General features: G+C 61.0%; 57 protein-coding genes (1 of these 57 only partly in view). 23 read left to right on the forward strand and 34 right to left on the reverse strand.

Annotated elements, in window-relative coordinates; translation table 11 throughout:
• From Q4S41_RS19615 to Q4S41_RS19625, 3 genes are all read right to left on the reverse strand, one after another.
• Positions 1-368, reverse strand: partial view of a DUF481 domain-containing protein gene (locus Q4S41_RS19615; protein ID WP_305032829.1) — the 5' portion only. The gene continues 496 nt to the left of window position 1, outside the view; 368 of the gene's 864 nt are visible here — the first part of the coding sequence; the start codon lies at positions 366-368; its stop codon lies off the left edge, out of view.
• A gap of 3 nt (positions 369-371) precedes the next feature.
• Positions 372-1475 (reverse strand): AMP-binding protein, encoded by a 1104-nt coding sequence (locus Q4S41_RS19620; protein ID WP_305032830.1) that lies wholly within the window; start codon positions 1473-1475, stop codon positions 372-374.
• A gap of 64 nt (positions 1476-1539) precedes the next feature.
• On the reverse strand, positions 1540-2187 hold the full coding sequence (locus Q4S41_RS19625) for a spermidine synthase (protein ID WP_305032831.1): 648 nt from the start codon (positions 2185-2187) through the stop codon (positions 1540-1542).
• Positions 2188-2362: 175 nt separating this feature from the next.
• Here Q4S41_RS19625 and Q4S41_RS19630 point away from each other — a divergent pair, with 175 nt between their 5' ends.
• Positions 2363-2554, forward strand: a complete 192-nt coding sequence (locus Q4S41_RS19630; protein ID WP_305032832.1) for a hypothetical protein — start codon at positions 2363-2365, stop codon at positions 2552-2554.
• Between the two features lie 97 nt (positions 2555-2651).
• Here the strand turns inward: Q4S41_RS19630 and menB are convergent, their stop codons facing one another.
• The 4 genes from menB to Q4S41_RS19650 all read right to left on the reverse strand — a co-directional run bounded on the left by menB (position 2652) and on the right by Q4S41_RS19650 (position 7119).
• Complete coding sequence (gene menB, locus Q4S41_RS19635; RefSeq protein WP_305032833.1) at positions 2652-3476, reverse strand: 1,4-dihydroxy-2-naphthoyl-CoA synthase; 825 nt, start codon at positions 3474-3476, stop codon at positions 2652-2654.
• 140 nt (positions 3477-3616) lie between these two features.
• A complete protein-coding gene (gene menD / locus Q4S41_RS19640) occupies positions 3617-5380 on the reverse strand; it encodes a 2-succinyl-5-enolpyruvyl-6-hydroxy-3-cyclohexene-1-carboxylic-acid synthase (RefSeq protein WP_305032834.1) in 1764 nt (587 codons plus the stop codon).
• A gap of 69 nt (positions 5381-5449) precedes the next feature.
• A complete protein-coding gene (locus tag Q4S41_RS19645; protein WP_305032835.1) occupies positions 5450-6679 on the reverse strand; it encodes a chorismate-binding protein in 1230 nt (409 codons plus the stop codon).
• Positions 6680-6684: 5 nt separating this feature from the next.
• Entirely contained in the window at positions 6685-7119 is a 435-nt protein-coding gene (locus Q4S41_RS19650; protein WP_305032836.1) for a hotdog fold thioesterase, read from the reverse strand.
• Between the two features lie 139 nt (positions 7120-7258).
• Here Q4S41_RS19650 and Q4S41_RS19655 point away from each other — a divergent pair, with 139 nt between their 5' ends.
• From Q4S41_RS19655 to Q4S41_RS19670, 4 genes are all read left to right on the forward strand, one after another.
• Complete coding sequence (locus Q4S41_RS19655) at positions 7259-7882, forward strand: histidine phosphatase family protein (protein WP_305032837.1); 624 nt, start codon at positions 7259-7261, stop codon at positions 7880-7882.
• Between the two features lie 231 nt (positions 7883-8113).
• Positions 8114-9847 carry a pyruvate dehydrogenase complex dihydrolipoamide acetyltransferase gene (locus Q4S41_RS19660; protein WP_305032838.1) on the forward strand — a complete coding sequence of 578 codons (1734 nt, stop codon included), beginning with the start codon at positions 8114-8116 and terminating at the stop codon, positions 9845-9847.
• 135 nt (positions 9848-9982) lie between these two features.
• The gene (gene hslV / locus Q4S41_RS19665; RefSeq protein WP_305032839.1) at positions 9983-10522 is read left to right on the forward strand and encodes an ATP-dependent protease subunit HslV; all 540 of its coding nucleotides are present in this window, start codon (positions 9983-9985) and stop codon (positions 10520-10522) included.
• Between the two features lie 155 nt (positions 10523-10677).
• On the forward strand, positions 10678-11649 hold the full coding sequence (locus Q4S41_RS19670; protein WP_201980502.1) for a deoxyhypusine synthase family protein: 972 nt from the start codon (positions 10678-10680) through the stop codon (positions 11647-11649).
• Positions 11650-11732: 83 nt separating this feature from the next.
• On the opposite strand, the gene Q4S41_RS19675 is transcribed toward Q4S41_RS19670, so the two are convergent.
• From Q4S41_RS19675 to Q4S41_RS19685, 3 genes are all read right to left on the reverse strand, one after another.
• Positions 11733-12089 carry a VOC family protein gene (locus tag Q4S41_RS19675; RefSeq protein ID WP_305032841.1) on the reverse strand — a complete coding sequence of 119 codons (357 nt, stop codon included), beginning with the start codon at positions 12087-12089 and terminating at the stop codon, positions 11733-11735.
• Positions 12090-12116: 27 nt separating this feature from the next.
• On the reverse strand, positions 12117-13424 hold the full coding sequence (locus tag Q4S41_RS19680) for a cystathionine gamma-synthase family protein (RefSeq protein WP_305032842.1): 1308 nt from the start codon (positions 13422-13424) through the stop codon (positions 12117-12119).
• Between the two features lie 137 nt (positions 13425-13561).
• The gene (locus tag Q4S41_RS19685; RefSeq protein ID WP_305032843.1) at positions 13562-14500 is read right to left on the reverse strand and encodes a DUF3667 domain-containing protein; all 939 of its coding nucleotides are present in this window, start codon (positions 14498-14500) and stop codon (positions 13562-13564) included.
• Between the two features lie 275 nt (positions 14501-14775).
• Between Q4S41_RS19685 and Q4S41_RS19690 the strand changes: the two genes are divergently transcribed.
• Positions 14776-15192, forward strand: coding sequence for a helix-turn-helix domain-containing protein (locus tag Q4S41_RS19690; RefSeq protein ID WP_305032844.1), 417 nt, complete (start codon positions 14776-14778; stop codon positions 15190-15192).
• A gap of 77 nt (positions 15193-15269) precedes the next feature.
• Entirely contained in the window at positions 15270-16031 is a 762-nt protein-coding gene (locus Q4S41_RS19695) for an SDR family oxidoreductase (RefSeq protein ID WP_305032845.1), read from the forward strand.
• Between the two features lie 95 nt (positions 16032-16126).
• On the opposite strand, the gene Q4S41_RS19700 is transcribed toward Q4S41_RS19695, so the two are convergent.
• The 5 genes from Q4S41_RS19700 to Q4S41_RS19720 form a co-directional block, all read right to left on the reverse strand.
• Complete coding sequence (locus tag Q4S41_RS19700; RefSeq protein WP_305032846.1) at positions 16127-16300, reverse strand: hypothetical protein; 174 nt, start codon at positions 16298-16300, stop codon at positions 16127-16129.
• Between the two features lie 84 nt (positions 16301-16384).
• Complete coding sequence (locus tag Q4S41_RS19705; RefSeq protein ID WP_305032847.1) at positions 16385-16843, reverse strand: hypothetical protein; 459 nt, start codon at positions 16841-16843, stop codon at positions 16385-16387.
• Positions 16844-16888: 45 nt separating this feature from the next.
• Entirely contained in the window at positions 16889-17083 is a 195-nt protein-coding gene (locus Q4S41_RS19710) for a hypothetical protein (RefSeq protein WP_305032848.1), read from the reverse strand.
• A gap of 40 nt (positions 17084-17123) precedes the next feature.
• Positions 17124-17354, reverse strand: coding sequence for a hypothetical protein (locus Q4S41_RS19715; protein WP_305032849.1), 231 nt, complete (start codon positions 17352-17354; stop codon positions 17124-17126).
• A gap of 156 nt (positions 17355-17510) precedes the next feature.
• Positions 17511-18428, reverse strand: a complete 918-nt coding sequence (locus Q4S41_RS19720) for a DUF58 domain-containing protein (protein WP_305032850.1) — start codon at positions 18426-18428, stop codon at positions 17511-17513.
• A gap of 269 nt (positions 18429-18697) precedes the next feature.
• Between Q4S41_RS19720 and Q4S41_RS19725 the strand changes: the two genes are divergently transcribed.
• From Q4S41_RS19725 to Q4S41_RS19735, 3 genes are all read left to right on the forward strand, one after another.
• A complete protein-coding gene (locus Q4S41_RS19725; RefSeq protein WP_305032851.1) occupies positions 18698-19066 on the forward strand; it encodes a DUF3276 family protein in 369 nt (122 codons plus the stop codon).
• Between the two features lie 164 nt (positions 19067-19230).
• Positions 19231-20331, forward strand: a complete 1101-nt coding sequence (gene ychF, locus Q4S41_RS19730) for a redox-regulated ATPase YchF (RefSeq protein WP_305032852.1) — start codon at positions 19231-19233, stop codon at positions 20329-20331.
• A gap of 67 nt (positions 20332-20398) precedes the next feature.
• Positions 20399-21019, forward strand: coding sequence for an HNH endonuclease (locus Q4S41_RS19735; protein ID WP_305032853.1), 621 nt, complete (start codon positions 20399-20401; stop codon positions 21017-21019).
• Positions 21020-21074: 55 nt separating this feature from the next.
• Here Q4S41_RS19735 and Q4S41_RS19740 read toward each other — a convergent pair whose 3' ends face one another.
• Complete coding sequence (locus Q4S41_RS19740; RefSeq protein ID WP_305032854.1) at positions 21075-22553, reverse strand: M48 family metalloprotease; 1479 nt, start codon at positions 22551-22553, stop codon at positions 21075-21077.
• Between the two features lie 241 nt (positions 22554-22794).
• On the opposite strand from Q4S41_RS19740, the gene Q4S41_RS19745 reads away from it, so the two are divergent.
• Positions 22795-23685 (forward strand): hypothetical protein, encoded by an 891-nt coding sequence (locus Q4S41_RS19745; RefSeq protein WP_305032855.1) that lies wholly within the window; start codon positions 22795-22797, stop codon positions 23683-23685.
• A 152-nt stretch (positions 23686-23837) separates the two neighbouring features.
• Here Q4S41_RS19745 and Q4S41_RS19750 read toward each other — a convergent pair whose 3' ends face one another.
• Complete coding sequence (locus tag Q4S41_RS19750; protein WP_305032856.1) at positions 23838-25169, reverse strand: type IX secretion system plug protein; 1332 nt, start codon at positions 25167-25169, stop codon at positions 23838-23840.
• Positions 25170-25453: 284 nt separating this feature from the next.
• Here Q4S41_RS19750 and Q4S41_RS19755 point away from each other — a divergent pair, with 284 nt between their 5' ends.
• Together Q4S41_RS19755 and Q4S41_RS19760 are read left to right on the forward strand one after the other, a co-directional pair.
• Positions 25454-26065, forward strand: coding sequence for a TIR domain-containing protein (locus Q4S41_RS19755; RefSeq protein WP_305032857.1), 612 nt, complete (start codon positions 25454-25456; stop codon positions 26063-26065).
• Complete coding sequence (locus Q4S41_RS19760) at positions 26065-28050, forward strand: KGGVGR-motif variant AAA ATPase (protein WP_305032858.1); 1986 nt, start codon at positions 26065-26067, stop codon at positions 28048-28050. Before Q4S41_RS19755 ends, Q4S41_RS19760 begins: the two co-directional genes overlap by 1 nt.
• 195 nt (positions 28051-28245) lie before the next feature.
• Here the strand turns inward: Q4S41_RS19760 and Q4S41_RS19765 are convergent, their stop codons facing one another.
• On the reverse strand, positions 28246-28803 hold the full coding sequence (locus tag Q4S41_RS19765) for a GNAT family N-acetyltransferase (protein WP_305032859.1): 558 nt from the start codon (positions 28801-28803) through the stop codon (positions 28246-28248).
• A 336-nt stretch (positions 28804-29139) separates the two neighbouring features.
• Between Q4S41_RS19765 and Q4S41_RS19770 the strand changes: the two genes are divergently transcribed.
• Together Q4S41_RS19770 and Q4S41_RS19775 are read left to right on the forward strand one after the other, a co-directional pair.
• Entirely contained in the window at positions 29140-30069 is a 930-nt protein-coding gene (locus Q4S41_RS19770) for a hypothetical protein (protein ID WP_305032860.1), read from the forward strand.
• Positions 30070-30122: 53 nt separating this feature from the next.
• A complete protein-coding gene (locus tag Q4S41_RS19775; RefSeq protein ID WP_305032861.1) occupies positions 30123-30554 on the forward strand; it encodes a hypothetical protein in 432 nt (143 codons plus the stop codon).
• A 95-nt stretch (positions 30555-30649) separates the two neighbouring features.
• On the opposite strand, the gene Q4S41_RS19780 is transcribed toward Q4S41_RS19775, so the two are convergent.
• The 3 genes from Q4S41_RS19780 to Q4S41_RS19790 form a co-directional block, all read right to left on the reverse strand.
• Positions 30650-32560: an ABC-F family ATP-binding cassette domain-containing protein gene (locus Q4S41_RS19780; RefSeq protein WP_305032862.1), complete on the reverse strand. Its 1911-nt coding sequence runs from the start codon at positions 32558-32560 to the stop codon at positions 30650-30652.
• 144 nt (positions 32561-32704) lie between these two features.
• Positions 32705-33688, reverse strand: coding sequence for a T9SS type A sorting domain-containing protein (locus Q4S41_RS19785; RefSeq protein WP_305032863.1), 984 nt, complete (start codon positions 33686-33688; stop codon positions 32705-32707).
• A gap of 187 nt (positions 33689-33875) precedes the next feature.
• The gene (locus Q4S41_RS19790) at positions 33876-36563 is read right to left on the reverse strand and encodes a hypothetical protein (protein WP_305032864.1); all 2688 of its coding nucleotides are present in this window, start codon (positions 36561-36563) and stop codon (positions 33876-33878) included.
• Positions 36564-36726: 163 nt separating this feature from the next.
• Here Q4S41_RS19790 and Q4S41_RS19795 point away from each other — a divergent pair, with 163 nt between their 5' ends.
• On the forward strand, positions 36727-37290 hold the full coding sequence (locus Q4S41_RS19795; protein ID WP_305032865.1) for a DUF1572 family protein: 564 nt from the start codon (positions 36727-36729) through the stop codon (positions 37288-37290).
• Complete coding sequence (locus Q4S41_RS19800; RefSeq protein WP_305032866.1) at positions 37287-37973, forward strand: 2'-5' RNA ligase family protein; 687 nt, start codon at positions 37287-37289, stop codon at positions 37971-37973. Before Q4S41_RS19795 ends, Q4S41_RS19800 begins: the two co-directional genes overlap by 4 nt.
• Positions 37974-38107: 134 nt before the next feature.
• Here Q4S41_RS19800 and Q4S41_RS19805 read toward each other — a convergent pair whose 3' ends face one another.
• The 4 genes from Q4S41_RS19805 to Q4S41_RS19820 form a co-directional block, all read right to left on the reverse strand.
• On the reverse strand, positions 38108-38740 hold the full coding sequence (locus Q4S41_RS19805) for a DNA-3-methyladenine glycosylase family protein (protein ID WP_305032867.1): 633 nt from the start codon (positions 38738-38740) through the stop codon (positions 38108-38110).
• A 1-nt stretch (position 38741) separates the two neighbouring features.
• Positions 38742-39428: a metallophosphoesterase family protein gene (locus tag Q4S41_RS19810; protein WP_305032868.1), complete on the reverse strand. Its 687-nt coding sequence runs from the start codon at positions 39426-39428 to the stop codon at positions 38742-38744.
• Between the two features lie 48 nt (positions 39429-39476).
• Complete coding sequence (locus tag Q4S41_RS19815) at positions 39477-40748, reverse strand: cation:proton antiporter (protein ID WP_305032869.1); 1272 nt, start codon at positions 40746-40748, stop codon at positions 39477-39479.
• A gap of 173 nt (positions 40749-40921) precedes the next feature.
• Positions 40922-41968: a threonine aldolase family protein gene (locus Q4S41_RS19820; protein WP_305032870.1), complete on the reverse strand. Its 1047-nt coding sequence runs from the start codon at positions 41966-41968 to the stop codon at positions 40922-40924.
• Between the two features lie 243 nt (positions 41969-42211).
• Here Q4S41_RS19820 and Q4S41_RS19825 point away from each other — a divergent pair, with 243 nt between their 5' ends.
• Positions 42212-42628 (forward strand): hypothetical protein, encoded by a 417-nt coding sequence (locus Q4S41_RS19825; protein WP_305032905.1) that lies wholly within the window; start codon positions 42212-42214, stop codon positions 42626-42628.
• 156 nt (positions 42629-42784) lie between these two features.
• Here the strand turns inward: Q4S41_RS19825 and Q4S41_RS19830 are convergent, their stop codons facing one another.
• Positions 42785-43288, reverse strand: a complete 504-nt coding sequence (locus tag Q4S41_RS19830; protein ID WP_305032871.1) for a metallophosphoesterase family protein — start codon at positions 43286-43288, stop codon at positions 42785-42787.
• Positions 43289-43424: 136 nt separating this feature from the next.
• Here Q4S41_RS19830 and Q4S41_RS19835 point away from each other — a divergent pair, with 136 nt between their 5' ends.
• Both Q4S41_RS19835 and Q4S41_RS19840 read left to right on the forward strand, forming a co-directional pair.
• Positions 43425-44129, forward strand: coding sequence for an NUDIX hydrolase (locus tag Q4S41_RS19835; protein WP_305032872.1), 705 nt, complete (start codon positions 43425-43427; stop codon positions 44127-44129).
• Between the two features lie 20 nt (positions 44130-44149).
• A complete protein-coding gene (locus tag Q4S41_RS19840; RefSeq protein ID WP_305032873.1) occupies positions 44150-44641 on the forward strand; it encodes a hypothetical protein in 492 nt (163 codons plus the stop codon).
• A 15-nt stretch (positions 44642-44656) separates the two neighbouring features.
• Here Q4S41_RS19840 and coaD read toward each other — a convergent pair whose 3' ends face one another.
• From coaD to Q4S41_RS19860, 4 genes are all read right to left on the reverse strand, one after another.
• Complete coding sequence (gene coaD / locus Q4S41_RS19845) at positions 44657-45124, reverse strand: pantetheine-phosphate adenylyltransferase (RefSeq protein WP_305032874.1); 468 nt, start codon at positions 45122-45124, stop codon at positions 44657-44659.
• Positions 45125-45271: 147 nt separating this feature from the next.
• On the reverse strand, positions 45272-46141 hold the full coding sequence (locus tag Q4S41_RS19850) for a DUF3822 family protein (protein ID WP_305032875.1): 870 nt from the start codon (positions 46139-46141) through the stop codon (positions 45272-45274).
• Positions 46142-46326: 185 nt separating this feature from the next.
• Positions 46327-46833 (reverse strand): NUDIX domain-containing protein, encoded by a 507-nt coding sequence (locus Q4S41_RS19855; RefSeq protein WP_305032876.1) that lies wholly within the window; start codon positions 46831-46833, stop codon positions 46327-46329.
• A 102-nt stretch (positions 46834-46935) separates the two neighbouring features.
• Positions 46936-47535 (reverse strand): DUF4126 domain-containing protein, encoded by a 600-nt coding sequence (locus tag Q4S41_RS19860; protein WP_305032877.1) that lies wholly within the window; start codon positions 47533-47535, stop codon positions 46936-46938.
• Between the two features lie 213 nt (positions 47536-47748).
• Here Q4S41_RS19860 and Q4S41_RS19865 point away from each other — a divergent pair, with 213 nt between their 5' ends.
• The 3 genes from Q4S41_RS19865 to Q4S41_RS19875 all read left to right on the forward strand — a co-directional run bounded on the left by Q4S41_RS19865 (position 47749) and on the right by Q4S41_RS19875 (position 50679).
• Positions 47749-48198 carry a PaaI family thioesterase gene (locus tag Q4S41_RS19865; protein WP_305032878.1) on the forward strand — a complete coding sequence of 150 codons (450 nt, stop codon included), beginning with the start codon at positions 47749-47751 and terminating at the stop codon, positions 48196-48198.
• Positions 48199-48543: 345 nt separating this feature from the next.
• Positions 48544-49974, forward strand: a complete 1431-nt coding sequence (locus Q4S41_RS19870; RefSeq protein WP_305032879.1) for an ATP-dependent DNA helicase — start codon at positions 48544-48546, stop codon at positions 49972-49974.
• A gap of 165 nt (positions 49975-50139) precedes the next feature.
• Entirely contained in the window at positions 50140-50679 is a 540-nt protein-coding gene (locus Q4S41_RS19875) for a DUF1573 domain-containing protein (protein ID WP_305032880.1), read from the forward strand.
• Between the two features lie 135 nt (positions 50680-50814).
• Here Q4S41_RS19875 and Q4S41_RS19880 read toward each other — a convergent pair whose 3' ends face one another.
• The 4 genes from Q4S41_RS19880 to Q4S41_RS19895 all read right to left on the reverse strand — a co-directional run bounded on the left by Q4S41_RS19880 (position 50815) and on the right by Q4S41_RS19895 (position 53969).
• Positions 50815-51192 carry a DUF423 domain-containing protein gene (locus tag Q4S41_RS19880; protein ID WP_305032881.1) on the reverse strand — a complete coding sequence of 126 codons (378 nt, stop codon included), beginning with the start codon at positions 51190-51192 and terminating at the stop codon, positions 50815-50817.
• A gap of 62 nt (positions 51193-51254) precedes the next feature.
• Entirely contained in the window at positions 51255-52520 is a 1266-nt protein-coding gene (locus Q4S41_RS19885; RefSeq protein WP_305032882.1) for an aspartyl protease family protein, read from the reverse strand.
• A 67-nt stretch (positions 52521-52587) separates the two neighbouring features.
• Positions 52588-53658 (reverse strand): o-succinylbenzoate synthase, encoded by a 1071-nt coding sequence (locus Q4S41_RS19890; RefSeq protein WP_305032883.1) that lies wholly within the window; start codon positions 53656-53658, stop codon positions 52588-52590.
• A 47-nt stretch (positions 53659-53705) separates the two neighbouring features.
• On the reverse strand, positions 53706-53969 hold the full coding sequence (locus Q4S41_RS19895; RefSeq protein WP_305032884.1) for a KGG domain-containing protein: 264 nt from the start codon (positions 53967-53969) through the stop codon (positions 53706-53708).
• Positions 53970-54253 lie beyond the last annotated feature (284 nt).

Below are 54253 nucleotides of genomic sequence, written 5' to 3' on the forward strand. Positions count from 1 at the left end.
TCGCGCAGGGCACCGTCCTGCCGCCCGTAGCTGTAGCTGAGCGCCGCCGGAAACTGCCAGTGCCCCCGCGTGAGCCCGCCCGTGTGGCTGGTGCTGAAGTACACCCGCTCCGCCGTGCCCGTGGTATAAAGCCCGGTAAGGGCGGCCGTGTAGCGCACGCCGCTGCCGTTCACATTGTAGGTTTCAAACTCGGCCGAAGGCAGCCCGGCCGGGGGCGGCGTGAGCCCGCCCACGCTGTTCACCGCCGCCGAATCGGACGCGGCGGTGGCCGTCGAGTCGGTTTGGGCGTGGGCCATGGGGCCGGCCAAAAGCAGCGCCAGCAGCACGCCCAGCCACCCAATTACCTGGCAAAACCATTGTGTTCGCATATCCTAGAGGCTGCGCAGCGTACCCGGCCGGTCGAGCTTGCCGGTGGCCGTGGTGCAGAATTCGGGCACGTAGCGCAGCTGCCTGGGTTGCTCATAGCGGCCCAGGCGCTCGGCCAGCAGGGCTTGGAGCTGCTTTTCGGTGGCGGGCGTCAGGGCCGGGCCTTCGATGAAGGCCGTCACGGCCTGGCCCAGGCGCTCGTCGGGCTGCCCGGCCACGAAGCAGCGGCGCGACTGCCCGATTTCAGCCAGGGCCACGTCCAGCACCAGCTCTACCTTCTCGGCGGGCACCTTCACGCCACCGGTATTTATCACAAAATCAGCCCGGCCCAGCCACTCAAAGGTGTGGGCATCGAGCAGGTTCACCTGGTCGTTGGTGGTGATGAGCTGGTCGTCGGTCACGTCGCCGCGCAGCGTGAGGCAGCCGCGCGCATCCTGCCCCGCCGCAATGCCGGTGAACACCCGGAAGCGCCCGCTGGCCTTGGGCCCGTTGAGGCGGCGCAGGGCCACGTGCGAGCAGGTTTCGGTCATGCCATACGTCAGGTACACCGGCACGCGCAGCGGCTGCAGCTCCTGTTGCAGCGAGGCATCGGCGGGCGCGCCGCCTATCAGAATGGCTTTCATCCGGTTGAGGCGCGCCGCCAGGCCAGCCGCCAGCACGGCCTTGATTTGCAGGGGCACAAAGGCCGAAAAGTCAAATTCCGCATCGGTTGCTACGTAGTCGAACGGGTTGGCGTGCGGCTCCACAATGGTCAGGTGCATGTTGCGCTCCAGCCCGCGCACCAGCATCATCATGCCGCCGATATACTCGCAGTTGAGGCACACCAGCGCCCGGTCGCCGGGCCCCAGGTCAAAATAGTCGGCCGTGCGCCGGGCCGAGGCTTCGAGCTGCCGGCGGCGCAGCGTAATGGGCGTGGGCGAGCCCGTGCTGCCCGAGGTGGTGAGCCCGAATTCCTGCGTCCCGTTCAGCCACTGCCGCACAAAATCCAGCACCCGGGCCTCGTAGCCGTTCACGGGCGCCGCGAGTTGCGCGGGGTATTGTTGAATGGCCGCGTAAGTGAATTCGCGGCCGTTGAGCAGGAGGGAGGTGGGCAGGGCGGAGGAGGTCATGGGGCAAAACTACGCGGCGCATCCCGCCGGCGTTCGGCGGCCCACCCGCAAATCCGGCGCCGGCCTACTCCGGCCGCTCCGCAATCAGCAGGGTATTGGTGCCCTCCACGGCCGCAAACTCCCGCACCTCGAACCCCATGTGAATCAGCTCGTCCTTCACCCGCTCAGCGCCCGAAGTCTGGCCGATGGTATTGAAAATCAGGTGCCCGCCGGGCCGCGCGCGCTGCCGGATATAGCGCCAGAAGGCCGGAGCCATAAACTTGTCCGGAACCTGGTTGTCGATAAATAAATCAATGATAATCAGCTCGTATTGCTCCGGCTGGGTTTTGACAAATGTGAAGGCATCGGCGCACACAATCTGCAGTTGCTCCGACTCAATTATTCCAAATTCCTCCCGCGCAATGCGTATCACCACCGGGTCAATGTCCACCGCCGTGATGCGGCCTTTGAAGTCGAAATCGAGCTGTAGCGTGGCCACCGCCGACCCGCCGCCCAGGCCCAGCAGCAGCACGTGGCACACAGGTGCCAGGTCCAGCTGGCTGAGCGCAAACTTGAGGATGCGCTGCAGCGAGCCGTAGGAATAGTTAGCGTTGAGGCTGTCGAGCACCTTGCGCCCGTTCGCCACCGTCACCTCCAAATCGCCGTTAAATTCCGACCTGATTTTGCGCGTCTGGGGAAAGAAATAGCTCAGAAGTTTCTGCGTCGAATTCATGGCAGGCTGAAAGGCTTTTTCGGGAATCACAAGCAAAGAGTGGCCCCAGGCCAGCAAAGTTGCAAGCCCCACTTCCAGCGCACAAGGATTGAGCCCGTCCGCCATCTCGAAAAAAAGTGCTTGACTTTTAAGTGAGTAATCACTAATATAGGACTTACATCAACGCCTTTCCGCTATGAATGCCCAACCGCAACCCGCCGCTGGTGTGGCTTCCGCAGCCGGTAGCCCGCTTCCCAAAGTCCGTCGCTTCGAGCTGTCGGAAATTAAAGCCCGCGCCAAAGCCATCAAAAAGGCCCGCAAGCAGGAAGACCGGCGGTTTTTTTTTAGCTGGTGTTCGTGCCTGCATGCCATTGGGTTCAGCTACTAGCGGTTTTGATATAATCCTACTCAAATAGAAAAGCGCGCCTGCTTTCTGCCAGAAAGGTAGAAAGCAGGCGCGCTTTTTGGCGCAGCGCTGGGAGCACTTACGGGAATTTCGGAAACTTCGAGAAGTCCGGCTGGCGCTTTTCCATGTAAGCGTTGCGGCCTTCCTTGGCCTCGTCGCTCAGGTAGTAGAGCAGCGTGGCGTTGCCGGCCAGCTCCTGAATACCGGCTTGGCCGTCCAGCTCCGCGTTGAAGCTCGATTTGAGCATGCGCAATGAAAGCGGGCTCTTCTGCAGAATCTTGTGGCACCAGGCCACGGTGGTTTCTTCCAGCTTATCGAGCGGCACCACTTTGTTCACGAGGCCCATGTCGAGGGCTTCCTGGGCATCGTACTGGTCGCAGAGGAACCAGATTTCGCGGGCTTTCTTCTGGCCCACGATGCGCGCCAGGTACGAGGCCCCGAAGCCACCGTCGAACGAGCCCACGTTGGGGCCGGTCTGGCCGAAGCGGGCGTTGTCGGCCGCCACGGTCAGGTCGCACACCACGTGCAACACGTGGCCACCGCCGATGGCCCAGCCCGCCACCATGGCCACCACGGGTTTGGGGATGGAGCGGATGATTTTCTGCAGTTCGAGCACGTTGAGGCGGGGCACGGTATCCTCGCCCACGTAGCCGCCGTGGCCGCGCACGCTCTGGTCGCCGCCCGAGCAGAAGGCCCGGCCGCCCTCGCCGGTGAGGATGATGACGCCGATGTCGGTGCGGTCCTGGCAGATGCGCATGGCCTCAATCATTTCCTGCACCGTGAGCGGCGTGAAGGCGTTGTGCACCTGCGGCCGGTTGATGCTGATTTTGGCGATGCCGCCAAACTGCGTGAAGAGAATTTCTTTGAACTCCTTAATCGGGGTCCAGCTGATGGGTTCGGTCATAGAAAAGAGAATGAGTGAAGTTGAACGTCATGCTGAGCGCAGTCGAAGCATCTCGCGTGCAGCAGTAATCAGGGTCGATTGCAACGAAGCAGTAGAGATGCTTCGACTACGCTCAGCATGACGTTCAGTTGATTAAATGTTCAAGCGAATGCAGCTTTCACCGCCGCCCGGTATTCTTCAAAAAACGCTGCGTTGGTCTTCGAGTCGGTGAAGACTTCCAGAATGGTCGCGCCGGTTTCGGCTGCAAAGAAAACCGGCAGCGCGGCTTCAAGTTCGGCAAAGCTTGAAACCGGGAAATAGCGCAGGTTGAAATCCCGCGCCGTGTTCTCGGCCGTGAGCAGCTGGCGCGTCTCAAAAAACTCGTCCAGCTCCGGCTGCTGGCGCGGCCCGTCGATGATGCGGAAGATGCCGCCGCCGTGGTTGTTGAACAGCACCACCCGCAGGTTGGGCAGCGGGTAATTATGCCAGAAGGCATTGCGGTCGTAGAAAAACGCCACATCGCCGGTCATCAGAACCACCGGCCGCTGCGGCTGGGCCAGCGCGGCGCCCACGGCCGTGGAGGTACAGCCGTCGATGCCGCTGGTGCCCCGGTTGGCGAACACCTCAATTTGCCGGTCCTTGGGCAGCCCCAGAATATTGGCGTAGCGCACAGCCATGCTATTGGCCAGGTGCAGGGCCACGTAATCAGGCAGGAAAGCCACTACCTGGTGAAAGGTTGAGAACTCATTAAATACGTGTTCTGACGCAAAGAATTCATGCAAAAAAGCCGCCGCCGCTGCTTCCGCCCGATGCCAGGTTGCGGTCCCTTCTGAAGCCGAACTATTCGCAGACGAAGCCGCGTGCGAAGCATGGGAAGCGTCGGGCTCATCGCCGGCCGCCTTTTCCATTGCCGCCAGTTGATGAAAAAAGCCGGCCGGCTCGACGCGAATGACCCGGGTGAGTGCCCGGAAAGTATCAGCCGCTTCGCCGTGGGCCTGAATGTGCCAATGCTCGGCCGGTGCGGCTTCGCGCAAAAACAGCTTCAGGCTTTTGGAAATCAGCGACTGCCCGAAGGTGATGAGCAGGTCGGGCCGCAGGTCGGTGCGGGCTTCCTTCGGCAAGCCGGCCAGAAACACGTCTTGCTGGCCGACGGCCGAACTGTCCGGAGTCAGCAGGTTGGCAATGGTGTCTCCAACCACCACGGCCCCGACAGCCGCAACAAAGGCGCTCAGATTGGCTTGTAACTCCTGACTGGCCGGGTTTTGGCCCGCCACCACCACTACCTTTTGGGCGGTTTTTATCTCGCGCAGAAAGGCAGCCGCTTCGATGGTCGGGAGGACCGGTTCGGGCGTCGCTTCCAACGTGATTTTTACTTCCTTTTCATACCGAATTTCCTCGCCCGCCTTCGGATAGAATGGCTCGCGCAGCGGCACGTTCACCTGCACCGGCCCGGCGGGCGCGGCCTGCGCCAGGTTGATGGCCTCGTTCACGATGCGCGCAGAGTGCCACTTGGCATCGGCGTGCGCGGTATCCACCGGAAACTCGAACGCGCCCTTGGCGTGCGCGCCATAAAGGTTACGCTGCCGGATGGTCTGCCCATCGAGTTGGTCAATCCATTCCGGCGGTCGGTCAGCCGTAAAAATCACCAGTGGGATATGCTGAAAAAACGCCTCGGCCACAGCCGGCGCGTAGTTCAGCCCCGCCGTACCCGAGGTGCACACCAGTGCCACCGCCCGCCGCTGCGCCTGCGCAATACCGAGGCCGATAAAAGCCGCCGCGCGCTCATCGGGCACCACGCGCACCGTCAAATCGGGGTGGCGGGCGAAGGCCAGCGTGAGCGGCGCCGAGCGCGAACCCGGCGACAAAACGACATCAGTGATGCCGTGGCGGGCGCAGATTTCGGCGATATTATGAACGGCCTGCATAGGTAGGAGATTATATAAACTTAAGAAGCACGGGTCATGCTGAGCGCAGTCGAAGCATGCCCCGTGCTTTCACTCATGTAGCACCGCGCTTACGGTTTGTAATTTCATTTGGGTTTCCTGCCACTCGCGTTCGGGGTCCGAGTCGACGGTGAGGCCGGTGCCGGCGTAGAGCACGGCTTCGCCTTCGCGCAGCTGGAGGCAGCGCAGGTTCACGTAGAGGCGGGCCACGCCGGGCGCGGCCACGTTCACTGGGCCCAGGAAGCCGCTGTAGTAGGCCCGGTCATAGCCCTCGCGGGCTTGAATAAACGCCATAGCGGCTTGCTTGGGCATGCCGCCCACGGCCGAGGTGGGGTGCAGCAGGCGTAGCATGTCGGTGCCCAGATTGGGGAAGGGCACGTGCTTGAGGTTCACTTCAAAATCGGTGCGCAGGTGCAGTAGCTGGCCGGCAATGACGGTGCGCGGCCCGGTTTCGTGGTACTCCCGCAGCCGCAGCTGCTTGAAGCAGCTCACGATGTAGCGCGCCACCAGCGCCTGCTCCTCAATCTCCTTCTGCCGCCAGATGGCCGTGCGGGGCGTCACCTCGGCCGTGAGCGGCTGGGTGGCGGCCAGCGCCATGGTGTGGAAGGTGCCGTCGGCCGTGACTTCGGCCAGCACCTCCGGCGTGGCGCCCAGCCAGGTGCCCACACCCGGCACGCTCACCAGCGACACAAACGCCCGCGGATACTTCTCCATCAGCTCCCCAAATGCCCCAAACGCATCAAAACCCGCCGGCAACGGCCGCCGCGCGGCGCGCGACGTCACCACTTTCACCACTTCTTTGCTTTCGATGGCCGCCACGCCCGCGCTTACCAACGCGGTGTATTCCGCCTCAGTAGCGGCATGCGGCGCGGGCTGCTGGCTGCGGTGCCAGGTCAAGGACTCAACTGTAGGAGCTGCCAGCCAAGCCGCCAAGCCGGGCACAATATCATTGGCCGCGCCCGACACAGCCACCGTTTCCGGCTCGGCGACGTCGTAAGTCACGTCGGCGGGCAGAAACAGGGCCGGATTGTGGTCAGAATCGCGAAAAGGAAAAAAGGCGAAGCCGGCCGGAGCCTGCGCATCCAGCGCGGGCGGCAGGCCGGTGAAGGCCGCTTCCAGGGAGCGCGCCACCAGCAGGCGCGGGTGGTCGGCGCCGGGCTCGCGCCACAGCGCCAGCGGGCGGCCCGTGCGCAGGGCCCCGGCCGCGAGGTGGCGCAGGCGGGCCAGCGCATCGAGGCCGGCGGCCGTGGCAGGCCAGCGTAGTTTGCGGAGTTCGGGCACGGGCATCAGGCGGTTTTTCCGGCGGCGCCTGGTAGGTCAATCACGGCCATGGTGATGCGGCTGAGGCAGACCAGCGCGCCGGTTTCTTCGTGCGTGATGCGGATTTCCCACACCTGCGTGCTCCGACCGATGTGCACGGCCGTGGCCCGGCCCCGCACCCAGCCATCGCGCACGCCTTTGATGTGGTTGGCGTTGATTTCCAGGCCCACGCAGGCCTGCTTCGTGCGGTCGACGCGCAGGGTGGCGGCGATGCTGCCCAGCGTCTCGGCCAGGGCCACGGAGGCGCCGCCGTGCAGCAGGCCCATGGGCTGGTGGGTGCGGCCATCCACGGGCATGCGGCCTTCGAGGTGGTCGTCGGCCACGGCCGTGATTTCGATGCCGAGGGCATGGGCCAGGTTCGGGCGCGAATCCGTCCACTGCTTCACTTCTTCCAGGGTCATAGGGGAGGGGCAAGGCCGGCCAAAAGTGGCCAGGCAGCCTTTGGTCAGCGGGTCGTATAAAATTTGGGCCAACGGCCGGGGCTAAAACCCCGTACTTTGAGGGATTGTTGACGGATTGTTACGCAAAACTACACGCAACGTGAGGCCCCGGACCATCTTCCTCCTTCGCCACGGCCAGACCGATTTCAACGTGCGCGGCATTGTGCAGGGCAGCGGCGTCGATTCCAGCCTCAATGACGTTGGCAGGCGCCAGGCCGCGCAGTTTTTTGCAGCCTACGGGCACGTGCCGTTCGATAAAGTATACACTTCGGCCCTGCGCCGCACCCACGAGTCGGTGCAGCAGTTCCTCGACCTTGGCCTGCCCCACGAAGCCCACACGGCCCTCAACGAAATCAGTTGGGGCGTGCGCGAGGGTACCCGCATTACCATGGAAGAGGACGCCGAATACCGCCAGGTGCTGGCCGGCTGGGTGGCCGGCGACGACAACGCCCGCCTCACCGGTGGCGAGAGCCCCGCTGAAGTGGCCGCCCGCCAGCGCCCGTTCATTGAGTTGCTGAAAGCGCGCGACGACGAAGAAACTGTCCTCGTCTGCATGCACGGCCGGGCCATGCGCGTTATGCTCTGCCAGCTTCTCAACTACCCGCTCAGCTGCATGGAAGGCTTCGAGCACAGCAACTTATGTCTTTATAAATTGGAGTACACCGGCTCGGTTTTTACCATCAAGAACTTTCTGGACGTGTCGCATTTGCAGGTGGCGGGCTGATTGTGGCGTTTTACGCCGAAACGTCATGCAGAGCGCAGCGAAGCATCTTGCTCGCAGTAAGTAAATCAATTGCAAAGGTTTAGTAGTGCGGGCAAGATGCTTCGCTGCGCTCTGCATGATGTTTTGGATTCACTCGTTGAGCAAGTCCTTACATTCTCCCCTTAATAACATTGCCCCCGCCAACTTTTCCGGCTAATTTTGGCCTCCTCAACTCTAGCGCTTCCATATCCGATGGCCGAAATCATAAAAATGCCCAAAATGAGCGACACGATGACCGAAGGGACCATCGCGGCCTGGCTCAAGAAAGTGGGTGATAAAGTTAAATCCGGGGACATCCTGGCCGAAGTCGAAACCGATAAAGCCACCATGGAGCTGGAAAATTACGAAGACGGCACCCTGCTCTACATCGGGCCGAAAGAGAAAGATTCCGTGCCGGTTGACGGCATTCTGGCCATTGTGGGCAAAGAAGGTGAAGACATTTCGGGCCTGCTGAACGGCCAGAGCGGCGGCGCTGCTCCGGCTGCTGCGGCACCTGCGGCCCCCGCCGCTGAAGCGCCCAAAGCTCCGGAAGCTGCTCCGGCTCCCGCACCAGCCCCGGCTCCGGCGCCCGCCGCTGCAGCCGCTCCTACCGCCCCGGCCGCGCCCGCCAATGGCAAGAAAGCCACCGTGGTGCGCATGCCCAAAATGAGCGACACGATGACCGAGGGCACCATTGCCGCCTGGTTGAAAAACGTGGGCGACAAAGTGAAATCGGGCGACGTGCTGGCCGAAGTCGAAACCGACAAAGCCACCATGGAGCTGGAAAACTACGAAGACGGTACCCTACTCTACACTGGCCCTAAAGCCGGTGAAGCCGTGGCCGTTGACGGCATCCTGGCCATTATCGGCGAAGAAGGCGCCGACATTCAGGCCCTGCTCGGCGGTGGCTCAGCCCCTGCTGCTGCGCCCGCTGCCGCTCCTTCCGAAGCCGTTGCACCTGCCCCAGCCGCCGCTGAAGCTCCTGCTGCTGCGCCGGCCCAACCGGCTGCCTCGGCCAGCAACGGCCGCATTCTGGCCTCACCGCTGGCCAAAAGCATTGCCAAGGAAAAAGGCATTAACCTTTCGCAGGTGGTAGGCAGCGGCGACAACGGCCGCATTGTGCAGCGCGACGTGGAGAATTTCCAACCCGGCGCTGCCGCGGCACCCGCTGCTGCTCCGGCTCCGCAGGCTGCTCCGGCCGCTGCGCCCCAGGCTGCTGCTTCGGTTCCCGCAGCCGCCCCGGCCGCCAGCGCCCCTGCTTCGACCGATACGTATACCGACACGCCGGTGTCGCAGATGCGCAAGGTGATTGCCAAGCGCCTCTCGGAGAGTCTGTTCACGGCACCGCATTTCTATCTCACGATGGAAATCAACATGGACAAGGCCATGGAAGCCCGCGTGAAGCTCAACGAGCTGTCGCCGGTGAAGCTGAGCTTCAACGACTTGGTGCTGAAGTCGGCGGCTATCGCCCTGCGCTCGCACCCGGCCGTGAACTCCTCGTGGCTCGGCGACCGAATTCGTCAGAACAAGGTCATCAACATCGGCGTGGCCGTGGCTGTGGACGAAGGTCTGCTCGTGCCCGTGATTCGCAACGCCGACCAGAAAGGCCTTGCTACCATCGCCAACGAGGTGAAGGAGCTGGCCGGCAAAGCCAAATCCAAGAAGCTGCAGCCGGCCGAGTGGGAGGGTAGCACCTTCACCATCTCGAACCTGGGCATGTTCGGCATCGACGAATTCACCGCCATCATCAACCCGCCGGATGCCTGCATCCTGGCCGTGGGCGGCATCAAGCAAACCGCCATCGTGAAGGACGGCGCGCTGGCCATCGGCAACATCATGAAGGTGACGCTGAGCTGCGACCACCGCGTGGTGGACGGCGCCACCGGCGCGGCTTTCCTGCAGACGCTGAAGAGCCTGCTGGAAGACCCCATGCGTTTGATGATTTGAGGTAATTAACAACGCGTTGTCATCCTGAGCGTAGCGAAGGACCTTATCACGATTGGACGAAATCGTTCAAGAAGCTTGCTGCCGTGATAAGGTCCTTCGCTGCGCTCAGGATGACCGTTTTTTAACCAAACTGCAATGACCAGAATCCGCTCTACTACCGTCCTCGGCATCCGCCACAACGGCGAAATTGCCGTGGGCGCCGACGGCCAGGCCACCATGGACAAGCACGTGGCCAAAAACAACGTGCGCAAAATCCGCAAGCTGCAGGATGGCAAGGTCGTAACCGGTTTCGCCGGCTCCACGGCCGATGCGTTTATGCTGCTTGACCGCTTCGACGAGAAGCTGACCAGCTACGGCGGCAACCTCAAGCGCGCCGCCATCGAGCTGGCGAAAGACTGGCGCAAAGACCAGTACCTGCGCAAGCTGGAAGCCATGATGGTTGTGGCCGACAAGGACGAATTGCTTATCCTGAGCGGCACCGGCGACGTATTGGAACCGGACTCTGACGTGGCCGCCATCGGCTCGGGTGCCATGTATGCCCAAGCCGCCGCTTTGGCTCTGAAGAAACACGCGCCGCATCTAACTGCCCGCGAAATGGTGGAGGAGGGCCTGCACATCGCGGCCGACATCTGCATTTACACTAATCACAATTTGATGATTGAGTCGCCAGGCTAGGCGGCCTTTGAACATCCAACTCGAACGTCATGCTGAGCGAAGTCGAAGCATCTCTACCGCAAGAGTAAATAATTTATGTAGCGCGGTAGAGATGCTTCGACTTCGCTCAGCATGACGTTCAACTTGAACCCGATAACAACATAATCCCCCCAACCATGCACATCACCAACTTCATCCGCCACCACTTCCGCCACTTCAATGCTGCTGCTCTTGTGGATGCGGCCGATGGCTACAACAAGCACCTCGCCGATGGCGGCAAGATGATGATAACTCTGGCCGGCGCCATGAGCACCGCCGAGCTGGGCATTCAGCTGGCCGAGCTGATTCGACAGGACAAGGTGCAGATTATCAGCTGCACCGGCGCCAACCTGGAAGAGGATATCTTCAACCTCGTGGCCCACGATTTCTACGAGCGGGTGCCGCACTACCGCGACCTCACCGCCGCCGACGAGCAGGCCCTGCTGGCCCGCCACATGAACCGCGTGACCGATACCTGCATCCCCGAGGAAGAGGCCATGCGCCGCCTGGAGCACTCGGTGCTGAAATTCTGGGAGAAGGCCGACAAGGCCGGCGAAAGCTATTTCCCCCACGAGTTTTTCTACCAGATTCTGCTGAGCGGCGAACTGGAGCAGTACTACCAGATTGACCCCAAAAACTCCTGGATGCTGGCCGCGGCCGAAAAAAATCTGCCCATCATCTGCCCCGGCTGGGAAGATTCCACGCTCGGCAACATCTACGCCGGCCACGTGATGACCGGCGACGTGAAGAACGTGCACACCATGCGCACCGGCATCCAGTACATGATGTACTTAGCCGACTGGTACACCCAAAACGCCACCGAAGAAAGCAAAGTGGGCTTCTTCCAGATTGGCGGCGGCATTGCCGGCGACTTCCCCATTTGCGTGGTGCCCATGCTGCACCAGGATTTGCAGCGCCACGAAGTGCCGCTGTGGGGCTACTTCTGCCAGATTTCGGACTCCACCACCAGCTACGGTAGCTACTCCGGCGCCGTGCCCAACGAGAAAATCACCTGGGGCAAGCTGGGCGAGAAAACCCCGAAGTACATCATTGAATCGGACGCCACCATCGTGGCGCCGCTGGTGTTTGCCATCGTGCTGGGGCAGTAATTGCTGCTTACATAGGGCGCAAAAAGAGCCTGCCGCTAATGAAGCGGCAGGCTCTTTTTATTTTGCTGTGGCAATGCCATTGCCTACATATCAGCCAATATTTCGACCATGATTCCACCCGGTGCCCGTAGGTAAAACGTCCAGGAGCCGTGGAATTTGCGGGGCGGGTCGATGGTGAAGCCGTCGGCGGTAAGGCGTTGGTACAACTCGTTCACCTGGTCCGGGCTTGCCTGAACGAAGCCGATGTGGAAGTGCTCGGGGTAGCGGACTTCCGCGGCGCGGTCAAAATTGCTGAGCGTGAGTACCATGCCGGCCGCATCGCGCAGCACAACAAGGGCATCATTCGATTTCGTGACGGCTTGCAAACCGAAATACTTCTCGAAAAAAGCCTGGGTCTGGGGCACGTCGCTCACGGCCAGGTTGAGGTGATTAAGAATCATGGCCGGTTGGCTTGCCACAGTTCGGGTTTACGCCAGTTCCAATTCCCGCGCCTTTACCATTCCCACGGCTTCAAAGGCCTGCTCCAGGTCCAGCATCAAATCCTGCGGGTCTTCGACGCCGATGCTGAGGCGAATCATTTGGGCGGTGATGCCCATTTCGGCCTGCTCGGGTACCGCGATGTCGGAGTGCGTCATGGTGGCGGGGTGTTCGGCGAGGCTTTCGGTGCCGCCGAGGCTCACGGCCAACTTGATGAGGCGCAAGGCGTTGAGGAAGCGGAAAGCTTCGGGCTCGCCGCCTTTGATGTCGAACGAAATCATGGAGCCGGGCGAGAGGCAGTGGCGGCGGTAGATGTCCTGCTGGGCGGGGCAGTGCTCCAGGTGCGTGAGGTAGTAGGTGCGCTGCACCAGCGGGTGGGCGCGGAGCCAGTCGGCAATAATTTGGGCGCTCTGGGCGGCGCGCTCCATGCGCAGCTTCAGGGTTTCGAGCGAGCGCATGAGCATCCAGCCGGTGTTGGGGTCGCACATGGTGCCCATGAAGGTGCGCATGGCTTTGATTTCCTTCATAAGGGGCTTGCTGGCCAGGGCCGCGCCCGCGATGAGGTCGGAATGCCCGCCCAGAAACTTGGTGGCCGAGTACAGCACCACGTCGGCCCCGTGCTTGAGCGGGTGCTGAAAAACGGGGCCGAGGAAAGTGTTATCGACCACCAGGCGGATGGGGTGCTCCGGGGTGCCGTGCTGGCGGGCCAGGGCGGCGCAGGCTTCCAGGTCCACGAGGTGGTTGGTGGGGTTGGCGGGCGTTTCGACGAAAATCATGGCCAAACGGCCCTGCTCGATGCCGGCCACCTGGGCCGTAAGCTCCTCCGGGGTGGCGGTGGGGCGGAAGCCCACGGCCGTGATGCCGAACTTGGGCAGCACGTTTTTGAGGAAGAAATCGGAGCCGCCGTACACCGGCTCGGAGTGCAGCACCACGTCGCCGGGCTTGAGCAACGCCAACAAGGTGGTGCTGATGGCGGCCATGCCGCTGGCGAAGCTGGCCGCGTCCTCGGCGCCGTCCCAGAGGCAGAGGCGGTGCTCCAGAATTTCCAGGCTCGGGTTGTTGAGGCGGGAGTAGATGAGGCCCATTTCCTCGTCGGGGTTGGCCTGGCGCAGGCCGTAGGCCAGTTCGAAGTGGGCCTTGCCCTCCTCGGCGCTCGCGAAAACGAAGGTGGAGGTTTGGAAAATGGGGGGCTTGATGGCGCCCTCGCTCCAGGCGGGGGTGTAGCCGTAGCTCATCATCAAACTTTCGGGGCGCAGGCGGGCGCCGCCGATGTGGGCGTGGTCGTGCAGGGTGGGCATGCAGTGGGGGTTGGGTGGGAATGGAGGAATAAGGTGGGACGAAGGTAGGGTTTTGTTTTGAGAGACATAAAAAAGCCCGTCGCTGCGTTAGCGACGGGCTTTTTTATGGGCTGGGCGGCAGCAGGAGAGAAGGGCCACTAGCGCGTGGCGGCTGGCTGCGGCTTCTTTGGCAGCGCGGCCTTGCGCAGGTCCGGCCGCTCGTTGAGGACCTGCACCGTGAGGACGGCGATGCACACCACCGCCGCCACCAGCAGCACCACTATTTGCAGCAGCGAAATGCCCAGCGCCCGGAGGTAACGCTTCGCCGCGGTAAGCGCGGGGGCGGCCAGCAGCAGCTGCGCGTTCACCCAGAGCGTGTACACCACCGTCGGAATAAAAACCAGCTGCGAAGCCAGCCCGAGGAATGCCCGATTGCCCGCCAGCAGCGCGGGCAGCATCACGGCCAGATTGAGTACGGTGAGGGTGCCCCCCACAAAGCAGTTGGCCAGCAGCACCTCGGCGTAGTTGTAGCCCGCCCGCCGCAGCAGCCACCACGCTACCAGGCTGTTGAGCGGCATGAGTACCAGCTGCATCAGGTAAGGGTGCTTAACGGTGGTGGTAAGGTAGCGGTCCATTACCACCGACATAAGCGCCTCCGGGGGCGCGCCTGCCTTGGCAGACTGCGCGGCCATCATGGCGTGTTGCAGGTCAAGCTGAAAGGCTGACATAACCAGCGCCGAAATGCCCACGAGCAGCAGCAGGTAGCTCACCGGGCGGAACTGCCGGGTGCGCTGCCCCGCCAGGTACCCCCGGATGGTGAGGCCGGGGCGCGTCAGCATCTGGTAAAACGTGTAGGCCAGGCCCTTGTCGACGTGCCACACGGAGTGGGGCAAGTCGTGCAGCAGCAGGTGTTTGAGGGTGATGCGGTGGGTGTTGGCCGGCTGCCCGCAGTGGGCGCAGAACTTGCCGGTGAGGGCCGTGCCGCAGTCAAGGCAGGCCGTGGGGTGGGCATGGTCGGGTGGCAGGGTGGCAGGGGCGGCTTCGGCTTCGGCCACCGTCACCCAGGTGGCGATGTCGGGGGTAGTAATCAAATCCATTCTGCAGAAGGTAAAAAGGTAAGTGCCGGCAAATTACCTAAAAAAGCCCGCCCGGCATAGGCTGGTTGGGCAGAATTTGAATGCGGGGGCCAGGCTCCTGGCGGGACTGATGACTACCTCAGGTTTCTCTTGAAATGATGGTTTGCGTTCCCAATGTCCTGCCCCAATTTTGGGGTGGCCGCTTCCATGTTTGTTGTTTCAAAACTTACTGAGGCCATCATTGTCAATTGTGCATGCGAAGGCTTGCCTACAATCCCGCAGCAACACCTCAGCCTATGCCCACGCCCATCCCCCAAAGGCTCCTGGCCCGCCAGCACGAAATCACCGCCGATTTCCTGTGCGAAATCGACCGACATCTGGCCGACATCGTGGCCGGCCGCGCCACCGAAATGTTCGAAATCCGCGATTTCGCGGGCCTGCTCTGCATTCACCCCACGCACCTGAGCAACACCATCAAGCTGGCCACCGGCCACTCGCCGTGCTACTTTTTCGAGGAGCGTATCCTGGAGCTGGCCCGGCAGCAGCTGCGCGACCCCAGCCGCTCGGTGGCCGATATCGCCACCGGCCTCACCTACGACCCTTCCAACTTCACCAAGTTTTTCAAGCGCTTTCAGGGCAGCACGCCCAAGCAGTACCGCGAGCAGGTGTGGGCCGCTCAGCGGGCTGCCAATACGGAAGCTGTCACCATTTAAACTTAACTACTCACCATAAACCCGGCGCCTGCGAGCCAGACCTTTGCCTCATCAGTCACCCCAACCAATTGAATCTGATGAGCAATTCCAAAATAGCCCTTGTGACCGGCGGCAGCCGGGGCCTGGGCAAAGACATGGCCCTCAATTTGGCTAAAAAAGGCCTCGACGTCATCCTCACTTACCACACGCAGCAGGCCGAAGCCGAAAGCGTGGTGGCCGAAATTACGGCCCAGGGCCGCAAGGCTGCCGCCCTGCAGCTTGATGCCTCCAACGTGGGCAGCTTCGCCGGCTTCTTCGAGCAAGTAAAAACGACGCTGACGGAAACCTTCAGGGCCGAGAAGTTCGACTTTCTCATCAACAACGCCGGCACGGGCCTCTACCAGCCGTTTGCCACTACCTCGGAGCAGCAGTTCGACGACATGCTGAACATTCACTACAAAGGGCCTTATTTCCTGACGCAGCAGGCCCTGCCGCTGCTCAACGACGGTGGCGGAATTGTCAATATCTCGTCGGGTCTCACTAAAATGACCAACGACTTGTCGTCGGCCTACGCCAGCATGAAAGGGGCCGTGGAAATCCTGACCCGCTACCTAGCCAAGGCCTTGGGCCCGCGCCGCATTCGCGTCAACGTCGTGGCCCCCGGCGCGGTAGAAACCGATTTTGGCGGCGGCCGTACCCGCGACAACAAAGACGTCAATGCCCACATTGCCAGCCTCACTGCCCTGGGCCGCGTGGGCCTGCCCACCGACATCGGCCCGGTGGTGGCCTTCCTCTGCACTCCGGAGGCCGGCTGGGTCAACGCCCAGCGCATCGAAGTATCGGGCGGGCAGGCCATCTAGGCCCGCCCCTTCTACCTCCATTGAGGACATAAAAAAGCCTTCCTGCCGCACGGCAGGAAGGCTTTTTTGCATTGATTTCGAAAGCGTGGCGGCTGCTACTTGCCGGAGTTGCGCCGTAGCCGGTAGGAGTCTACCTGTTCGCGCAGCACGGCCAGCAGGCCGCCGTAGCGCTGCTGGGCTTCGCGCTTCTTTTCGAGCTTTAGCAAACGAGAATTAATCAGGTCAGAAAAGTCCTCAACGGAGTAGGAACGATTTGGAGCAGCGGACACGGGCGAGGCAGCAAAAAAATACGGGAGGAACAGCGAGCAGGGCTGCGGTTAATACGCAAGGCCCCAAACTTAAGACGTTAAAGCTTAGAAACGAAATAGCGGCCGGGCCGGATTCCAGATGCCCCACGGAATCATGAGCAGCACGAGCAGCAGGGCTACCCCGAAATAGAGCAGGGCTTTGCGGTGTTTCTGGGTGCTGTCGGCGGTTTTCTTTACCACAATGCGGCCCACCTGGGCCACGATGGCCGCCAATATCATGACGGCCACGTGCTCCATGCCGAAGAAGCGCGCCGTGGGGTCCTTCATGGCGCCGGCCTGCTTCATGGCGTTGAGGCCCCAGGGGCTCAGGCCGAAATATAGCCCCAGGCCGATGAGTACCTGCAGCCACATGAAGCCCGAAAAGGCGGCGCTCATGCCGTTGTCGGCGCTCACGAAGGGGCGGCGGCCACTGTAGCCCACATAGGCCCGATACACGGCAATGAGACCGAAAACGAGCACGAACCAGCGGGACCAGGAGTGCAGAACGAGAAGGGTTTGGTACATAAAAAGGGGAAGAGGTGAGCAGGAGAAATCAATTGCCAAAGCCGCTTAGGCAGGCATCGGGGCCAGCTTTTTCTTGTCGCGGTGCACCACGAACATAATCACGAACAGCGACACATAGGGCAGCCCGCACCCAATGCCAAACCAGCGCCAGAACGAGCGGCCGTGGTTGTAAGCCATAAACGCCGTCATCAAGGGCATAAAAAACAGCGGGGTTAAAATAACAACAAGCGCTTCGAGCATAAAGAAATAAACCAGTGATAAAACGCCCGCAAAAATACGGCTAAACCCCCGGCGGCTGCGTGCGCCGCTGGGCGTCTTCGGCCTGCTCTTCGGCCCGGCGGTCGCGCATGGCCATAAACAAGGCCACGAACACGGAGAAAAACGGCACCACCAGCCCAAACCCAAACCAGCGCCAGAACGAGCGCCCGTAGTTGTAGGCAATGTAGCCGGTGATGGGCGCGAACACGAGCAGCGAAACCCCAAAAATGAGCAGCAGGCGAAGAAGGAACACGGGAATTAGGGGAGGAGAAATAGTTGTTTTAGGGGAACGTCATGCTGAGCGCAGTCGAAGCATCTCGCGGGGGGTAGTAATCCTTTCGATTGATTTAGTGGCGGCACGCGAGATGCTTCGGCTGCGCTCAGCATGACGGTCTTTTACAGCGCACGATTACCGCACCTTGCCGCGCTTCACCAGGTAGGCATAGAGCACTTTCTCGAAGGGCTCGCGCACGTCCACGGGCACGAAATCGATGCGGAGCTGGCCGCAACGCTGGGCCAGCTCCTGTTCGTAAGCCGTCATGGCGGCGCGGTACTGGTCCTTTATCTGGGACGGCTGAAGCTTGATTTCGAGGCCGGTTTCCACGTCTTCGAAGATGTAGGGCCGCTCGGCGAAGTCGAAATTGGCCTCCGTGGCCCGGTCGAGCACGTGGAAGAGCAGCACCTCGTGGTGCTGGTGCTTGAGGTGCTGCAACGCCGCCAGGGCCGCTTCCTGCTCGGCCGCGCCGCGCCCCAGCATGTCACTGAAAATGATAACGAGGGAGCGTTTGGGAATCTGCTGGGCAATGGCGTGCACGGTGCCGGCCACGTCGGTGCCGCGCCGGGTGGCGGGCGTGGGCGGGCGCTCCAGCAGCTGCTGCAGGGCCAATAGCAGCGTGTGGCGGTGGGTGCTGGTGGAGCGCACCGGCGTCTGCAGCTCAATGGTGTCGGCGAAGGTGACGAGGCCCACGGCGTCGCGCTGCCGGGTGAGCAGGGTGGTGAGGGCAGCGGCGGCCAGAATGCTGAATTTGAGCTTGTCGTGGCCCGGCGCGGGGTAGTACATGCTGGGGCTCACGTCGAGCAGCAGGTGGGCGCGCAGGTTGGTTTCCTCCTCGTAGCGCTTCACAAACAGCTTGTCGGTGCGGGCAAACACCTTCCAGTCGATGTGGCGCGTGCTTTCGCCGGGGTTGTAGAGGCGGTGCTCCGAAAACTCCACCGAAAAGCCGTGGTAGGGCGACTGGTGCAGGCCGGTGATGAAGCCATCCACCAGTTGGCGGGCCAGAAACTCAAGGTTCTCAAAGGAGCGAATGGCGGCGAGGTCGAGGGGCATGGTGCGGGGCGGGCGGGATTTTTGGTGTTGTAAAGAACGTCATGCTGAGCGCAGCCGAAGCATCTCTACCGCAGCGGTAATTCCATCGATTGGATTTGCATTGCGCGGTAGAGATGCTTCGGCTGCGCTCAGCATGACGTTCTTTCTTATCGTTGCTACTCTCAACACCCCTGCCCCGTCCGTCGTTTATCTTTACCGCACAATTCGTAAGTTAGCCTTTCTAACCAACCGACCCATTCTATTTCCCACTCATACCCCACCCAATTCCAGTGGACGACCGTCACGACCAGGAAGAGATTTATTCCCAACGCATTAAAGCCGGCAAGCGCACGTATTTCTTCGACGTGAAAGCCACCCGCGGCCAGGACTACTACCTGACCATCACCGAAAGCAAGCGCCGCCAGAACGGCGATGACTCCGTTTCGTACGAAAAGCACAAGATTTTCCTCTACAAGGAAGACTTTCTCAAGTTCGTAGATGCCCTGCAGGACGCCGTGGACTACGTGCGCGAAGAGCTGCTCAGCCCCGAGGAAGTGGCCGAGCTTGACCGCCCGCGCGACTACGACGACCGGGACCAGCCCCGCCGCGAAACCGAGCGTCCCGCCTTCGACCCCAACCGCAGCGACGACAGCTTCTAGTTTTAAGCTGTTAGCGGCTAGCTGTTAGCTGATAGCTCGTTAAGATTTTAACGGCGCAAACGGATTCTAATTCGTTTGCGCCGTTTTGCGTGGCGGCAGGCCGTACCTTTGCGGCCGAATTGCCCGCAATTCAACACTCACATTCAACACTCAACCCTAAATAAATGGGCCTCCGCTGCGGTATCGTCGGCTTGCCGAACGTCGGTAAATCCACCCTTTTCAACGCGCTTTCGAACGCCAAGGCCGAATCGGCCAACTACCCGTTCTGCACCATCGAGCCCAACGTGGGCGTCATCACCGTGCCCGACGAGCGCCTCCAAATCCTGGAAGCCCTCGTGAACCCCAAGCGCGTGCTGCCCACTATCATCGAGTTTGTCGACATCGCCGGCCTCGTGAAAGGCGCCAGCAAGGGCGAGGGCCTGGGCAATAAATTCCTGGCCAACATCCGCGAAGTAGACGCCATCATCCACGTCGTGCGCTGCTTCGACGACCCCAACATCGTGCACGTGGCCGGCGGCGTCGACCCCGTGTTCGACAAGGATGTCATCGACACCGAGTTGCAGCTCAAGGACCTGGAAAGCGTCGAGAAGAAGCTGCAGAAATCGGAGCGCAGCGCCAAGGCCGGCGATGCCGTGGCCAAGAAAGAAGTGGTGTCGCTGCAGAAATTCAAAGCCGCCCTCGAAGCCGGCCAGAACGCCCGCGCCGTGGCTGCTTCTGAAGACGACCTGGCGGCCATTGCCGACTTGCAGCTGCTCACCGTGAAGCCCGTGATTTACGTGGCCAACGTGGACGAGGCCAGCATTGCCAGCAACGGCAACAACCACGTGACGGCCCTACGCGAGCATGTGAAAGCCGAAGGTGCCCAGGTGGTGCTGGTGTCGGCCGCCATCGAAGCCCAGATTGCCGAAATGGAAGACCCCGAAGAAAAAGCCATGTTCCTGGGCGAATACGGCCTCACCGAGTCGGGCCTGAACAAGCTCATCCGCGCCAGCTACGAGCTGCTGAACCTGATTACCTACTTCACCGCCGGCGTGCAGGAAGTGCGTGCCTGGACCATTCACCGCGGCGACAAGGCGCCCGCCGCCGCCGGCGTCATCCACTCCGATTTTGAGAAGGGCTTCATCCGAGCCGAGGTGATTAAGCTGCCGGATTATCAGGAATACAAAACCGAGGTAAAAATCAAAGAAGCCGGCAAAATGGCTGTGGAAGGTAAAGACTACGTCGTGCAGGACGGCGACATCATGCACTTCCGGTTTAATGTTTAATTAATATCGCCTTATTTAGGCCTTTATTCGCCCCAGCCGATTTCGGTTGGGGTTCTTTTTTTAGAAAATGGCAAAAATTACCATCAGCAGGAGTGTTGCTGGCTTGAGGTATCCTACTCTTGCAAGTATAAAAGGGCGGTCGAGTACAATCAGAGCCGAATTTATTAAATCGGTTATCCCCGAAATAATACCCAACCCAATGGAGATTGAAGAGGCATTGGCAGTGCTTCAGCAAAATGAGGGGAGCTTATGTTGTTCTTATTGTGGAGACACTCCTACTGAATGGGACCATTTCTTTTCGGCTGTTTCTAATAAAATGCCCACAGGCTATATTACGGAAGTATATAATTTGGTGCCCGCCTGTGGCAAGTGTAACCAATCAAAAGGAGCAACATATTGGAATGACTGGATTCGCGGCAGAGCTAACCTCTCGCCCACCTCCAGATTAAGTAATGGTCAATTGAATATCACAGAAGAACAGCTTGAAGTGAAAATTGGTCTTCTCAAAGACTTTGAAGAATGGGGTAAAGCCAAAATCACCAAACTTGATTTTGATAGTGTTTCAGGTCATGAATTTGCCGAATACTTTAAATCATGTGAGGAGTTAATTGACAAGTTTGCCGACTATGAAAAAACGGCAATTGCGCTGAAAACTAAAGTAGAGGGGACACTACGAAAGCGCAGTTAAGAAAAAGGCCGGCTCATAATTATGAGTCGGCCTTTTTCTTAACTGCGCTTAAGGATTAGCGGCCTACCACTTTATAGAGCATCCCTTTGGGCAGCTTGTCGGTGGTTTTCATGCCGTTGAGAATGGCCATTTCCTCGTAGCGCTTGCTGGGGATGCCCGCCGAAGCCAGGGCCGAGGCCAGCGTCTGGGTGCCGGTGGCGGTGCGGATGTGGATGTGCTCGGGCTGGCGGCTGAGTTTGCTGGCGTCGGTGAGGCGGGCGTAGCCCTGGGCGGCCTGCTGGAACTGCGGGGCGTAGGTGCTGAACGAAGCCGGCGCGGCCAGGCCCACGAAGGCGTAGATACTGTTGCCGTCCTGAATGAGCTGGGCCAGTACGTGAGCGGGCGTGCTGGAGCTGCTGCTTTGGTCCGAAGCCTGCTGGTCGCCTTCAAACACTAGGGCCGGAAAGCCGTTGATGGTGGTTTTGCTGGCGTTGGCCGAGGCCACGCCGATGGATTTGGCGAGCGACTGGCCGGCTGCTTCCAGCGAACTGCCCGAAGCGCCGAGGAACACCAGCAGGGCTTTGCCGTTGGGTTCGGCCATCTGGAACTTGTCGGGGTCGTTCTGCGACTTCCAGCCCGAGGGAATGGGGAAGCGGAATTTCAAATCGGGGTGGTAGAACACGCCGCTTTCCACGAAACCCTGGCGCGGGTCTTCGCCAAAGGTGAGGCCCTCAATGGAGCGCAGGTACTGGTCGCGGTTCACGGCCAGCGTGCGGTTGCCTACGCTCTGCCGGGCCTGCGCCGCCAGGCCTTTCACGCGGGTGTAGCGGTCGGCCGAGTTGGGGTGGGTGCTCAGGAAGGTGGGGATGCTGCTGCCACTCTGGGCCTCGGTGCGCGAGAGAGTCTGAAAGAAATCGGCCATGTGGCTGGCATCGTAGCCGATTTTGGTTGAGTACTTCACGCCCAGGCCGTCGGCTTCGTTCTCGTCGTCGCGGCCGTATTTGAGCATGCCCAGGCCCACCACCTGCTGCGCCACGCCGCCCACCGACTGCATCACGCGCGGCGCCAGCACCGAGCCCAGTATCATGCCGATACCGGCGATGGTGCTGCGGGTTTGCTGCTTCTGACCGTGACGGGCCGTGATGTGGCCCAGTTCGTGGCCCAACACACCCGAAAACTGGGCTTCGTCATTGAAATACGCCATGATGCCGCGCGTGAAGTACACGTGGCCATCGGGCGTGGCGAAGGCGTTGATAATGGGCGAATCGACCACGGTGAAGCCGTAATCGCCGGGGCGGTCCGAAACGGCCGTCATGGCCTTGCCTTTGGCGGTGATGAGGTTTTGCAGCTTGGAATCGTTGTAGAGGCCAAACTGGGCAATCACGGCCGGGTCAGGTTTGGCGCCTTGCAGCGGGCGGGCGGTAGGAGTGGCCTTGCTAAGCGGAGTGGCCGGACGGCGGGCGGCCCAGTCGGTGACGCTGGACGTGCTGGCCAGCGGCAACAGGAGCGACAGAAGCGCGCCGGCGCGCAGGCTACGGAAAAGAGGAGTATTCATGGGAATAAATAAAGCGGACTATGCCGGTGAAGGGCCACAGATGGGCATGCAACGGAAGGGATAGGGGCTAAGGTTGCGCTTAGCCGCCGCAACGGGTGGCTAAGCCAGGGCCCGGTTGGCTGGCAGCACAGCAATAGCCATTTCCCTGCCAGACTGCCAAAATACCGGGCGTTTCATGCGATACACACCCGTGAGCTGGGATTATTGCGGCGGTTTTGCCTGTCCCTTTGCTCGTTTCGCTATGAAAATAATTCGTTTGGCCGCCACCTGCTTGCCGCTGGCCTTTTTGCTGCTGGCGTGCAGCCGCCACCCCACGGCCAGCAGCGCCAGCCGCTTTGCGCCCGCGCCGCCCACCATCGACGGGCTGGCCACCGACTGGACCGACTCGCTTCATTACGACCCCGCCAGCAAGCTGCAATACCAGGTGCTGAACGACGGCCGCCAGGTATACCTGCGCCTGAAAGCGGCCGACCCGGCCACCCAGGCCAAAATCGTGCGCCTCGGCCTCACGGTCTGGCTCGACACAACGGGCCGCAACCAGCACCAGTTCGGGGTGCATTTTCCGCTGGGAGGCCCGCTGGGCGCCCGCCCCGGCGCCGACGACAGCCCGCCGCGTGCCGACGCCAACACGCCCGCGCCCGCCCGCTCGGAAGCCCGCCGCGAGCGTATGACCCAGGCCCTGGCCGGCATGCGCGAAATGGAACTGCTCAACTACAAAGGCAACGCCGAGCCAACGCTCACCGACACGCAGTCGCAGTTGGGGGTGAAAGCCGCCCTGGCCCTCGACAGCCAGGAAAACCTGCTTTATGAGCTGGCTGTGCCCCTGCGCCTGCTCTACCGCAAGCTGCCCGCGCTCACGGGCCAGCCGGCCGTGGTGGGCATCACCCTCGCCGGGGGCAAATTCAGCCTGCCCGCGCAGGGCGGCGGCATGCAGGGCGGTGGCGGCGGAATGCGCGGCGGTGGCGGGATGGGTGGCGGCGGTGGAATGCGCGGCGGGGGCATGGGCGGGGGCGGCATGCGGGGCGGCGGAGGCGGCATGAGAGGCGGCGGAGGCCGCAGCGGCTACAGTGGCGGAGGGCAGCAGTCGGCTTCCATCACGTTGAAAACCAGTGTGAATTTGGTCTCGCATTAATCGAAGACAAGTAGAAACGTCATGTCGAGCTTGCTGAGACATCTCGTGTGCCGCACTTATCCATTCGCAAGGAAAAGATTAGTGGTGGCACGCGAGATGTCTCGGCAAGCTCGACATGACGTTCCTTTTGCTCACGGCTCACGGCTCACGGCTCACTGCCGGCTGTTCATGTCCACCTGCTGGTAGCCGATAAGTAGGTCGGCGCGGGTGCCCGGCGGGCGGTAGTACACCAGCAGGTCGTATTGGTTTTCGGTTTCGTAGTGGCTGCCTTCAAAGTAGGTTTCGTTGGCACCGCGCGTGCCAGCCACGGCGAAATCGTAGTTGTAGTAGCCTTGCTTGAGCAGGGCGTGGCCGGTGTAGAGCTGCTTGGTTTCGTCGTAAGTCAGCTTGTATTCGTCCTTGAGCTGCCACTCGCTGAAGGCCCCGAAGGCATACACGGGGCCGGGCGCCGGCTGGGCCGCTTTCAGCTGAAAGGTGACGTCGAAGTAGTCGGCGTTGGTGGCGCCGTTGCCGTATTCGCGGCTTTCGAACACGCGCTGGCCGTTGGCGTCCACGTACTGGTTGTAGGCGGTGAGGGCGCGCGAGGTTTCGGGCTGTAGCTCCACCGTGGTCACGGGCCGGGCCAGCGGGTTGACATGCAGCACGCCCAGGCCCACGCTCTGCACCGAGCGAGTGTCGAAATAGCGGTACTCGCTCAGGCCCGGGAAAGCGTTTTCGAAGTTGAAGTACTGGTATTCGAGGCGGCGCTCGGCATCGCGCACGAAGGTGGGGCGCAGGTTGTACTTGGCGTTGTCCCAGCGGAAATTCTGGCGCAGCACCACCTTCACTTCCACGGCCGGGTTCACCAGTTCCACGGCGCCGTAGCCCACCGAAAAATCGAGCTGCTGCATGGTGAACCGCTCCTGGCCGCCAATCACGATGCCCGGCTTGAGGCCCACGTTCACCTGGTTTTCGTACACCAGCAGCCGGCGCGACACCACCGGCACGCCGCCCGGGCTTTGCACCACCAGCAGGTAGTTGCCGCTGATTTTCACCTGGGGCGCCCGCAGCCGGTAGTGGTAATACGGCGTTTTGGTGCCCGTGCCCACCCGGTAGTCCGTCACGAGAAACTCGTTTATCTCGTTCAGAAACTGCATGTCAGTGAGGATAGACGGCTGCCAGTCCGCGTCGCAATGAATGAGCTTGGCCGTGAAGCGCTGGCTCTGCTCGCCCAGCACGTCAAACTCCAGCGTGATGGCCGACGACTGCCCCAGCGGCACCACCGCCGGCTGAAACACCTCGTTGGGCTGGCCCGTGGCCACGTAGCACTGCACACTGCGCACGTCGGGCGAGTAGGCATAGTCCTGGTATTTCAGGGTTTTGTCGGCGTAATACTCCGGCGGTTTCTGGGTGCCGGCGCGGCTGGCGTTGGGGTCAGTGATGGGGGTGCCCAGCGGGACGCAGGCGGTGGCCAGCAGGAGGGAAGCAAGGGGAAGGAAGCGCATGGGGCGAAAGTAACGACATTGGCGTATTACCCGCCCCATCTCAACCAACAGGAAAAAAATGCCGTGCCAAGACAAGGACCGCAACGACGGAATAATAAGCGACTAAAAAACCATTTGAATGATTCAAATAAAATAGTAACATTTGCGAGCTTCGTTATTAATTCAGCGCCGCATGATACCATTGTTTTCAACTGACGTGCAACGGTTAAAGAGGGGTAGTAGCACATCAACTTCAGACAGAAGCATGCAGGGCTGTATAGTAAAAACACATAATACTTTAAATCATGGCCTACCAATATGACATATTCATCTCCTACAGGAGGTTAGGTGCCACCCAGGATTGGATAAAGCAATATTTTGAGCCTTTGGTTACAACTCATTTGAGTTTGAATCTGGGCCGTGACCCCAGCATATTTGTCGATTCCCAAATCGAGGCGGGCGACGATTGGCCAATTGTGTTGGGCAATGCCTTGTCCGCTTCAAAAATAATTATTCTACTCTGGTCAAAAACATACCTGGAAAGCCGTTGGTGTTCCTGCGAAATAGGCCACATGCTGGAAAGAGAGAAGAAATTTGGCTTTCGGGCTAATAATAACCCGAAGGGCTTGATTTTCCCCGCAATCATCAACGACGGCGATACCATTCCGGTCCAGATTTCTACCATTCAGAAGTTTGAGTTGCAGGATTTCTTCAAAATTACGCTGAATATGGATGGGCAGAAGTATACCGAATTCGAGGATAAAATAAAGATATTAGTCGGCAAGATTACCACCGCCCTGAATGACGCGCCGACGTGGCAGGCAGATTGGCAAATAGACGCGGTAAACAGCTTCACGCAACAGCTTTACGTTCAGAACTCACCCAATCAAACGCAGCTTCCCCGATTTTCTAGCTAATGGGCATCATCATTACTTTCTATTCGTACAAAGGCGGCGTCGGAAGAAGCATGGCCCTCGCAAATATCGCCGTTGAATTAGCCAAGCGGCAGCAGCGGGTATTGGTGGTTGATTGGGACTTGGAAGCGCCAGGAGTAGAACGCTATTTCAGCGCCTTTAAAATCGAGAATACCTCCGCCGGATTACTGCAACTGTTGCTTGCTTTCGAAAAGGATAGCCAGCCTGACTATAAAGAATATTTGTGGAAGGTGGATTTTGCAAATTCGGAGACAATTTCATTGCTGCACAGCGGTAGAGAGAAAGACCCGGCATCCTATTCTTCGCTGCTCCAAAATTTCGATTGGGCAGATTTATTCGCAAACAAGAACGGCGGCTATCAACTGGAAGCACTGCGCGAAGCCTGGCAAAAAGATTTTGATTACGTGTTGATTGATAGCCGAACCGGATTGAGCGATTCGAGCGGCATCTGCACGATTTTGATGCCCGATGTTTTGGTGCCCATGTTCACGGCTAATTATCAAAGCCTGTTTGGTATTCGCGACATCATCAAGTACATACAAGCGGCCCGGCAGAAACTAGCCGTCGACCGCATGGCCTTGACGGTACTGCCCATTCCATCAAGATTTGGAACTCGGGTAGAATTCAAAGAGTCCCAGGAATGGCTTGAAAGAATTGCTGATATTTTGAAGGAGTGTTACAGCGACTGGCTGCCAAAATGGATTGAGCCAAAGTATATTCTGGAGCAAACTAAAATACCACAGTTTGACTACTTCAGTTTTGGTGAAAAGCTTGCCGTGGTGGAGCAGGGCACCAGCGACCCAGAAAGCATGGGGTTCATTTTCTCTAAAATTGCGGCATTGCTCTTAACCAAATTCGCCGGCATCGAAGATTTCGTAGGTCGAGAGTACTATCAGGCCAGAAAAAAGGAGCACGAAGAAGCTACTGTTGCATCTGGCAAAAACGAATCTGAATTTAATTATGATGTCTATTTGAGTTGCTCGCGCGACGCCTACAACTGGGTGAAGGAACTGTTGCTGCCGGCGCTAACCGAATACTTAGGCGAGGACCTGGGATATAATCCGCAGATTTACTTTGATATCAGTCAGGTTAGCCCTGAAGAATCATTCTCAACACACAGTGAGTCTGTACTTCAACAGTGCAAAACATGCGTTTTTGTAGTGTCTGGCTCCGAAGTTGACATGCCCTTTATTCACTTTGAATTAAGCTCACTTATTCGCAGGGAAAGTGCTAATTCGGTGAGGTTGCTATTTCCGGTTTTGTATCGTTCTACGGAATCGCAAAATTCCAAGGTATTGCCAGCCGCTCTAAAAGACAGGGTATATACTGACTTCAGTGCATTCAAATATGAGGACACTATCAAAAGCACCCGATTAAGGTCCCAATTCGGCCAGGAAGTTGAAAAGCTGTCATCAGCAATTGCGGCGTCAATAAATCAGAACGGCAAACTGCCTGAGAAATATGTGCCCCGAATTCCTGGCGCTGACGACCTTGAAGAGCTAATGCAACTGGCCAAAGATTACGAAGAGGTTCGGCGGAAAATGCCCGGCAGCAGCAATAGGACGCGGGTGATGGATAATCTGTTCCTAAAAATGAAGGACGCTATTGTGGACCCTTCCACTACTTTGGTGGAAAAGTTAAGCGACAGCCAATCGCCAGGTAAAAGATTGGCGGCAATTGCCAAGCTGCAAAAATTCCCTGATTTAACCTTTGTTGACTGGTTAGCTCACCATGTTGGCGCTGCCGAAAAACCGTTTGTAGGCTACCAGGCAACCGTGGCGCTTTACATTGCTAGTCGAGAATTTGGAGAAGAAAACAAGGCGCGAATACATCAGGTGCTAACAACTGCACTATCTGCCATCCAAGCGGATGCGCACAAAGACCCCAATCAGGTTGATGTAATACAGGCCGCATTAAGTGAATTAGGTATAAATGAAAGCGGTTCCAACGGCTTTGATGGTAATTAAAGCTACTGAAAATTAGTGACCGCCGCTTGTTATTTAATTTACGTTACCGTTTATAACATTTATTCTCAGTGTGTAGTCAGGACAACAAACCCGTTATTGACGGCTTTAAACATCAGCATTTAGCAGTTCTCTATCCACATCTTAAACTTACGGCAGGTGCCAGCTTCGTTTGGCGCCCGCCGTATCACTGCCCAATCATCGGTTGGCGGTGCAGAGCAGCGAGTAGTATACCGTGTCCAGAAATTTGCCCTTCCAAAGCTCATTTTCACGAAAAAATCCTTCCTGCACAAATCCCGCACGTTTTAACACCTGCGCCGAAGCAGTGTTCCGTGGGTCGATGACCCCTTCCACCGAATGCAGGTGCAGCGTATCAAACCCATATTTGAGAACAGCCGCAACCGCTTCCTGCATAAATCCCTGGCCTTGGTGGGCGGGGTGTAGCATGTAGCCAATTTCGGCCCGGTGGTGCTCGGGCTGCAGGCGGTAGTAGCCAATGGTACCGATGATGTCGGCCGCCGAACGCAAGGCGATGCCCCAGTTGAGCAGCTCGTTCCGGCCCATGGCATCGTTCACCGTGTCAATGAAGGCGGCAGAGTCGGCTACCGACGTCGCTAGGGGCCGGGGAATGTATTGCATCACCTGCGGGTCGGAGCGTATGGCAAACAGTGCCGGCGCGTCGGCGCTGGTCAGCTGGCGCAGCGTTAGGCGCTCAGTGCGGAGGGTCGGAAAGGGGGCAAAATCAAAGGTGAGCATGGGGTGAAAACTCGAAGCAGGAAATGATGGGGCTTGGGTGGCAACGATGCGGAAGCCAAACGCAGCTGAACTCAATACCGAAATCAGAGCAAATCAGGTTTTTAGCATTGTATCATCCCAGCGGCTTTTGAGTGTTAGTATTGACCGGGGTAGGCTAGGGCATGCCCAAGGGCCCGCAAGCGGTGGGCTACCAGCAGGCGAAGGGAAGGAGACACATGGGGCGAAAGGTACGCCTGCCGCCCTTTTTCTGCCCCCGAAAGCATGCCCGCTACCGCCTTACATTTGAGCTGAAACCTGACCTCCCTTGCTGCCTTGAAGCCTTCCCGAACCCGGACCTTGCTTATCGGATTAGCCGCGGGCGTGGCTTATGCCTTTTTGGCGATGCTGGTGGTGTCGGCCAACAAGAAAGGCGTTTCGCTGACGTACATCTACGTGCTGCCGCTCATCCTGGGGGCCATTCCCGCGCTGTTTTCGACGCGGGAGCAGCTGCAAGCCTACAAAGACTACCTGCTGCTGCCGTGGGGCATCGTGCTGACCTTCTTTTTCCTGTGCTTCATCAACGGCTTCGAGGGCATGATTTGCCTGGTCATCATCATCGGGCCTTTTCTCTTGCTCGGCACCCTCGGGGCTTTGATATTCCGCCTGCTGAAGCTGCGCGATGCCGGCGGCGGCACGCGGCTCTACGCCTCGTTGCTGCTGCCTGTTCTGGCGCTGTTAGCAGAAAGCTTCAGCCACCCCGTCGACCAGTTTCACACGGTAGCCACCTCGGTGCGCATCAAGGCCAGCCGGGCGCAGGTGTGGGCCAATATTCGAAACGTGCGAAGCATTCAGCCCGGGGAAATTGCCCCGCACTTTGTGCACCTCATCGGCGTGCCCAAGCCGCTGGACGGCGCCCTCGACCACGACGGCATTGGCGGCATCCGGCGCATTACCTGGGAGAAAGGCATCCGGTTTCAGGAGCGCATCACGGCCTGGCACGACAGCACGGGCTTCGCCTACGACATCGACGTGGACCCCGCCTCCATTCCGCCCACCACGCTCGACGAGCACGTGATGATTGGCGGGGAGTATTTCGACGTGGTGCGCGGCAGCTACGCCCTGGTACCGGCGGGGGCGGGACACTACCGGGTCACGCTCACCTGCACCTACCGCATCACCACCAACCTGCCCACCTACAGCCGCTGGTGGGCCGATTTCGTGCTCAATGATTTCAACGCGATGATTCTGGAAGTCATCCAACACCGCAGCGAACAACCGGCTGCGTGATGAGCCGGCGACGGCCCCGCACCTGCATTCTACTACCCCCAACGACCATTAAAATGATACAGCCAGGACATTGGAAAGGGCAATACACGTTCGGTAACCCCGCGCACAACAAGCTGAGGGGCTTTGAACTGACGACGTTTTACATCGACATCACCAGCGTGGATGGTCATCAGTTTTCCGGCACGGTGGAGGACGACCTGTCAACCGGCGGCACCGAAGGCATTGGAGAGATTACCGGAAAAGTGAGCGGCGATTTTATCGAATTTGTGAAGCAGATGCCGGTAAAGACGGTGATTGAGGCAGACGGCCGCCGAAGCACCTACAACAAGAAGCACCGCAAGCTCTATTACTCCGGCAAAATGGCCGCCGATGGAAAATCAATCAGCGGAAGCTGGCGGTTTAGGTCTGAGCTTATCTGGGTCGGCCTGGTTCCGCACGTATCAGAGCCGGTGGGAGGAACGTGGAGCATGGCACTAGTGGGATAGAAAACAAGCCGGCTCACAACGCAAAAGCCCCTCTCAGCGCCTCGGCGCTGAGAGGGGCTTTTGCGTTGTGAGCCGGCCGCCTTACGGTTGGCTAGTTAAACTTCCGCCAGCATTTCCCACCGGTCGTTCAGCTGCGCCAATTCCTTTTTCACCTGCTCAAATTTCACCGTCGCGTCTTTCAGCTGCGACGCATTTTCGTAGATTTTTGGGTCAGCGAGTTGCTTTTCGTAGCCGGCTAATTCCTTTTCCAGCGTGTCGATTTTGGCTTCTACTTCGGCCAACTCCTTGAGGGCTTTTTTCTGGTCAGGCGACGACGTTTTGGCGGGCGCGGCGTCGGCTTTTTTCTCTTCTTTGGGTTGGGGCTTGGGGGCCGAGGGGCTGGGCAAGCCGGCTTTCTTAGCGGCCTTCTCGCGGTCTTCCATCCACTGCTCGTACTCGTTGTAGGTGCCGGGGTACTCCTTCAGTTGGAAGTCCTCGATGTACCAGATTTTGGTGGCCACGTTTTCCACAAAATACCGGTCGTGGCTGATGACGATGAAGGTGCCTTCGTACTGCTCCAGGGCCTGAATCAGGATGTTTACCGATACCATGTCCAAGTGGTTGGTCGGTTCGTCGAGTAGCAGGAAGTTGGCTTCCGAAATCAAGGTTTTGGCCAGGGCTACGCGGCTTTTTTCGCCGCCACTGAGGACTTTGATTTTCTTGAAAACCTCCTCGCCCGTGAACAGGAACGAACCCAGCACCGAGCGCAATTCCATGTCGTTGCGCTTCGAGCCGGCCTCGCTCATCTCCTGCAAAATCTCGTTGTCGAGCGTCAGCGACTCCAACTGGTGCTGGGCGTAGAACGACATAATCACGTTGTGGCCCAGCTGGTGCTTGCCCGCCGTGGGCGCCTCAGTGCCGGCCACTAGGCGCATAAGCGTCGATTTGCCTTTGCCGTTGGCCCCGATGAGGGCGATTTTGTCGCCCCGCTCGATGTGCACGTTGGTGTCGCGGAAAATCAGCTTCTGGTCGTATTTCTTCGTCACGTGCTCCATGCGGAGGATGTGGCGGCCGGGCTCCACCTTGAAGGTGAACTTCATGTTGATTTTAGCCGCGTCCTGGGCCACGTCCTCAATGCGCTCCAGCTTGTCCAGCGCCTTCACGCGGCTCTGGGCCTGCTTGGCTTTGCTGGCCTTGGCCTTGAAGCGCTCAATGAACCGCTCGGCCTGCCGAATCTGGGCCTGCTGGTTCTCAAAAGCGCCCTTCTGAATGAGGTTGCGCTCTTCTTTTTCTTCGAGATAGTAGCTGTAGTTGCCAGCGTAGGGCACCAGTTTGCCGCCCAGCACTTCCACCGTGGTATTGGTGGTGCGGTCGAGGAAAGCCCGGTCGTGGCTCACGATGATAACGGCGCCCTCGTAGTCGGCCAGGTAGTTCTCAATCCACTTGATGGAGGGCAAATCCAGGTGGTTGGTCGGTTCGTCAAGGAGCAGGAGGGAGGGCTGCTGGAGCAGAATTTTGGCCAGCATTACGCGCATGCGCCAGCCGCCCGAGAAGCTTTTCAGCGGCTTTTGCAGCTCCTCGGTGGTGAAGCCCAGGCCTTCGAGAATTTCCTCGGCGCGGGCCTGCATGGTATAGCCGCCCAGCGACTCAAACCGCTCCTGCATAGCGGCCAGCTTGTCGATGAGGTCATCCGAATAATCGGTTTCGAACAGCACCAGCAGGTCGTCAATCTTCTTCTGCAGCTCCAGCGCTTCTTCGAAAGCCTGCATGGCCACGTGCAGAATGCTTTCGTGCGTGTCGTAGCTCAGCAAATCCTGGTTGAGGAAGCCCAGGCTCACGTCCTTGGCCATCGAAATCGAACCGCCGTCGGCCTTGTACTCGCCCACCAGCAGGCGTAGCAGCGTCGATTTGCCGGTGCCGTTGAGGCCGATGAGGCCAATTTTGTCCTTGGGCTTAATGTGCAGGCTGGCGTTGTCGTACAGCGTGCGGGAGCCGAAGTGGAAGTCGAGGTCGGAAATGGAAATCATAGAGTCGGGGTATTCAAGGGCAAAGGTACGGCCCGGGGCGCGGTATATGCCGCCGGGCCCAACCGATTTGAACGATTACAGGTTCACAAAAAATCCCCGCAGCACCGGCTGCGGGGATTTTCAACGGATGGAAAGACGACGGGCTTAATGCTTCACCACCTTGAGGGTGCGGGTGCGGGCGCCGTCCTGGTAGCGAGCCAGGTAAAGGCCGGCGGCCAGGTTTTCGAGGTCGAAGCGGGCTTCGCGGTTGCGCACGGGCGCCGTTTGCACGGTGCGGCCGGTGCGGTCGAGCAGCTGCACGGTGGCGGCGGCGCTGGCCTCGGCGGGCGCCTGCACGGTGAGGAAGCTGGCGGCGGGGTTCGGGAAGACGCTCACGGCCAGGCTGGGGTCGTTGCCGGGCCGCGTGGCCGACAGGGTGGAATTGATGCTGACGCCCATGACGTTGAGGGCGCCCGTGGTCGCGGTTTTGCCGATGCTCACGCTCTGGATGGTCTTGCTGGCGTTGGCGGCCGCCAGCGTTAAGCGGAATTCGTAGAGGCGCGGGTCGGTAGTGCTGTTTTGGATGACGTTGTTGTCGCGGCCCACCCGGCCGAAGCCCCGCAGCGCGATGTTAGTGGTGCCCGAAAACCAGTCGGCCGCCGATAGCCCCGTGAATACCTGCGTGGTGCCATCTGTGAAATTGACCGTGGCCGTGAAGGCGCTGGCTCCGTTGCCCGAGGTGGCCAGCAGGTACACATCCGTGGCGGCCCGTGGCGTAGTCAGCGTCAGGGCGCCCGTGCCTACGCCGTTGATGCGGAGCGAGTTGTTGGCTGTATAAGAGGCGAATTGGAACGTGAGGCCGCTGGTGGTGGCGCTGGTAAAGAGGCCGGTGTTCGGCAGGAACGAGGTAGGCGCCACGCCGGTCGAGCCAATGAATGTGGACGTCATGAAGTTGAAGCGGTTGCCCACGGCGCCGCCGTCCACATCGTCGGTGGTGGACGAAATGACGGTGCCGGCGCCATCGGCCACCACATCGGCATTATAACCCGTTACAGCGACGGGCATCAGTGTCGCGTGGGCGGCCGGCAGGGTGCCCAAGCCCAACGTGAGCAGTGCCAAAGTGCGAAGGGAAGTAAAGGTGTTGCGCATAAAAAATGAAGAAGGTGAAGAGAAAGCGGGTGAAAAAGGGAAACAGCCAAATATAGGCCAGGCAGCGTTGCGGGCCAATTAATCGTTTAAGCTTTTAGTTGGAATTGCTATAAAACGTCATGCCGAGTGCAGCCGAGGCATGACGTTCTGGAGAAAGCTGTTGGATGGCTTCGACAGCCCGCCCGGCCTACTTTGGCAGCGGGGCTTCGTCTTTGCTCTCGCTTAGCTTCTGGGCCAGCTTCTGGGGCACGCCCACGTTGTCGAACAAGCCGCTCACCACCCCCTGGCGCCAGAGCGTGAACACCGAAAAGCGAGGCTCGCGCTTCGAAATCATCTTGCCCGTCACCAACTCGCCGCGCTTGCGTGGGTTCTGGTCGCGGATGACCACGACGTTCACGGCCTTCGAAATGACGCGTTTGATGAGCGTCTTTTTGATTTCTTCCTGCTTGTAACCCAGTAGTTCCAACTGCAGGCCCGAGTACTGGGCCCACATGGTGCCGGTGGTGCCCTGGCGGTTGGCCTGCATGTCGAAGCGAATCCGTTGCACGTCGCCCTTTTTAAACTCAACCAGCCGGGTGGGCACCGTCATCGAGTTCAGGATGTTGAATGGACCGGCGCCGAAGGCGCCCCATACGCGGTGCTGGCCGTTGGGGTCGAGCAGGTACATCGACACCTGGGCATCGAGCCGGACGCGGTTTTGCAGGTAAGTGGTGGCCCGGCCGGTGAGGGGCGTGGCCCTGGTCTGGCGCTTAGGGTCGTTGCTCAGGTTGAGGAAATAGCCGGTGAAGCGGTTGATGGCCATGGTGCCCGGGATGGGCGTGAGGGGGCTGCGATACCACGAAGAGAGGTTGCCGCCCACGATATCGAGCCGGCGCACGTCGACTATCATGGGCAGTTTGCGCATTTCCTCGGGCGAAATCTTGGACAGGTGGGGCGTGATGGGCCCGCGCCCGTCGGAGGAGATGTGCACCTGCGGGCGCGTGACCACCACGCGGGCGGCGCGCACATCGGCCCGCCGCACCAGGCCGGCAAAATCGAGCCCGCTGAAGTCCAGCGCCGGAATCTGGATGGCGATGGCCGCCACTTGGTAACCTTTGCGCAGGTTGATTTGGGCGGCGGTATAGCGGGGCTTAAGGTCGAGCTTCTCGAAGTGGAAGGTGTGCGCGTCGGTATCGAGGCGGGTGCGCTGGCTGTGCGCCCGGTAAAAGGGCGGGTCGAACGGCGCCGAAATGCGCCCCGACGAGCCGCGCCAAGCCCGTGCATAAATGATGCGGCTGGGCGTGAGGGCCGCCAGTGAGTCGATACGCAGGCCGCGGGCGGTGAGGTTAATGTCGCGGATTTTGGGCGAGTGGCGCAGGCCGCCAATCTGTAAAAAGCTGCGCTGCACACGCAGCTCGGCCACATCGGTACGGCGCACAGCTTTGGCCAGCAGCTTCCACACCGGCGGAGGCGGCGTCTTCGGAGGCGTGAAAATCAGCCGCCCGCCCGCCAGCACCACCGAGGAGGCCCGCAGCTGCCGCTGGCGCTGCAGCGTTGCCGCGTCGAGCCCGCGCACGGCCAGGCTGGGCAGCGTCAGGTCGACGCGCACACCGCCGGGCTTGCCCTGGCCCGGCGCCGGGGGCCGCACGCGCACCCCGTGCAGGTCGAAGGTGCCCGCCGTGGTCGACAGTTTCAGGCCGGCAAGGCTGATGGCGTGCGCGGCCACGCGGGCCTGGCTGCGGCCCACGGCCACCTGCCAGGCTTTGGCAAACAGCAACCACCGCCCGCCCGTAGTGCCGGCCGAATCGACGTGCAGCCCCGTGCCGCTCACCGCAATGCCGCGCACGATGGCGTTAAGCTGGTCATCGGCCAGATGAAAGTACCCGCGCTGCACCACCACATGCGTCAGGTCGAGGCCGCGCACGTAGCGGGATAGTTCCGACACGCCGCCGGACTTGCCGGCGGGTGGCACCAGCGTCAGACGGGCATCTTGGAGCAGCAGCGAATCGGCCCGCAGCTGGTGGCGGTGCTGCAGGCGGGCGGCGCTTAGGCCGGTTAGCCGCAGGCGCGGCAGACTCAGGTTCACCCGGGCCGCCTGGCCGGGCGGTGTACCATCGGGCCGGATTTGCAGCGAGTCGAGTTGGATTTCCTCGTCTTCGGTGGAAAGTGTAAGGCTTTTGGCGGCCAAGCGGTGGCCCTGTGCCTGGGCTCGGGCCTGCAGCAACTGCAGGTTCCAGGCGGCGGCGTAGGCCACGCGCTGGGTGTCGGCGGCGCCGGCCGGGCTGATGCGCAGGTCGCGGGCGCTCAGGTCGGCCCGTTGAAATTGCGCGGTGAGGTGGCCGCTGGGGGCGTAGTTGGCTTGCGTGTGCAGCAGGCCGAGGTAGCCGATTTCCAGCCCCTTTATTTTCAGCGGCAGCCGCTCGTGCAAAGGCTTGCCGGCGTTGCGCGTGGGCTTGGTGGCCAGGGCCAGCACCTCAATGCGCGCCGAATCGAGGACCACGCTATCAATCGGGACCACGCTTTTGCGCAGCAGCGCCAGCAGGCCGATGCCCGTGAGGTGCAGCCGGGCGGCGTCGAGGCGCACGCGGGGCAGGGTGTCGGCCACCTGCGCGGCGGGGCGCAGGCGCACGCCCTGCAGCCGGATGGCGCGCTGCCACAGGTTGGTTTCCAGCTTGTTGATGCGCAGCTGGTACTGGCCATGCGTTTGGGTAGTCACCTGCTTTTCGAGCTTTTGACGCAGCCAGGGGGCCAGAAAGTGCTGCACCACTAGGACCAGTGCCAGCAGCAACCCGCAAATTCCCAGCAGCCACCACAGCCAGCGGTGGCGCGGGCCCGGCGCGGCCGGGGGCGGCGTGGCGGGCGGCGAAGAACTTACGGGGGGAAATGTTTCAGGCACGATGCTTCAGGTCAAGAGTGGCGTAACGCTAAAACAACCGGCTGGGGTTGGGCCGCGGGGCGGGTTATCGATGGAGAATGCCGTTTTGCCGACCAGCAGGTTCTGCGATATAGATAAGTTCCAACGCGGGCTGGTGTTTGGCGGCGGCCCGTACATTTGGGTTATGCCTACTTCCTCTGCTCCCGACGCCGTGGGCGCCGCGCTGCTGGCCTCGTTTCGCCACAGCTTCCAGCAATATAAAAGCCTGGCCGACTGCGCCCTGGCCCAACTCAGCGACGCCGAGTGGCTGCACCAGCCGGCGCCGGGCGCCAACAGCGCCGCCGTCATCGTGCAGCACATGGCCGGCAACCTGCGCTCCCGCTTCACCCATTTCCTGACTTCCGACGGCGAAAAACCCACCCGCCGGCGCGACCAGGAGTTCGAGGAGCCGGCGTCTGAGGCGGCCATCGCCCCGTTAAAGGAGGAGTGGAAAGCCGCCTGGCGGGTGCTGTTTGAGCTACTGGATGAGCTGCAGCCCGCCGACCTGCTGGCCACCGTCACCATTCGGGGCGAGGCGCACACGGTGCTGGCCGCCGTGCAGCGGCAGGTGGCCCATTACGCCTATCACAGCGGCCAGCTCGTACAGCTGGCCAAACACCTGCGGGGCGACGCCTTCCCGTCGCTCAGTATTCCACGGGGCCAGAGCGCGCAGTTCAACCAGCAAATGGCCCAAAAACCCACTTCATGACGCTAAACCCCCACGGCAAGCTGCGCGCCGAGCACGCGCACCCGGCACCCGTCTACCCCGCGCTGCTCCGCCACAAACCCGCCAACCCGCCCTATCCCGACGCCGAAAACGAACCCGCCAGCCCCATGCTCGCCATTACTTCCCTGCTTAGCCCGCCGCACACGCTGCGCATCAACAACATCATCAAAAGCCTAGAAGAAAAATTCGGCCTCGACGACGTGCAGGCCACCCTCGACCCGCACCTGACCTACCAGCTGGCCGGCGTGAAGAAACTGCAATCGCTGAAAGAAGTGCTGGCCGATGTGGCGGCCCGCACCGCGCCGTTTCCGGCTTTCACCACCGGCTTGGGCGTGTTTCCGGGCGAGCGGCCGGTTATCTACATCCCCGTGCTGCGCTCCGATGCGCTCAATGCCCTGCACCAGCGTATTCTGCAAGCCACGGCCCCGCTGTGCCTGCGCACCGACAAATTCAGCGGGCCCGACTGCTGGCTGCCGCACATCTCGCTGGCCCTGCACGACACTTCCGCCGACCTGCTCGGCCCCGTCCTCGCCTATCTCAACCAGGAAACCTACAACCTCAAAATCATCATCGACAACCTCGCCATTCTGCGCCAAGAAGGCGAGCTGTTCGTGAAGGAGGAGGTTTTTAAAATGGGCGAGAAAGTGCTGGGGTTAGCAGGGTAGTGGGCCAATGAAGAACGTCATGCTGAGCGCAGCCGAAGCATCTCTACCGCAAGTGTAAATAATTACTTAAACGGTAGAGATGCTTCGGCTGCGCTCAGCATGACGGGCTTTTTAACCCGCCCACTCACCACAATCTACACCGTTGGTGGAATCTGGGTGCCCTCATCCAAGCTCTGCCACAAATACTTGCAGGCCAGCGTGCGGTAGGGCCGCCAAGCCTCCGCAATAACGAGCATGCGCTTTTGCAGCGCCCGGCCGGTTTCCTCCAGCCCGTAGAGGCGGCGCATGGCGTTTTGCACGCCCAGGTCGCCTTCCGAAAATACGTCGGGCTGGTCGAGGGCAAACATTTGCAGCATCTGGGCCGTCCAGCGGCCCACGCCCTTGATGGCGGTGAGGTGCTGGGTGAAAGCCTCTTCCGAAAGGCTGGTGAGGTGCTCGTAGTCGAGCAGGCCCCGCTCGTTGTATTCAGCAATGGCCTTGAGGTAGCCGGCCTTCTGGCGCGAAAGGCCCACGGCGCGCAGCTCGTCTTCGGTCAGGGCCAGCACTTCGCGCGGCTCGGGGTAGCCCTCCGGCGGGAAAAGCGACTGAAACCGCTTCCAGATGGCGGCCGCCGCTTTGGTCGAAATCTGCTGGCTCACGATAGCGCGCAGCAGCGCCAGGTACAGGTCTTCGTGGGGCCGGGGGGGAATGTCGCGGCCCTTGGCAATGACGCCGGCCAACAGCGGGTCGGCGGCGCTCAGGTGTGTGATGGCGGCTTGGTTGAGCATATTAATAAATATTACGATAGATGGCCCGGGGCATTTCCAGCAAATCCTGCGGGAAAACCGGAATCAAAACAATGTCCAGCACGGCGCCGGTGGGGGAGAGGCGCACGCCCGTGAGGTTGCCCCCAAACACCGCGCCCGTATCGATGTACAAAGTATTGGAGGCCTTGTCGAACACCGGCTCGGCCTTTTCCAGCGGCGTGTGGCCCACTACCTGCAGCTGGTCGAGGCGCCGCAGCGGGCCGCGCGCCCACAGCAGCCCGTCGGAGCTGTCGGGGTCGTAGGCGAATTCGGACGGGCTGATGCCAGCGTGGCTCACCAACACGTGCTCGTTTTGCCAGAGCAGGGGCCGCTGTTGCAGCCAGGGCAGGTGCCGGGCCAGCAGGTCGGGCCGGGCGCGGTATTGGTCGGTGGTGCTGCGGCCGCCCCATTTCAGCCAGCCGGGGTAGGGGCCGTGGGGGGCGTAGTGGTGCAGCATGGCATCCTCGTGGTTGCCCATGAGGAAGGTCGTCGTGTCGGGGTATTTTTCGTTCAACTCCCGGGCCAGCTCCACGGTGGCCGGCGAGTGGGCGCCGCGGTCCACCAGGTCGCCTACCTGGATGAGTTGGTCGGTGGCCGGGTCCCAGCGCTTCAGCAATTCCTGAAACGTATGGAAGCAGCCGTGCACGTCGCCGATGATAAACAGATTCATGCCCTGGCTAACGTTAAAAAAAGGGCGAAGGGTCCCGCATCGCCTGGCTTAATGCTGGGGCTCCGGGGCCGGCTGACCCACGCCCAGCCAACGCACCAGCGGCCCGATGGTGAGTCCCTGGCCCACAATCGAAAAAACCACCACCACGTAGGTGATGCCCACCAGCAGCTCGCGGGGCATGCTGGCCGGCAGGCTCAGGGCCAGCGCCACCGACAGCCCGCCCCGCAGCCCGCCCCAGGTGAGCACGGCCACGCCGTGGTCGGAAGGCCGGAAAGAGGGCAGCAGGCGCAGAAACACCATGGGCAGCCACACCGAAACCAGCCGCGCCGCCAGCACCACCCCAATGGCCGCGCAGCCCGTCAGCACCGTGCGCCCGGGCAGGTGCAGCACCAGCACTTCCAGGCCCATCAGCACGAAAAGCAGGGCGTTCAATACCTCGTCCATCAGCTCCCAAAACTTATCCACGTAGTCCTGCGACTCGTGCGAGAGCGTGCCCCCGCTGCGGCTGAAATGGCCCACCAGCAAGCCCGCCATCACCATGGCCAGCGGCCCCGAGGTGTGCAGGCGGGTGGCCAGCGCCGTGCCGCCCGCCACCACGGCCAGCGTCAGCAGCACCTCCACCTGGTAGTTGTCGATGGTGCGCAGCAGCCAGGCCGTGCCCAGCCCCAGCGCGGTGCCTAGGGCCAGGCCGCCCAGGGTTTCGCGGGCAAAAACGCTGAGCGCATGCGTCAGGGTGAAGTCCTTCGGGCCCATCAGGGCCACTTCCAGCGTCACCACAAACAGCACCACGCCCACCCCGTCGTTGAAAAGCGACTCGCCAATAACTTTGGTTTCCAACGATTTGGAAATGTTGGCTTTGGTCAGAATGCTGAGCACCGCAATGGGGTCGGTGGGCGAAATCAAGGCTCCAAACAGCAGGCAGTAAATAAAGGGCGTGGGCAGCCCCAACACCGGCAGCAGCCCATACATGCACCCCGCCACCAGCGCCGCACTGATGGGCGTGCCCACCAGCGCCAGCACACCCACCGGCAGCCGCAGCCGGCCCAGGCGCCGGGCATCCACGTGAATGGCGCCCGCAAACAGTAGGAAGCCCAGCATCACCTGCATTACAATGGTGCTGAAATCAAGCTTGTTGACTAGCGCCGCCAGCTCCAGCACCGGCCGCACGTTGAATTGCGCCAGCCCCACCAGCCCCAACGACGCCGCCAGCCCCAGCACCATCAGCCCAATGGCGGGCGGCATCCGCAAAAAGCGGTGGTTGAGGTAGGCAAAAACGGCTGCCGTGACCAGCAGCAAGGCCAGCGCATTGTAGAGTTCCATGGGCAATGGGTGAATGAGGTTGAATTGGTGAAGACAATCCGGCCTGTCATCCTCCATCTCGCGTCCGCGCAGTACGCGCAGTAAAGGACCTTCTCACGCTTGAACGGATTGTTCTGACGTGAGAAGGTCCTTCGCTGCGCGGACGCGAGATGGAGGATGACAGGCCGGATTGTTCATTCACTCATTGACGAAAGTGCCGCTTCCACGCGCGCTACGCCAGCATCGTCCACGTCCAGGTGCGTCACGAAGCGTATCCACTGCGGCCCGAAGCTGCTGGCCCGAATGCCCTGCCGTTCCAGCGTGGCCAGGAATTCGGCGGCCGGCTGCGTGTCAGCTAGCCGGAAAATGACGAGGTTGGTTTCCGGGTTCAGCACCTCGGCCACGTAGGGCTGCGCGCGCAGAGCGTCGGCCAGGCGGGTGGCGCGGCGGTGGTCGTCGGCCAAGCGCTCCACGTTGTTTTCCAAGGCATAAATGCCCGCCGCGGCCAAGAAACCGGCCTGCCGCCAGCCCCCGCCCATCACTTTCCGAATGCGCTTGCACTTCTTGATAAACGCCGCCGAACCCAGCAGCACCGAGCCCACCGGCGTGCCCAACCCCTTGCTCAAACACACCGAAATCGAGTCGAAATACTGCCCGTAGTCCTCGCTATGCTGCCCCGTGGCCACCAGCGCGTTGAAAATGCGCGCCCCGTCCAGGTGGCGTGCAATGCCGTGCCGCTGCGCCACGTCGCTGATGGCCTGCAAGTCTTCCAGCGCGTAGCAGCTGCCGCCGCCGCGGTTGTGGGTGTTTTCGAGGCACACCAGCCGCGTGGTGGGGTAGTGCACGTTTTCGGGCCGGATGGCGGCCTCCACCTGCGCGGCAGTGAGGCGGCCCCGCTGGCCCGGCAGTAGCGCCACGCTCGCGCCGGAGTGAAAGGCAATGCCGCCCACTTCCCACAAATACACGTGGGCCGTTTGCTCGCAAATGACCTCGCTCAGCGGTTCGGTGTGGGCTTTGATGGCAATCTGGTTGGTCATGGTGCCCGAGGGGCAAAACAGGCCGGCTTCGAGGCCGAAGCGGGCGGCGGCCATCTCTTCCAAGCGGCGCACGGTAGGGTCTTCTTCGTACACATCGTCGCCCACCGGGGCGGCCACCATGGCCGCCAGCATAGCCGGCGAGGGCTTGGTCACGGTATCGGAACGCAGGTCGACAACGGGTTGCGTGGGGTTTTCGGTCGTCATGGCAAGCAGGGCAGTAAACGAGTTTTCGAAGGAAAAGAAGACGGAAAACGAGGCCCGGCACCGCACCGCGGCCCGGCCCCGGGCCGTTCTGCAACAAAAGTAGCCCCTGAAACGACGCCGCTGCCGCCCGGCGCCAAAAGCACAGTCATTCAGCAAAATGCCTCGTGGGCTTGCACTTTTGAAATGAAAGCGCTACTTTTGCCCTCCGTTTCGTAAGCCCTAGACTCTAATCATTCCGGCACCATGACCGTTACCCGCCTCAAGCGCAAGCACCGCAAGAACATTGCCCGTGCCAACAACAAGCAGCACATCATCAAGGAATTGCTCCGCACGCCCGTTCTCAAGAACGTGGACATCGAAGAGCTGAAGTCGCGCTTCCCCGCTACGGGCGTGACCGGTGCTGTGGCTGCCGTGAAAGAAACCGCCAGCAAAGCGGTTGACAAAGTGAAAGAAGTGGCCGACGCCGTAGCCCACAGCTCGGTAGTAGAGAAAGCCAAAGAAGTGGTGGCCGACGCCGTTGACAGCGTGAAGGAAGCCGTTTCGGGTTCCGAAGAGAAGGCCGAAAACGCCGCCAGCTTCGAAGATGCTGATGCCGTAACCAAGCCCGTCAACGAAGACGGCCAGGAAGGCGAGCACCCCAAGCCCGAAATCGCCCTGTAATTGATTGTTGCGGCCTTGGGCCGGCAGCTTTCGGTTTCCACGAGCCCCGTTGCCTGTTCCACAGGCGGCGGGGCTTGTTGGTTTTGGCGTCGGTGGGCCATCGGTCATTGCCACGGCCTGCGGCCTCGCAATGACCGGCGCCCACGTCCACCTGCCTCAGCCGGCCCGCTTGCCTAGCTCCACGGCCTGCAAATCCACCACCTTGCCGGCCTCGATGCCGAAGCGCAGCAGCGTGCGCACCTGATGGAAGCCGTGCCGCCCGGCCGCGCCGGGGTTGAGGTGGAGCAGGCCCAGCTTCTTGTCCGGCATCACCCGCAAAATATGCGAATGCCCCGTAATGAACAGGCCCGGCCGCGCCTCGGCCAGCAGGGGGCGGGCGGCCGGCGCGTAGTGTCCGGGGTAGCCGCCAATGTGCGTCATAAGCACGCGAAGCCCTTCAACCTCAAAGGATTGCGCCAATGGCTGGGTGCGCCGCACGTCCGTGCCGTCGATATTGCCGTACACGCCCCGAAAGCGCGGCGCCAAGGCCTGCAGTTCGTCCACCACGCGGGCATCGCCGAAATCGCCGGCGTGCCAGATTTCGTCGCAGCCGCGCAGATGATGCGCAATTCGGTCGTCGAGGTAGCCGTGGGTGTCGGAAAGCAGGCCGATGTGTGTCATGGCGCAAAGATGCGGCCGCCCGGCAAATCGGCCCGGCCCCGTATCTTGCGGCCGCTGCCCAAAGCATTTTCTCCATTTTTTCTTGATTTCGGCGGCCCCCGTTGCCCGTTATCGTTTCCCCAAGCCGCTTTTTCCGATGAATATTTTCATCAACGACATCCCGCTGGTTATCAAAAAACTCAGCGAAAAAGTGTACAAGCACAAGTTCGACCTCATTCTGAGCCCCGACGACGACTTCACGTCCAAGGACCTGGTTGGCGACGTGCTGGTGAAGGACGCCGGCCCGCTGTTCATCGACCGCCTGCTGCGCCTCATGGAAGTGAAAAAGCTCAAAAAGCTGAAGTCGTTGACCATGCTGGTCAAAAAGAAAAAGCACCTCATTCTGCACCTCAAAGACCAGTTCAAAATCGCCAAAGCCGGCGGCGGACTGGTGGTGAAGGGCGACCAGGTGCTCATGATTTACCGCCTCGGCAAATGGGACCTGCCCAAGGGCAAGCTCAAGAGCGACGAGGACCAGGCCGCGGGCGCCCTGCGCGAGGTGGAGGAAGAAACCAACATCAAGCTCGAACTCGGCGAGAAGCTGCCCAGCACCTGGCACAGCTACGCCTACAAGGGCAACAAAATGCTGAAGAAAACCAGCTGGTTTCTAATGAAGTGCCTCGATGACAGCCTCATGAAGCCCCAGACGGAGGAGTACATCGAGGAGGTGCGCTGGATGTCGCCGCAGGAAGCGCTGGCCAAGTTAGAAGATTCTTACGCCTCTATTGCCCTGGTAGTGCGCCACTACCTGAGCGAAATGGCCGGCAAGCCCGCCAAAGAAACGCCCACCGCCGGCAAATAAATAGCGTTATATTGCGGTCTATGCGACCGATTTGGGCAGGAGTAGTAGTGACAGTGACGGCGCTGGGCCTGAGCGCGTGTTCGGGCGCGCATGAGCAGGTGCGCGAGCACACCACCGCGCGCACCAGGCCGGCCGGCCGCCCCACGGCCGGCGTGGATGTGCCGTCGCTGCTCAACCTGTCATTCGACGAAATGAGCCAGCGGGTGGGGCCATCGCAGCCCCTGCCCGCAGGCTTTTCCGACCCCACGGTGGCCCCAATGCCGCAGCACAATGCGCCCCTCGATTCGATGGCCCTGTTTCGGCGTAGCGGGGTGGCGCTGGTGGTGGCCTACGACTACAAAACCCGCCGTGTGAACGACCTGCTGCTGCTGGGCAATAACGAAAACGAGCTCATGAGCCGGGCCAACCTGCAACTGGGTGCCGACCGCTACCTGGTGCTGCCCGTGTTTCGGGCGCACCAGCCCACCGAGCTCATGGGCTTGCGGGTGCTCACCACGGCCCTCAATCAGTAAGCGTCGGCTATTGGCTCAGGACGCCAGCGGAGGCAGCGGGTAAGGCAGAAAGGCATCGACGTTGCCGCCGTAGCGGTGAATGTCGCGGATGATGGTGCTGCTGATGGCGCCCAGTGCCGGCGAGGTGAGCAAAAACACCGTTTCCAGGCCGGGGTTGACGTGCTGATTGCCATAGGCAATGGGCTTTTCATACTCAAAATCGGGGCTGTTGCGCAGGCCGCGCAGCAGGAAACGGGCGCCCACTTCGCGGGCAAATTCCGCCGTGAGCCCCTTGAAGGTGCGCACCGACACCCGCGGCTCGTTCCGAAACACTTCCGCCAGCAAGGCCACCATTTGTTCGATGGGCAGATAGCGCTGTTTGCTGCTGTTGGTACCGATGGCCACGATGACCTCGTCAAAAAGCACTACGCCGCGCCGCACAATGTCGAGGTGCCCGTTAGTGAAAGGGTCGAACGAACCAGGAAAAAGGGCAATGCGGGACATGGAAGAGGGGTAAAAGGCGTCATGCCCGTCATGCTGAGCGCAGCCGAAGCATCTCTAATGCAATACTAAACTTAGTTGATTTGATTACCTACGCGGTAGAGATGCTTCGGCTGCGCCCAGCATGACGTTCAGAATCCAAAAGTCAGCCTACGCGAAATGCAGGCTGAATAAGTCGAAATACCGGTACTCGAACACGTCGTTGAGGCGGTAGCTATACTGCACGTTGCCGGGCCGAACCCCGAAGCGCACGTTGCGCACATAGGTGCGCAGCAGGCTGAAAATGGCCGAATCGGGCATGAGCTCACCCCACACCGTCACTTCGTCGTCGTCGGGGTTGAGGCCCAGCTCCTGCATCACGAGGATGGTGTAGTACACCACATCCTCGGCCGTGGAGCAGGGAAAAACGTTGCAATATTCCAGGTGCTGGCCCAGCACCACCAGCGTCAGCTCCTGCGGGCCGGGATTGAGGTAGAGGCGGCGCGGCGCGGCGGCCCCGCGCTGGTGCACCAGCCCGGCCAGCAGGGCACTGGTGTGGTGCAGCAGGCGGCCGCTGGCGCCGTGCGTGGCGCTCAGCCAATTTGCCAGGGTGACGTCGGCGGCAAACACGTTCACCAGCTCCAGGCCCGGGTGGGCCGTGTGGCGCACGGTTTCGGCGGGCATGGGCAGGTGGTGCAGGCGCAGCGCGGCTTCCTCGTCGCCGGCCCGGAATAGGGGCGCCGGCAGCAACGTGAAGGCCCGGCCCGTGACGGCCAGACGCACGGCATTCCAGCCCCGCAAGCCCAGGAAATCGTGCTGAGCCGCCAACGCCGGCAGATTACCCGAGGGCAGGGGATGCTCTTCTAACGCCACAAACTTGTTGCGCTCAACGTCGGCGGCCGCAAGCTGCAGGCGGGTGGGGCTGGCCAGCAGGTAGAGGTTGTACGCCCCGGGGTTGGTGGGGTCGAAAGTCTCATCCCGTAGGCGCAACTGCGCGTTGGCGGCGGGAACAGCGGAAGCAGAAGCAGAGGAAGCGGACACGAATTCGAAACGAATAGGCCCGAAGATAACGCTTCACTCAGCTTAATGAGGAGTGCGGAGGTCGTCATGTCGAGCTTGCCGAGACATCTTACGTGCTCAAGTAATCCTATTAGATGAGTTAGTGGTGGCACGCGAGATGTCTCGGCAAGCTCGACATGACGTTCTTTTTGCTCACTGCTCACTGCTCACTTCACAAAGTGCACCTGCGGCACGAATACATCATCGGGGCTGAGCAGATGCTGCAGTACCGGGTGCACCTGGGCAGGCGGCAGCTGCTGAAGTTGGCGCGGGGTGAGCCAGGCCAGTTCGGTGAGAAGCTGCTGGTCGGACGCGTGTTCGGGGTCGTGGCCGAGCTGGGGCTGGCTGACGTCATCGGCGATGACTTCAAAGAACAGCTCCAGTGCCTGCAGCTTGTCGGTGCGGAATTCGTGCAGGTGCAGGAAGCGGCCAACCTGCACCTGCAGGCCGGTTTCTTCTCGAAACTCCCGAACCAGGGCGGCCCGAATGCTTTCGCCAAACTGCCACCCGCCCCCGGGCGGCGACCAGAACGGCGCGTCTGCCGGCAGCAGGCCCCGGTGGGCGGCCAGCAGCAACGCGCCGTCGCGCAAGAGCACCCCGCCGATGCGCACCCGCACTTTGCCCGAATACGCGGCCAGCAAGGCCTCAGAATCAGGGATATTGGAATTGGTCATGTGAGCGGGACAAAGGTTGTTTTCAAGCAAAGAGCAGCAGAACGTGCAAGGCAAACGCAGAGCGACGGGCTTTGTTTTGAGCCAGCGCGGGAAAAGAAAAACTCAACCTTTGGTAGGGGCCGTGCCGCGCCGCCGCGCCCGCCAGCGCCGCACCCGGCTCAGCACAAACACCAGTAGCAATATGACCAGCCCCGCCGCCACCAGCGGCAGCAGCAGCGTGAGCGCCACGCCGCCAATAGCCAGCGTGTTTTCGGCCGTGGCCAGCACGGGGTTGGCCAGGCCGGCGGTGGTGGCCGTGGAGGCACCCCGCAGCAGGGCCGTGGCCGTTTGCACGAGGCCAGCAGTGCCACCTCCCACCAAAATGCCCAGCGTCCAGCGCAGGGTGGGGTCGAGGTGGGGGAGGGCCGACGTCATGAGGATGGTGCCAGCCACAAACGAGGCGGGCGTGGTGAGCGTGTCGAGCACATGGTCGACGACGGGAATGTAGTAGCCCGCGATTTCGACCAGCGTGGCCGTGGCCAGCGTGAGCAGCGCCGCCCAACTGCCCAGCCACACGAAGCCTGCCGCCGGCGTCAGGTAGCCAAAATGGTAGCTCAGGCTGGCCGCCAGCAGGGGCACAAACACCCGGAACCCGCTGCAGGCCGCCAGCCCCAGCCCCAAGGCGCCCGCCACCAGAAATTGCATTGCCGGAATCTGTTCCATAGAGTTTGCGATGGGGAAAAGCAGTGACAGCAGTTCCGGGCCCGTCGCCAGCCAGTACCTTTGACCGACCAAACTACAAAGGGGCGCTGTAGCCTGCAAATGCAGGTTTCGAGTACTCAATGGTTCTAAGGCCAGCCGAAAAGTACAACGGGGTACAAATCCCAATGCATATCTGCACCGGCTGTCATTTGCAAGCAAACATAACCGATTTCTGTGTCCACCAACTCTTCTGAAACGACGGCCGCCACCGCCGCGAATCCCGACCTTGAAGCCCGCATCCGCCGCAAGCTTACCGGGCAGCGCTTCATGCACCTCATTGGAGCCGACCTTACTACTATCCTGCCCGGCCGCGTTGAGGCCGCGTTGGACCTAGCCGAGCAGCATTTACAGCAGCGCGGCTTCGCCCACGGCGGCCTCATTGCCACGCTGGCCGATTTGGTGGCGGGTTTTGCCGCTGTTACGCTCGTGCCCGACAACTTTGGCGTGGTGACTTCCGATTTGAAAATCTCTTACCTGCACCCCGGCGTTGGCCAGAAAATTAAAGCCATCGGCTGGGTGTTGAAAGCCGGGCGCCGCCTGCACTTCTGCGAAGCCGAGGTGTGGTGCGACGACCTGCTCATTGCCAAAGCCAGCGCCACCATGGCGGTGATTGAACCCACGTAAGCGTTGGCGCGATGAGTATTTTCAAGGTTGTCGCCACGATGGCTTGGACATGTATCGCCATTTTCCTGTTTCTAATCTTGTATGCGAATTACGATGCGCACTTTAGTGCTAGCGCCAGATTAGCAAGGCGAAACGCGGAGAATATCAGGAAGATAAAAATTGGAATGGATTCTGTGCGGGTTAATCAAATTATGGGATTGCCTGTCAGCCGGTACTCAATTGGGCAAGACAACATTTTTCATTACACCCACCAGCCGGGCACTTCGAATAGTTATCAGATTGTATTTAATGCTGCCTGCCAGGTGAAAGAAGTGGGCGTTATTGACTGAGTTTAAAAATTAATAAATGCTCACCCTCCGCACTCCCTCCGTCCGCGACTATTTCCCCTACGAACCTACCGAGGACCAGGCCCTGCTGTTCACGCAGCTCGATGCTTTTCTGAAGGACCAGCTGCCGGGGCGCAAGATTTTTGTGCTGCGCGGCTACGCCGGCACCGGCAAAACCACCGTGGTGAGCGCCCTGGTGCAGTGGCTGCACAAGCTGCAGCGCAAGTACACGCTGATGGCGCCCACCGGCCGCGCCGCCAAGGTGATGGCGGGATACGCCGGCGTGCCGGCCAGCACTATTCACAAGAAAATATACCGCCAGACCTCCGGCGCGCCCTCTGAGCGGCTCAACTTTCAGCGCCAGCCCAACCGCGTGGAGCAAACGCTCTACATTGTGGACGAAGCCTCGATGATTTCGGACGAGAAAGCCTTTGGCGAGAATGGTTTGCTCGACGATTTGATGGGCTTCGTGTTCGAGAAAACCAGCAACAAGCTGCTGCTCATCGGCGACACGGCGCAGCTGCCGCCGGTGGGCCAGCTCCTGAGCCCGGCCCTCGACCCGGAGCTGCTGGCGCACCGCTTCCGGGCCACGGTGGGCAGCGTGGAGCTGCGCCAGGTGATGCGCCAGGCCCAGCAGTCGGGCATACTGGTGAATGCCACGGAGCTGCGGGAGGAGCTGCGCGAGGAAGCGCCCAATATTCAGCTGCACACCAAGGGCTTCCGCGACATCTTCAAGATGGGCGGCGACAAGCTGGAGGACGGCCTGCGCTGGGCTTACCGCAATTTCGGGCACGAAAACACCACCATCATCTGCCGCTCCAACCGCAACGCCAACCAATACAATCAGCTCATTCGGCGCGCTTTGTTCGATGCCGAGGAGGAGATTGAGGGCGGCGACTACCTGATGGTGGTGCGCAACAACTATTTCTGGCTGCCGAAAGAGTCGGAAATCGGCTTTCTAGCCAACGGCGACTTTCTCGAAATCCGTAAGGTTATCCGGCGCGAAGAGGTGTACGGCTTCCACTTTGCGCAGGCCTTGGTGCGGCTGGTGGACTACCCCGACGAGCCCGAAATCGAGGTGAAGCTGCTGCTCGACACGCTGCACACCGAGAGCCCGGCCCTGCCTTCGGACCGCAACAATGCCCTGTATCTGGCCGTGAGCGAAGATTACGCCCACCTCAAAACCAAGGCCGAGCGCTATAAGGAAATGCGCAAAGACCCGTACCTCAACGCCCTGCAAATCAAATTTGCCTACGCCCTCACCTGCCACAAGGCGCAGGGCGGGCAGTGGCAGGCTGTATTCGTCGACCACGGTTTTTTGAAGCCGGACGAGCCGTTGGCGGGCGAGTTTGCGCGCTGGCTCTACACGGCCATTACGCGGGCCTCGGAGCGGCTGTTTCTGCTCAATTTTCAGCAGAAGCTGATTAGCGACCCGGTGGAGGAGGACTAAAACGGCCTCGGCGGGTGGAATTTTAAGTCCGGCGGCTTGGTTTAGCAGGCTTCACTGTTTATTCAGGTTCGGCTGGCTAGTTTGGTCGGAAATTTGTGAGTGCGTCCGAAAGCACTAAATTTGTTAAAACCCAACGCTCATCAACGTTTTCCCTCTTCGAATTTTATGAAAAAAACCTTGCTCCTCGCCCTGAGCCTGACCGCCGCTGCTTACACCGCGCAGGCTCAGACTGCTACTACGGCCACCAAAGCCGCCGCTACGGCCGGCCCCGCCATCACGTTCGAAGAGTCGAAGTATGACTTCGGTTCCGTGGTGCAGGGCGGCACCGTCGACCACACCTTCAAATTCAAGAACACCGGCACCGCGCCCCTCGTGATTTCGAACATCGGCGTGAGCTGCGGCTGCACCACCCCCGAGTGGACGAAAGAGCCCGTGATGCCCGGCAAATCGGGTACCATCGCCGCCCACTTCAACTCGGCCGGCAAAATGGGCATGCAGAACAAAGTGCTGACCATTGAGTCGAACGCCGCCGCTGGCAGCACCACCGTGTCGCTGGTAGGCGAAGTGAAAGAGGCTTCGGCCACGGCCAACGCCGCCCCCGCCATGACCGCCACCACCACCGCCGGCGATGCCAAGGTGAAAATGGACGGCAAAAAGACCAAAGAGAAAGTTGGCGACGCCAAAATGAAAACCAAATTGAAGTAAGCTTCAGCTTTTGTAGATGAAAAAGGCAGCCTGCGTAAGCGGGCTGCCCTTTTTTATGCTTAAGGTTTGCGTTGAATGATGTTGAGAAGCGCTGAACGTAATGTCGGGCTTGCCGAGACATGCCGTTTAGGGGGCCTACAGCTCGCGCACGGCCAGTATCAGGCTGACCCAGCCGGCCAGGAAGAGCAGGCCGCCCAGCGGCGCCACCGCGCCCAACTTGGTGATGCCCGTGAAGCAGATGCCGTAGAGCGAACCGCTGAACACCACAATGCCGCCCAGCCACAGCCAGCCGGTGGTGCCCAGGCCGCGCAGCTCGGGGCGGGCGGCCCAGAGCGCGCCCACGGCCAGCAGCGCCAGCACATGGAAAAACTGGTAGCGCACGGCCGTTTCGAAGGTGTCGAGGCGGCCGGCTTTCACCAGCGAGTCGTGCAGGGCGTGGGCCCCGAAGGCCCCGATGGCCACGCCCAGGCCGCCAAACACAGCGGCGAGTTGAAGCAGAAGTCGAGCAGTCATAAGCAGCAAAAAAAGTTAGCGGGAACGGCCGCGAAGGTACGGCCGCGGGCGCCAGCGGCAGCTCAGATTTGGCGCTTCAGGTGCATCGACACCGTGTGCAGGTCGCCATTGGGCCGGCGCAACACCATGAACACCAGTCGCCCATCCTCGGTGCGCAGCAGGCGGCTGAGCTGGGTAAGGGTGAAAACGTTGGCCGGCAAAAAATTGATGCTGACAACTTCCTCGTCGCGCTCCACGCCCGCGCGGTAGGCCGGCGAGTCGGGCACCACGCTCAGCACCAGGTAGCGGCGGTAGTCGGGGCCGGTGGCCAGCAGGTCGAGGCCGCACATGTCGTGCTCGAAGGGTTCGGACAGGCGCAGGTTGGGCCGCAGCAGCAGGCGCTCGTGCGGGTAGTCCACTATCAGCGAAAAGCGCTTGAGCAGCTCGTAGCCCACGTTGCCGTTGCGGGGCACATCCACGCGGCGGTACACGTCGGCCGCGTCGGGGAAGGAGGTCAGGACTGAGCGGAGCTTGTAGCGGCCCAGGTGCAGCGCCGCCACCCGGCCCAGGTAGCCGCGCACCGTGCCCGTGAGGCCCTGGCCCAGCTCGGCGGGCAGGCGGCGGGCGGGGCCCACCAGGCGCGGGTCGGAGTCGGTTTCGAGCGAGAGGGCGTGGCTGGCGCCCGTGTCGAGCACCAGCTTCAGGGTGAGGGTGAGCGAGTCGTTGAGCTGCACCGGGGCGTTGAAGTAGGCCTTGCCTTTTTCCAGCGAAATAGGCAGGCTTGACCAGCTCCGGCCCCGCGGCGCCTGAAAAGTGGCCGGGTCGGTGAGCACCATGAACGACTCCTCGGGCCGTAGCGCCACCACAAAGCTGCGAAACAGCTCCGACCCCAAAATGCCGTAGATGGGCACGCCCACGTAGCCCGACAGGTTGAGCGCGTCCTTCTCCAGCACCAGCGGGCTGAGATTTTTCGCTTCCACGCCGCCCAGCGAGAAGCGCACGCCGCTGGTTTGGTAGGCCAGCAGGCCGGTGTCGGTGCCGCCCGCGCCCACCACCCGAAACCGCTCGCCGTGGTGCAGGTTCAGCGAGTCGGCCAGGGCCGTGGAGGTGATGATGGAGGTGCTGACGCCGGTATCGAGCAAAAAATTAAAGGGCCCGTAGCCATTCAGCATGCAGCTGACCACCACCAGGTTGCGCTGCATCTGTATCGGCACCCGGGCACGGTGGCGCCGGGCGTTGCTAAATCCGAACGGTGCCCCGGCCGGCGCCACCTGTGCGCGCGCTGCCTGGTGCATTTCCCCGCCCCAGGACAGGAAAATGGCCAACCAGACAAAGCGCGGAAGGAACATTGTGCAGAAAGCGTGAGTGGGGCGGTAAATTAAGCGAATTAGCCGCGCCTTTTGCATTCACCCGGCTTCAGGCCGGTAGTTCCCAGGTTCCCAGCGGGTCGTAGCGCAGGGCGCCACCGCCAATGTGCAGCGGCGCCGCCACGTTGTTATGGTAAAGCTGGCCCGTGCCCAGGCCCTGCGCGAAGGCCTGCACGTCGTACTCGCCCGTGAGTTGGGCCACGGCGTTGAGGCCCACGTTCGATTCCAGGGCCGAGGTAATCCACCAGCCGATGCCGCGCGCCTCGGCCAGCGCAATCCAGCGGCGGGTGGCGGCGTGCCCGCCCAGCAGCGTGGGCTTGAGCACGATGTAGGCGGGCCGGATTTCGTCGAGCAGCGCGGCTTGCCGGGCCGGCTCGCTCACCCCAATCAGCTCCTCGTCGAGGGCAATGGGCAGGGGCGAGGTGCGGCACAGCGCCGCCAGGGCGGCGGGCTGGCCGGCGGCAATGGGCTGCTCGATGGAATGAATGGCAAACTCGGCCAGTTGCGCCAGCCGGGCCGGCGCGTCGGCCGGGGCGAAGGCGCCGTTGGCATCCACGCGCAGCACAAGGCGCTCGGGGCCGGCCACGGCCCGGATTTCGGTCAGCAGCTCCAATTCGGTATTGAAATCAAGGCTGCCGATTTTCAGCTTCAGGCACGAATACCCGGCCGCCAGCTTTTGCCGAATCTGCTCGCGCATAAAAGGCGCGTCGCCCATCCACACCAGCCCGTTGATGGGCAGCGCAGCTGTGCCTTGGCTGAATGCATTGGCGTAGAGCTGGCGTCGGCCGCCGCGAGCCAGGTCCAGGGCCGCGGTTTCGAGGGCGAAGGTGAGCGACGGCAGGCCCGGACCCACGAATGCCGGCGCATCGGCCGCCGCGAAGGTGGCCAGTGCTCCGGCATTGAACCGCTCGCAAAGCTGGGCAACGGCCGCCTCGAAATCGGGGCCGTAATCGGGGCTGAGGCCGGCCAGGGGGGCAGCCTCGCCCAGCCCCACGAGGTGGGGCGCAGTGTCGTTGGAGAGGTGCAGGTACCAGGCCACGTGCTCGGCCAGGGCCCCGCGCGAGGTGCGGGCCGGAAAGTTGAAGCGCAGCACGCGCTGCGAATAGCGAAGACGAAGCATGCCGCAAAGATGCGCGGCCTGCTCTGTCTTCGCTTCGCGGGCAGGCTTTACTTGCTGCTGTTGGTCGTCTTGCCACGGCGGCTCACCAGGCCACCTTTGCGGCCGGCGTCGCGGGCTTCTTCGGCCGAAAAACGGTGGCCCCGGCCGCTAGCGTGCGAGGCTTTGCCGCCCTCACTGGCTATACGGCGCTGGGTCTCCGGGCTCATGGCGGCGAAGCCGCGGCGGCTCTTGGTGCCCACGCGGTTAGCGGGGCGGGTGGCGGCTTTGGCGGCGGTAGCAGCCGCAGTGGATGCGATGGATGAAGTTGCCATGGTGCTATTGGAAAGGGGTTAAATGATATGCAATGGTAAGGGTTGCAGGCTGTAGTCGTACCCTAATTTGGCCGTTATGTTGTGATTAGTAAGGATTTTAGGCATAAATACCACTTTGTACGGAGGAGCTTCTACGTACTTATTGTCGGGTTTTGCGTGATTATGGGATTTCTGAGCAAAATCTGTAGCTTGTTGGTAGCTATTGCGGGATATTCGGGCGGGGCCGTAACCTCGGGCGTGCTAATCCGGTTAGTGCTCTGAATGGCCTTGGTGGCCATTGTTCG

It is taken from the genome of Hymenobacter convexus (assembly GCF_030580955.1).
Classification (GTDB): Bacteria; Bacteroidota; Bacteroidia; order Cytophagales; family Hymenobacteraceae; genus Hymenobacter.

Bases quoted from the DNA above. Each gene is read 5' to 3' on its own strand.
- menB (WP_305032833.1), bottom strand. From the start codon at position 3,476: ATGACCGAACCCATCAGCTGGACCCCGATTAAGGAGTTCAAAGAAATT.
- menD (WP_305032834.1), bottom strand. From the start codon at position 5,380: ATGCAGGCCGTTCATAATATCGCCGAAATCTGCGCCCGCCACGGCATC.
- Q4S41_RS19890 (WP_305032883.1), bottom strand. From the start codon at position 53,658: ATGCTTCGTCTTCGCTATTCGCAGCGCGTGCTGCGCTTCAACTTTCCG.
- Q4S41_RS19825 (WP_305032905.1), top strand. From the start codon at position 42,212: ATGACCGTTACCCGCCTCAAGCGCAAGCACCGCAAGAACATTGCCCGT.
- Q4S41_RS19670 (WP_201980502.1), top strand. From the start codon at position 10,678: ATGCACATCACCAACTTCATCCGCCACCACTTCCGCCACTTCAATGCT.
- Q4S41_RS19870 (WP_305032879.1), top strand. From the start codon at position 48,544: ATGCTCACCCTCCGCACTCCCTCCGTCCGCGACTATTTCCCCTACGAA.
- Q4S41_RS19800 (WP_305032866.1), top strand. From the start codon at position 37,287: ATGACGCTAAACCCCCACGGCAAGCTGCGCGCCGAGCACGCGCACCCG.
- Q4S41_RS19785 (WP_305032863.1), bottom strand. From the start codon at position 33,688: ATGCGCAACACCTTTACTTCCCTTCGCACTTTGGCACTGCTCACGTTG.
- Q4S41_RS19895 (WP_305032884.1), bottom strand. From the start codon at position 53,969: ATGGCAACTTCATCCATCGCATCCACTGCGGCTGCTACCGCCGCCAAA.
- Q4S41_RS19695 (WP_305032845.1), top strand. From the start codon at position 15,270: ATGAGCAATTCCAAAATAGCCCTTGTGACCGGCGGCAGCCGGGGCCTG.
- Q4S41_RS19775 (WP_305032861.1), top strand. From the start codon at position 30,123: ATGATACAGCCAGGACATTGGAAAGGGCAATACACGTTCGGTAACCCC.
- Q4S41_RS19855 (WP_305032876.1), bottom strand. From the start codon at position 46,833: ATGACCAATTCCAATATCCCTGATTCTGAGGCCTTGCTGGCCGCGTAT.
- ychF (WP_305032852.1), top strand. From the start codon at position 19,231: ATGGGCCTCCGCTGCGGTATCGTCGGCTTGCCGAACGTCGGTAAATCC.
- Q4S41_RS19625 (WP_305032831.1), bottom strand. From the start codon at position 2,187: ATGAATTCGACGCAGAAACTTCTGAGCTATTTCTTTCCCCAGACGCGC.
- Q4S41_RS19705 (WP_305032847.1), bottom strand. From the start codon at position 16,843: ATGTACCAAACCCTTCTCGTTCTGCACTCCTGGTCCCGCTGGTTCGTG.
- Q4S41_RS19880 (WP_305032881.1), bottom strand. From the start codon at position 51,192: ATGACTGCTCGACTTCTGCTTCAACTCGCCGCTGTGTTTGGCGGCCTG.
- Q4S41_RS19765 (WP_305032859.1), bottom strand. From the start codon at position 28,803: ATGCTCACCTTTGATTTTGCCCCCTTTCCGACCCTCCGCACTGAGCGC.
- hslV (WP_305032839.1), top strand. From the start codon at position 9,983: ATGACCAGAATCCGCTCTACTACCGTCCTCGGCATCCGCCACAACGGC.
- Q4S41_RS19810 (WP_305032868.1), bottom strand. From the start codon at position 39,428: ATGAATCTGTTTATCATCGGCGACGTGCACGGCTGCTTCCATACGTTT.
- Q4S41_RS19830 (WP_305032871.1), bottom strand. From the start codon at position 43,288: ATGACACACATCGGCCTGCTTTCCGACACCCACGGCTACCTCGACGAC.
- Q4S41_RS19815 (WP_305032869.1), bottom strand. From the start codon at position 40,748: ATGGAACTCTACAATGCGCTGGCCTTGCTGCTGGTCACGGCAGCCGTT.
- Q4S41_RS19680 (WP_305032842.1), bottom strand. From the start codon at position 13,424: ATGCCCACCCTGCACGACCACGCCCACATCGGCGGCGCCCGCCTGCGC.
- Q4S41_RS19780 (WP_305032862.1), bottom strand. From the start codon at position 32,560: ATGATTTCCATTTCCGACCTCGACTTCCACTTCGGCTCCCGCACGCTG.
- Q4S41_RS19885 (WP_305032882.1), bottom strand. From the start codon at position 52,520: ATGTTCCTTCCGCGCTTTGTCTGGTTGGCCATTTTCCTGTCCTGGGGC.
- Q4S41_RS19660 (WP_305032838.1), top strand. From the start codon at position 8,114: ATGGCCGAAATCATAAAAATGCCCAAAATGAGCGACACGATGACCGAA.
- Q4S41_RS19630 (WP_305032832.1), top strand. From the start codon at position 2,363: ATGAATGCCCAACCGCAACCCGCCGCTGGTGTGGCTTCCGCAGCCGGT.
- coaD (WP_305032874.1), bottom strand. From the start codon at position 45,124: ATGTCCCGCATTGCCCTTTTTCCTGGTTCGTTCGACCCTTTCACTAAC.
- Q4S41_RS19875 (WP_305032880.1), top strand. From the start codon at position 50,140: ATGAAAAAAACCTTGCTCCTCGCCCTGAGCCTGACCGCCGCTGCTTAC.
- Q4S41_RS19685 (WP_305032843.1), bottom strand. From the start codon at position 14,500: ATGGATTTGATTACTACCCCCGACATCGCCACCTGGGTGACGGTGGCC.
- Q4S41_RS19675 (WP_305032841.1), bottom strand. From the start codon at position 12,089: ATGATTCTTAATCACCTCAACCTGGCCGTGAGCGACGTGCCCCAGACC.
- Q4S41_RS19735 (WP_305032853.1), top strand. From the start codon at position 20,399: ATGGCAAAAATTACCATCAGCAGGAGTGTTGCTGGCTTGAGGTATCCT.
- Q4S41_RS19690 (WP_305032844.1), top strand. From the start codon at position 14,776: ATGCCCACGCCCATCCCCCAAAGGCTCCTGGCCCGCCAGCACGAAATC.
- Q4S41_RS19745 (WP_305032855.1), top strand. From the start codon at position 22,795: ATGAAAATAATTCGTTTGGCCGCCACCTGCTTGCCGCTGGCCTTTTTG.
- Q4S41_RS19820 (WP_305032870.1), bottom strand. From the start codon at position 41,968: ATGACGACCGAAAACCCCACGCAACCCGTTGTCGACCTGCGTTCCGAT.
- Q4S41_RS19805 (WP_305032867.1), bottom strand. From the start codon at position 38,740: ATGCTCAACCAAGCCGCCATCACACACCTGAGCGCCGCCGACCCGCTG.
- Q4S41_RS19755 (WP_305032857.1), top strand. From the start codon at position 25,454: ATGGCCTACCAATATGACATATTCATCTCCTACAGGAGGTTAGGTGCC.
- Q4S41_RS19720 (WP_305032850.1), bottom strand. From the start codon at position 18,428: ATGCCCCTCGACCTCGCCGCCATTCGCTCCTTTGAGAACCTTGAGTTT.
- Q4S41_RS19795 (WP_305032865.1), top strand. From the start codon at position 36,727: ATGCCTACTTCCTCTGCTCCCGACGCCGTGGGCGCCGCGCTGCTGGCC.
- Q4S41_RS19710 (WP_305032848.1), bottom strand. From the start codon at position 17,083: ATGCTCGAAGCGCTTGTTGTTATTTTAACCCCGCTGTTTTTTATGCCC.
- Q4S41_RS19750 (WP_305032856.1), bottom strand. From the start codon at position 25,169: ATGCGCTTCCTTCCCCTTGCTTCCCTCCTGCTGGCCACCGCCTGCGTC.
- Q4S41_RS19650 (WP_305032836.1), bottom strand. From the start codon at position 7,119: ATGACCCTGGAAGAAGTGAAGCAGTGGACGGATTCGCGCCCGAACCTG.
- Q4S41_RS19835 (WP_305032872.1), top strand. From the start codon at position 43,425: ATGAATATTTTCATCAACGACATCCCGCTGGTTATCAAAAAACTCAGC.
- Q4S41_RS19840 (WP_305032873.1), top strand. From the start codon at position 44,150: ATGCGACCGATTTGGGCAGGAGTAGTAGTGACAGTGACGGCGCTGGGC.
- Q4S41_RS19620 (WP_305032830.1), bottom strand. From the start codon at position 1,475: ATGACCTCCTCCGCCCTGCCCACCTCCCTCCTGCTCAACGGCCGCGAA.
- Q4S41_RS19740 (WP_305032854.1), bottom strand. From the start codon at position 22,553: ATGAATACTCCTCTTTTCCGTAGCCTGCGCGCCGGCGCGCTTCTGTCG.
- Q4S41_RS19860 (WP_305032877.1), bottom strand. From the start codon at position 47,535: ATGGAACAGATTCCGGCAATGCAATTTCTGGTGGCGGGCGCCTTGGGG.
- Q4S41_RS19760 (WP_305032858.1), top strand. From the start codon at position 26,065: ATGGGCATCATCATTACTTTCTATTCGTACAAAGGCGGCGTCGGAAGA.